We start from the raw sequence: 44,320 nt of genomic DNA on the forward strand, positions 1-44,320 counted from the left end.
TCCGCGAGGGTGCCCGTTCCGCTCGCGAGGGTGCTGGTTGCTTCCGCGAGGGTGCTCGTTTGCGGGGTGCGGGGAGGTGGCACCCTCGCGCGGGGAGGTGGCACCCTCGCGCGGGGAGGTGGCACCCTCGGGCGGGGAGGTGGCACCCTCGGGCGGGGGCGGGGCGCCCGCGGCGCGGCATCCGCGGGCCGAGCGTCTCGGGCGGTTAGGGTGGGGCGATGCTCGGAAGACTGTGCTCCAAGGTGGGCTGCGCCCGCGAGGCCGTGGCGACGCTCACCTACGACTACGGCGACCAGATGGCGGCCATCGGGCCCCTCGGCAGGCAGGACGATCCGCACGCGCACGACCTGTGCGCCATCCACACCGACCGGCTCTCGGTGCCCAAGGGCTGGATCATCGTGCGGCACGAGACGATGCGCGTCTGAGCCCACGAGACGTCCCGGGTCGGGGCCCGCATGACACAATGAGCGGATGCCGACCCCCGCAGCATCCGCCTTCGATTTCGTCGTCGCCGACCTGACTCTCGCCGAGGCGGGCCGTCACCAGATCCGGCTGGCCGAGCACGAGATGCCGGGGCTCATGGCCCTGCGCGAGGAGTTCGGCCCGACGCAGCCGCTGCGCGGGGCCCGCATCGCCGGGTCGCTGCATATGACGGTGCAGACGGCGGTGCTCATCGAGACGCTCGTCGCCCTCGGCGCGCAGGTGCGCTGGGCCAGCTGCAACATCTTCTCGACGCAGGACGATGCCGCCGCGGCGGTCGTGGTGGGGCCCACCGGCACCGTGGCGGCTCCCGCGGGCGTGCCGGTGTTCGCGTTCAAGGGCGAGACGCTCCAGGAGTACTGGCGGCTCGCCGACCGGATCTTCGACTGGTCGGCGGAGGGCGCAGACGGCCCGAACCTCATCCTCGACGACGGCGGGGATGCCACGCTGCTCGTGCACCGGGGCGTCGCGTTCGAGGCTGCGGGTGCGGTGCCGGATGCCGCGGCGGGCGATCCGGAGGAGTACCGCATCGTCCTGGACACGCTGCGGGCGAGCCTGGAGCGCGACCCGCAGCGCTTCACGCGGATCGCGGCGGGCCTCATCGGAGTGACCGAGGAGACGACGACCGGGGTGCACCGGCTCTACGAGCTGGCGGCATCCGGGTCGCTGTTGTTCCCCGCGATCAACGTCAACGACTCCGTGACCAAGTCGAAGTTCGACAACACCTACGGCATCCGCCATTCGCTCCCCGATGGGCTCAACCGCGCCACCGACGTGCTCCTGGGCGGGAAGACCGCGTTCGTGGCGGGCTACGGCGATGTCGGCAAGGGGGCCGCGGAGGCCCTCCGTGGCCAGGGCGCGCGAGTGATCGTCGGCGAGGTGGACCCGATCTGCGCGCTGCAGGCGGCCATGGACGGCTTCCGGGTCGCGCGACTGGAGTCCGTGGTCGGCGAGGTGGACCTCGTCATCACCGGCACCGGGAACACGCAGGTCGTGACCGTCGAGCACCTCCTCGGGCTCAAGCACCTCGCGATCGTCGGGAACGTCGGCCACTTCGACGACGAGATCGACGTCGCGGGCCTTGCGGCGCTCCCCGGCGCGGAGAAGGTCGAGATCAAGCCGCAGGTGCACGAGTGGCGGCTGCCGAACGGGCGCAGCGTGCTCGTGCTCAGCGAGGGGCGGCTGATGAACCTGGGGAACGCGACGGGGCATCCGTCGTTCGTCATGAGCGCGTCGTTCACGAACCAGGTGCTCGCCCAGCTCGAGCTGTTCACGCGGGCGGACGCGTACCCGGTGGGAGTGCACACGCTCCCGAAGATCCTCGACGAGAAGGTCGCGCGGCTCCACCTCGACGCGCTGGGGGTCGAGCTGACGTCGCTGTCGGCCCTGCAGGCCGCATACCTGGGCGTTCCCGTCGAGGGCCCCTACAAGCTCGACCACTACCGCTACTGAGCCGCGCCCCGGCTCCACCTTCGCCCTGTCGGTGACACCTTCCTGCTTCGGCCCCTACGAATATGTGGCGCCATCGCAGGGAAGTGGCGCCGACACCGGATGCCGGGGGTCTGCCGGCGCGGCGCGGGGAACCGGCGCGGCGCGGGGCCGGGAACCGCGCTCAGCGGCGCGGGAATCCGCGCGGCGCGCCGTCGCCGGGGCCGATCAGCGCCGCGACCCGGGCGGTCTCGCGCTCCAGGGCGGCGAGTTCCCGGCCGCGCCGGACGGCCACGACGGCGCGCACGAAGGTCTCCGGGTCGGCAACCGGCAGGGGTGAGACGAACGGCGCGACATCGGCGGCGATGGCGGCCGCCGCGCGGGCGCGGGCGGCGGGGACGAGCGCTTCGGCGGAGCGCACGAACCGGGCCGCGCGCCGGGCCACCCGATCGGGCAGGCGCGCTACGTCGGCCACCCCGGCCCAGCCGGCGAGGGCGGGCGGCACTCCGCCGGGCGGCGGGGGCAGCCGGGGTGCCCGCGTGCGCTCGGCGTAGGTGCCGGCGAGGAGGTCGCCGAGCCGTTGCGCCCGGGGCGAGAAGATCGCGACGATGCCGGCGAGGGCCCCGAGGGTGAACCAGATCTCCAGCACGCCGGTCAGCGCGCGGATGAGCGAATGCCGGAAGCCTGCGGCCCCGCCGTCGGTGCGGACGATGCGCGCGCCGACGGCGAGTCTGCCCAGGCTCCGGCCGTGCGTGACCGTCTCGACGACGGCGGGGAGGATGACCAGGACGAGCACGACCGTCGCGATCGTGAGGATCGGCGACAGCCCGGCGACCTCGACGCCGAACCCGGTCACCCAGCCGGCGACGATCCAGCACAGCAGGAGCAGCAGCACCGCCGCCAGCGCGTCGAGGGCGGTGCCCAGCGCGCGCAGGAAGAAGCCCACCGGCTGCACGTCGAGCGCGACGGCCTCGCCGGTGAGGATCTCGTCCTGCCGAAGCTGCACGGCGGGGCCCGGGGGGGACATGCGTACAGTTAACCAAATGGATCTCGACGCGCTCACCGAAGCCCGTCGCGCCGAGTGGGCGCGGCTGGACGAGCTGTCGCGGCTGCGCCGGCCCGCGGGCGCCGAGGTCGACGAGCTCGTCGCGCGCTACCGCTCGGCCTCTGCCGATCTCGCCGACATGAAGACCTCCGCGGGGCGGAGCCCGCAGGCCGACCACCTCTCCACGCTGCTCTCGCGGGCCCGGTTGCGCCTGACCGGTGTCCCGGAGAACGTGCTGCGGCAGCTGCCGCGGTTCTTCGAGCTGCAGCTGCCGGCGGCACTGTACCGGCTGCGCTGGACGACGCTGACGATCGCGCTCGCGTTCGCGGGTGCGGCGGCGCTCGTGGCCGGCTGGATCTCGACCGACCCCGCGGCCCTGGCGAGCCTGGGCTCCGCGGCGGAGCTGTCCCACTACGCCGAGAGCTCCTTCACGGAGTACTACAGCGAGAACCCCGCCGCGGTCTTCGCCGGCACCGTGTGGACGAACAACGCGTGGATCGCCGCGCAGTGCGTGATGTTCGGCGTCACCGGGTTCTGGCCCGTCATGGTGCTGATCCAGAACGCGGTCGGGGTCGGGGCCGCCGCCGCGGTGCTGTTCGCACACGGGCGCGGCGACGTGTTCCTGCTCTACATCGCCCCGCACGGCCAGCTCGAGCTCACGTGCGTGTTCGTGGCCGCGGCGGCCGGTCTGCACATCTTCTGGGCGGTCGTCGCGCCCGGCGCGTCGTCGCGGACGGCGGCGCTGGCGGCGGCGGGTCGCTCGCTCGCGACGGTCGCGGTGGGCCTCGTGCTGGCCCTGGCCCTCGCCGGAGCGGTCGAGGGGTTCGTCACGCCGCAGCCGTGGCCGTGGCCGGTCAAGATCGGGCTCGGCACGCTCGCCCTCGCGGTCTTCCTCGGTTACATGCTCGTGCTCGGCCGCCGTGCCTCCGCGCGCGGCGAGACCGGCGATCTCACCGAGTACGAGGCGGGCACCCCCGTCCTGGTGGCCGGCTGAGCGGCTACAGACGCCCGGCGGCCTTGAGGGCCAGGTACCGGTCGGCGACGGCGGGGGGCAGCTCGTCCGCGGGAGCGGCGATCGCCTCGGCGCCGGCCCGGCGCACCGCCGCGGCGACGCTGTCGGCGTCTCTGAGCGCGCGCTCCTGCGCCGCCTCGCGGTAGACGTCGTGCGCCGTGCGGTGCTCCGGCGGTGCGGATGCCGCGTCCGCGGCCGTCCCGACCAGTACCCGCGTGCGCCGCGTCAGGGCCGGCAGCGAACCCAGGAATCCGCGGGCGGCCTCGGGCGCGTCCTGGGCGGTCAGGAGAACCACCAGCGAGGGCCGCGAGGTCAGCGCGCGCACCTGGGCGAACGCGGCATCCCAGTCGGTGTCGATGAGCTGCGGCTCGACCGGGGCCATCGCGTCCACGAGCGCGGGCAGGAGCGCTGCCCCTTCCACGCCGGTCACGCGGGCGCGCAGCGCCCGGTCGAACATCACGAGGTGCACGTGGTCGCCGGCGCGAGCGGCGAGAGCGGCCAGCAGCAGTGCGGCCTCCATCGCGGCATCCAGTCGCACCCCGTCGCCCACGCGCGCGGCGGCGGTGCGGCCGGTGTCCACGACGATCACGACCTGACGGTCGCGCTCGGGTCGCCACGTGCGCAGCATCGTCGTGGTCGCCCGGGCGGTCGCCCGCCAGTCGATCGAGCGCACGTCGTCGCCGCGCACGTACTCGCGCAGGCTGTCGAACTCGGTGCCCTGTCCGCGCACCTGCAGGCTCGTGTTGCCGTCGAGCTCGCGCAGCCGGGCCAGGCGCGAGGGAAGGTGCCGCCGCGCCGTGAACGGCGGCAGCACCCGGAGTGCACCGGGGGCGTCGAGGCGGGCCTGACGCCCGGCGAGCCCGGCCGGCCCCAGCGTGCGCACGGCGACGAAGGCGCTGCGCAGCTCGCCGCGCCGGCGCGGCCGGAGCCCCATCGGCACGGCCCGTCGCTCTCCGGGAGGCAGGTCGATGACCTCCCGCGCGGCGCCGGCCCCGGCGGTGGGCTGCCAGCCGTCGCGCACGGTCCCGCGCACGCGCCGCGCGCCGCGGTTGTGCAGCAGCAGCACGGCCTCGACGCTCTGGTGCAGGAGCACCCGGCCGGGCAGCTCGCGCCGCACCTCGATCGCCCGCGGGTCTCCGGCCGCCGCCGCGTCGGCCGCCGCCGCGAGCAGGCACAGCACGAGCCAGCCGCCGGCGACCGCCCAGGGCGGCAGCACGGAGGCCAGCAGCACGATCGGGATCGTGCCGAGGGCGACGAGGAGGGCGAGGCGCCCGGTGACGACCATGCGGCGACCTAGATCGGCACGCGGGTCTGCTGCAGCACCGAGGCGAGGATGGCGTCGACGCTCACGCCCTCGATCTCGGCATCCGGCCGCAGTCGCAGGCGGTGCCGCCACGTCGGCACGAGCATCGTCTGCACGTGGTCGGGGGTGATCGCGGGGTATCCGCCCAGCCACGCCCACGCCTTCGCGGTGGCCAGCAGCGCCGTCGCCGCGCGCGGGCTCGCGCCCAGCTGCACCGACGGCGAGTCGCGCGTGGCGCGGGCGAGGTCGACGACATAGCCGAGCACGTCGTCGGCGACGGCGACGGCGGATGCCTCGTCCTGGGCCGCGCGGATGAGCTCGGCGTCGACCACCGTCTCCAGGCCCGCCGCACCCAGGTCGCGTGCGGTGAAGCCGTCGGCGTGCCGGCGCAGCACGGCGATCTCGTCGCCACGCTCGGGCACGTCGATCCTGAGCTTGAGGAGGAAGCGGTCGAGCTGGGCCTCGGGCAGCGCGTAGGTGCCCTCGTGCTCGACCGGGTTCTGCGTCGCGGCGACCAGGAACGGCTCGGGGAGTGTCCGCGAGATGCCGTCCGCGGACACCTGGCGCTCCTCCATCGCCTCCAGGAGGGCGGCCTGGGTCTTCGGCGGCGTGCGGTTGATCTCGTCTGCCAGCAGCACGTTGGTGAACACCGGGCCCGGGCGGAACTCGAGCTCGCCGGCGCGCGCGTCGTACACGAGCGAGCCGGTGACATCGCCCGGCATGAGGTCGGGTGTGAACTGGATGCGGGTGGTCTCCAGCCCGATGGCGCGGCTGAACGCGCGCACCAACAGCGTCTTCGCGACGCCCGGCACGCCCTCCAGCAGCACGTGGCCGCGGGCCAGCAGGGCGATCAGCAGGCCCGTGACCGCCCCGTCCTGGCCGACGACGGCCTTGGCGACCTCCTGGCGGACGCGGTGCATCGCATCGCGCGGCGACTCGCTCATGGTGTGTTCCTCTCGGGGATGGTGGGATGCAGGGTGCGGGCGGCGGCGGACTCCAGGTCGCGCAGCCGGTCGGCGAGGTCGACGAGCTCGCGGTCGGTGCGCGGGACCGCGCCGTAGAGCACGTCCCGCACGGCGGCGCGGTCGGCGCCGAGGAGGGCGGCGACGGCATCCGCGATCTCGTCGACGTCCGCGGCCGGTCCGAGGCCCACGAGGCGAGCGAGGCGGCGCAGCGCCCCGATGCGCAGTTGGTCGATCGCGTGCGCGGCGTCGCCGGACCGCGCGTACAGACGCGCCCGGCCCTCGGTGGTCTCGCTCGCGCGCACGGTCACCGGCAGGCTCTCGCGCACGAGGGGGCCGAGGCGGCGGCCGCGCCACACCGCCGCGACGACGGCCGCGCATGCCAGCAGGGCGATCGCGGGGGTCACCCAGGCGGGCGTGACCTCGCCGAGGGCGACCTCGCCGGGCGGGCGGTCGCCGTCGAAGAGGGACGGCAGGTACCACACGACGCGGGAGTGGCGGCCGAGCAGGTTCGCGCCCAGCGCGGCCGCGCCGTCGCGCGTCAGCGCGGCGTTGGTGAACAGCGCCGTGCCGTCCACGGCGACCGCGCGCCGGTTCCCGTCATCGCGCACCAGCAGCCCGTGGCCGCCGCCGGAGGGATAGCACGCGAGCAGGTCGGCGCCGGCGGCGAACACCGTGCCGGGGGAGATCGCCCCGGCACGGCGCGCCTCGGCGAGCGTGCAATCCGGCTCGGCGAGGCCGTCGCCGCTGCCGGCCGGGAGCGCGCCGTCGAACAGGAGCCGCAGGTCCCGTGCGCGCGGCTCGACCAGCACGAGGTCCTGCGCCCGTGCGGCAAGCTCCGAGACGGCGTCGTCGGAGAGCGGGCCGGTGTCGCCGATGACGAGCGTGTCGGCCCCCGCGTCCAGCGCGTCGTCGACCTCGCTGCGGTCGCGGGCGACGGTCACCTCCACGCCGTGGGCGCGGAGCACCTGCACGAGGGCGCGGCTGCCGTCCGGTCCCGCCGCCTCGGGATCGAGCAGGCCCCGTGCGGGGAGCTGGTCGATCCCGAGGATCACCGCCGCGGCGATCCCTCCCGCCGCCAGCGCCGCGCCGATGGCGAGCCATCCGAGCGCGCGGCGGCGCCGGGTCGCGGGGGCGAGGGCGGTCATGCCGGCACGACCTGGTCGAAGACGGGGACGGATGCCGCGATCCGCGCGTCGAGGTCGGCCACCGCGCGGTACGCCTCGGCCGTGCCGCGCCGACGCAGGTAGCGGACGTCGTCGAACGCATCGGCCGCGCGCTCGAGCGCGACCGCCTCGGCCGGGAAGGCGGCGGCCGCCGTGCGGGCGAAGCGGTGCACGGTCGCCCCCGGCTCGGGGGCGACGACCGTCCGTTCGGCCAGGGCTCGTGCCAGGGCGCGCATGCGGAGGACGATCGCCTCCTCCCACTGCGCGCGGTCGGCGCGGGCGTCGGCGGCGCGCCGCAGCTCGTCGGCCGAACGCGTCTCGACCTCGCCGAACAGCTCGGGCGCCGCGTGCGAGCGGGCGACGGCGCGCGGGCGGCCCCAGATCCAGAAGGCGAGCACGATGAGCACGAGCACGACGGCCGCGACGATCACCGCCGACCACGGGCCGAAGGCATCCGGGGGCGTCCCCTGGAACAGCGAGGCGAAGAAGTCGCCGACCGCGCGCGCTGCGCGATCGAACCCGGTGGGCTCCGCCTCGCGGTAGATCGGGTCGGCCAGCTCGCGCCGTGCCCACGCGCGCCCCTCGTCGCCGTCGGGGACGAGGGGCGGCGGCGCGAGCGGGACGATCACCGCGTCCCCGGAGCCGTCCACTCGGTGGCGGCGGGCGGATCCGGCGGGGTCTGCGTCGGCACGGGCTGCGCGGCCGGTTCTGCGGGAGCGGACGGCGTCGCGGGCACCCCGGCCGGGGCGGGGCGGGCCCAGCGCGGTGCGGTCTCGCGGCCGATGTGCAGGCGGTAGGGGTCGGGCAGCTCGGTCTGGCCGGCGTCGCGCCGGTCGACGTACGCGAGCAGGTCGAGATCGAGCCCCTCGCGACGCATGCGGCAGTCGGCATAGATCAGAGCGGATGCCGTGGACTGCACGATCAGCCCGATCGACTGGATCAGCATCATGACGATCTCGGTGAGCACCGCCCCGACGACGATGCCGATGAGCGCGGTGGCGTCGGGCTCGCCGGTGGGTGCGAAGATCGTCGACAGCCCGGTCGTCAGGAACATGAACGGGACGTTCGCGACCTGCGTCAGCACGCCGAACACGAGCGTGATGACCACGACGATCCCGAGGATCGGCCAGAACCGCCCGCGGGTGAGGGTCCAGGAGCGGGCGATGCCGGTGGTGATGCCGGCCCCCTCCAGCACGATGACCGACGGGACGAGGAGGAGCTTGACGCTCAGCCACAGCAGCAGCGGCACCGCCACGATCAGCACGACCACGACGATCAGCACGGCCCAGGCGCCCGCGGCGACGGCCACCGCCACGACGACGGCGGTCACCGCGCCCAGCGCCACGGTGCCGATGAGGGTCACCAGCAGCGTGTAGCCGACGAGGCGGCCGGCGACCGGGCGCACGCGCGCCCACAGCGCACGCAGGGTCTGCTTCTCGGCGACGATCGCGTGGGCCACCTCGCCGACCACGACGCCCTGGACGAGGATGCCGAGCGCGGAGGCGGCCAGCGACAGCACGATGCCGACGATCGAGGTCAGGGCGATGGCGCCGGCCATGACGGTCTCGAAGTCCTCGGTGCCGGGCTGGAGCGTCGCCAGGCGGGCGAAGGAGAACACGCCGGCGGCGACGATGCCCGCTGCCGCCACGATCGTCCCGACGGTCTGGACGACCAGCGCGAAGCCCAGCAGCACCCGGGGGTTCTGCCGCAGGGCGACGAAGGAGCGGCCGAGGATGGTGCCGAACGTCAGCGGATGCAGCGGGACGATCCCGGGGCGCGCGGCCGGGGTCCACGTGGGAAAGGCCGTCACGAGCACCCTCCAGGAACGGTCGACGGGGAGTGGTCCTATCGTGTCACACGCCGGCGGATCGGGCCGCCGACCAGGGCGTCCGTTACTGTGGGAGTGCGCGCATCCGGAGCGCGCCGGCCACGCGCCACCCACGAAGGACCCCTATCGGCACATGAGCTCCCGCATCCTGGTCGTCGACGACGACACCGCTCTGGCAGAGATGATCGGCATCGTGCTGCGCACGGAGGGATTCGACACGCTCTTCTGCGCCGACGGCGCCCAGGCCGTGGCGGTGTGGCGGGCCGAGCACCCCGATCTGATCCTGCTCGACCTCATGCTCCCGGGCATGGACGGGATCGAGATCTGCACGCGCGTGCGGGCGGAGTCCGGCGTTCCGATCATCATGCTGACCGCGCGCACCGACACCGCCGATGTCGTGCGCGGGCTGGAGTCGGGGGCCGACGACTACATCGTCAAGCCCTTCAACCCGAAGGAGCTGGTCGCCCGTATCCGCACCCGTCTGCGCCCCTCGGCGGCGCAGACGGCCGACGTGCTGCGGATCGGCGATCTGACCGTCGACGTCGCGGCGCACGAGATCCGTCGCGGCGACGCCAAGATCGCGCTCACTCCGCTGGAGTTCGAGCTGCTGGTGGCCCTCGCCTCCAAGCCGCAGCAGGTGTTCAGCCGCGAGATGCTGCTGGAGCAGGTGTGGGGCTATCACTACAAGGCCGACACGCGCCTCGTGAACGTGCACGTGCAGCGACTGCGCGCGAAGATCGAGCTCGACCCGGACATACCCGCGATCGTGACGACCGTGCGCGGCGTCGGCTACCGCGCGGGCGCGGCGGTGTGAGCGCGATGCCGTGACCACCGCGACCCGCGCCGTCGTCACCGGCACCCACGCTGTCGTGCCGGCCTGGCGGGACTGGCGGTCCTGGCTCGAACGGCTCGTGCACGCCTGGCGCCGCTCGATGCGCTTCCGCACGCTCGCGCTCACGCTGGGGCTGACGGCGCTGACGATCCTCGTCTCATTCGTCTGGATGGCCCTGGCCATCCAGAACGACCTCTTCGAGTCGCGTACCCAGCAGCTGCTCGTCGAGGCGCAGCGGGCCACGGCATCCGCGCAGAAGACTCTCGACGCCGCCGAGGTGGAAGGCGACGGGGTCGCCGTGCAGAACCTCATGGAGACGGTGCGGCTGTCGATCCAGCGGCAGTCGTCGACGGACATGATCGCGGCGTTCCGGATCTCCGCCGAGCCGGAGCCGCTCGCTCCGCAGGACTTCGAGCAGGGCGATCTCACCGCGAGCATGCTCACCGCGGGGCTGCGCGACGCGGTGCGCTCCGGGTCCGACCTGCAGTGGTGGCAGTCGGTCGGCATCCCCCAGGACGGCGCCGAGGTGCCCGGCATCGTGGTCGGTCAGCAGATCGTGGTGCCCGAGGTGGGTGCGTACGAGCTCTACCTCGGCTACGACCTCGGCTCCGAGGCGCAGACCCTGCAGTTCGTGCAGCTGACCCTGTGGGGTGCGGGGCTCGTGCTGGTCGCACTGATCGGAGCCATCCTGTGGTTCGTGCTGCGCTCGGTGACCGTGCCGATCGCGCAGGCTGCGGACACGAGCGCGCAGCTGGCCGCCGGCGACCTCGCGGTGCGGCTGCCGATCCGCGGCGAGGACGAGTTCGCGCGCCTGAGCCGCTCGTTCAACGCGATGGCCGACAGCATCTCGGCCCAGATCAAGGAGCTCGCCGCGCTCTCGCTCGTGCAGCAGCGTTTCGTCTCCGACGTCTCCCACGAGCTGCGCACGCCGCTGACGACGATCCGGCTCGCCGCCGACATGTTCAACGACCGGCGGGGCGAGTTCGACCCGGCCACCGCGCGTGCGGCCGAGCTGCTGCACGCGCAGGTGCAGCGCTTCGAGGTGCTGTTGGCGGACCTCCTGGAGATCAGCCGCTACGACGCGGGCTCGGTGCAGCTGGAGCTGGAGCCGACCAGTCTCGCCCAGCTCGCGGAGGACGTCATCGAGTCGATGCGACCGCTGGCCGAGCAGCACGGCACCGACCTGCGACTGGTCGCCCCCGGCGGGTACTCCCTCGTGGAGATGGACCCGCGGCGCGTGCGCCGCATCGTGCGCAATCTCCTCGGCAACGCGATCGAGCACGGGGAGGGGCGGCCGGTCGTCGTGACCGTGGACAGCGACCGCACGGCTGTGGCGCTGGGGGTGCGCGATTCGGGCCTGGGCATGAGCGCGAGCGACGCCGAGCGCGTCTTCGACCGGTTCTGGCGAGCCGATCCGTCGCGCACGCGCACGATCGGGGGCACGGGCCTCGGGCTGTCGATCGCGCTCGGCGACGCGAAGCTGCACGGCGGCGCGCTCACGGTGTGGTCGGAGCCGGGCCGCGGCACCCACGTCGTGCTCACCCTTCCGCGCCGGGCCGGGGCGCCGCTCGGGCCGACGCTGCCGCTGCGCGCCGGCCCCGACGTCGACGAGCTCTCCGCCCTCGGGAGCACTCAGCCCATCGACGTGCCGGAGGCGGGGCAGTGAGCGCGGTCGCGGCGGCTCGCCGGCTGCGCGCGCGGGCGGGCGCGCTCCTGGCGCTCGTGCTCGTGGCGGTGCTCACGGCGTGCGCGGGTCTGCCCGTGACAGGACCGGTCAACCCGGGTCGTGCGCTGGAGGAGGATGCCGCCCTCCCCGACTTCGCCTTCGTCCCCGACTCGCCGTCGCCCGGGGCCACGCCGCAGCAGATCGTGGAGGGGTTCATCGCGGCCGGCTCCGGTCCGCGCGGCAACTGGCAGACCGCCCAGGAGTATCTCGCGCCGGCCTTCCGGGCGCAGTGGAAGCCGAGGGCGGGCGTGGTCGTGGATCTTCCCGGCGACCGCGCCTACCGCGAGACGGCGACGGATGCCATCACCCTCACGGTGCGGCCGGAGGCGACCGTCGACGAGACCGGCGCCTATTCGGTCGCCGCCGGCGGCGACATCCAGCTGGCGTTCCGGCTCGCGAAGCAGTCCGACGGTCAGTGGCGCATCACCGAGGCGCCGGACGGCATCGTGCTCGACCGCAACCGGTTCCAGTCGGTGTTCCGCAGCTACTCGCTGATGTACTTCGATCCGACCTGGACGTATCTGGTGCCCGATCAGCGGTGGTTCCCGGTCACCAACCCGGCGACCTACGTCGCCGAGGCGCTCATCCACGGCGCGCCGAGCCCCTGGTTGGAGGCGTCGGTGGTCACGGCCTTCCCCGAGAACCTCGAGCTCTCCCAGCAGGCGGTGCCGGTGCGCTCCGGGATCGCGCAGGTCTCGGTCTCGCACGCGGCTCTGGCGGTGGAGCCGGAGATGCTCTCGCGAATGCAGGCCCAGCTGGAGCAGAGCCTCGCCTCGGTCGGCATTCTGGGGGCGCAGCTGCTCGTCGACGACCAGCCGCTGACGGCGACCGCGGCCGCGGTGCTCTCCACGCGCGTGGACGCGCGTCCACTCGTGGAGACCGCGGCGGGGTTCGGGTTCCTCTCCGGCACGGAGCTGCAGTCCGTCGGCGCGCTGTCATCGCAGATCGAGGGCGCGGATGCCGTCGCGGTGCAGGTGTCGGCCGATTTCACTCTCGCCGCGGTGCTGGACGTCTCCGGACGGGTGCTGCGGGTGGAGGGGAGCCGGCAGCCGGTCGTCGTGGACGAGCGGGCCGGGCTGATCGCGCCGACGCTGGACCCGCAGGGCTTCGTCTGGTCGGTGCCGGCCGGCCAACCCGCGTCGGTCGTCGCCTACGGCGCGGACGGGGGAGCGCATACGGTGGCACAGGCCTGGCCGGGCGCGGTGCGCATCACCGCGATGCAGGTCTCCCGCGACGGCACGCGCGTGGCCGCGCTCGTGCGCGACGGACAGCGGTCGGTCCTGTGGGTGGCCGGTGTCGTGCGCGACGACGACGGTGCGCCCACCGCGCTGGGCGAGCCCGTGCTGCTGGCCGAGCTCGGCGGCAGCGGGGTCTCGCTCGGGTGGCTCGACGACCGCACGGTCGCCGCCGTCGTGCGCGACGGCGACCAGTGGCAGCTGTGCGAGCAGCCGGTGGGCGGCATCGGCGCCACCACGAGCGCTCCCGCCGGTGCGGTCGAGCTCGCCGGCGGGAACCAGGCCGGGACCGTGCGGCTGCGCGATGCGACCGGCGGCCTCTACACGCAGCGCGGCGGAAGCTGGCAGCACCTCGCCTCCGACGTGCACCTGCTCGCGTCGCAGCAGGGCATGCCGCGCTGACCCGTCCGGGCGGTCACGGCGGAGCCCGCCGCGGCGTCGCCGCGACGGTGGCCGCCGCGACCACGGTCGCACCTGCCGCCCGCAGCGCCCGGACGGCCTCGCCGAGCGTGGCGCCGGTGGTGACCACGTCGTCGACCACGATCACGCGCAGCCCGCGCACCTGGCGCGCGCGCATCGTGCCCGCCAGGTTGCGCAGCCGCTCTGCGCGGTGGAGGCCGCGCTGGTCGGCGGCGGCGCGCGCGGGCAGCAGCAGCCGCTGCGGCTGCAGTCCGCCGCGGCGGGCGAGCAGCTCGGCGATCGGGTAGCCGCGGCGGCGCAGCGCGGCCCGGGACGAGGGAACCGGCACGACGACGGCATCCGTCCCGCCTCCCGCCCGCGGGGGCTCGGCGACGACCGCCGCGAGCGCCTGCCCGAGCGGGCGGGCCAGCGGCGTGCGGCCGTCCTCCTTGAACGCGCGCAGGATCCGCGCGGCGACGCCGTCGAACGCGACGGCGCTGCGCACCGGCACGTCGCCGACAGCGCGGGTCAGCGGCACCGGCCGCAGGTGCGTCAGACAGTCCTCGCACAGGGCGATGTCGGGTCGATCGCAGCCGGCGCACCAGGTGGGGAAGACGATCGACAGCGCCTGGGCGAGGGCGGTGCGGACGGCGGGCTGCGGCATCCTCCGAGTCTGTCCCGGTACGTCGGCGCGCGGGCTCGGATCCCGCCGAAAAGTGGACGACCGGCGGGATCGCCGCGCTGTGGAGAGAGCCGCGCGGCTATCAGAACGCCCAGTGTCGCGGCTCGTGCGTGACAGGCGGCGACGGCACGGCTAGCGTGGGGGAGACCAGGCAAGACGGGTCCGTCCCCGGACGGATCGGAACAGGAGGTCAAGGATGGAAACGAGCATCGTGGGCGTCGGGGTGGGCATCACTGATCGGTTCCGGACGGTGGCCGAGGAGAAGTCCGCGCGCATCGAGCACCTCGCCCCGCGGGCGCAGCGGCTCGACGTCAAGGTCACCCACCGCAGCTACCACAACGGCCGCATGGAGGACGAGACGGTCGAGCTCACGCTCACCGGGAAGGGCCCCGTGGTCCGCGCGGAGGCCACCGACGGCGACAAGTTCGCCGCCCTCGACATCGCCGTCGACAAGATGGCCGAGCAGCTGCGTCGCGCGAAGGACAAGCGCGTCGACGCGCGCAACCACCCGCGCGGGGCGAAGTTCGAGAAGGGCAGCGGGTCGCTGCGCGGCATCGACGTGCAGCCGGCGTCCGTCGAGGCGCTCCGTGCCGTCGCGACCGGCGAGGTCGCCGTGGTCGGTGCGGAGGAGGCCGAGGAGGACTACACGCCCGTCGTGATCCGCTCCAAGGAGTTCGACGCCGAGTGGATGACGGTCGAGGAGGCCGTGGACCGCATGGAGCTCGTCGGGCACGACTTCTTCCTGTTCATCGACGGGCGCACCGACCGTCCGAGCGTCGTGTACCGCCGCAAGGGCTGGGACTACGGCGTGATCGCGCTCACGGCATCCGCCCCTCCGGAGGAACTGGCCTCGTAGCCGCCGCGGCCCGCGCGGCCGCCCGCCTCGTAGCCGCCCGCCCCGTTGCCGCCCGCCCCCGCGAGTCACTGCCTCCCCACGCGAGTCACTGCCCCGCGCCCGAGTCACTGCTCTGCAGCGCAGTGACTCGCTGCCAAGGCAGTGACTCGCGGGAAGGGAACGACCGGGAAGGGAACGACCGGGACGGGGCCGGGACGGGGCGGATGCGGACGTCCGGGCCCGTCAGTCGAAGATGCCGTCCAGGATGCTGCCGATCACCAGGCCCCCGAGGATCCCCCCGACGAGGTCGCCGCCGCCCCCGCCGCGGCCTCGGCCGCCCTGGCCCCAGCCGCCCTGACCCCAGCCGCCCGGATCCTGCGGACGACCGGAGTCGATGTCGCGCTGGGCGAGCTGCAGCGCCTCCGCGGCGAGCATGCCGCACCGGCGGGCGTCGGCGAACACGCGCTCCCGATCGTCCTCCGCGATCGCGCCGGCGGGCAGCTCCAGCCGCAGCCGCTCGGCCTCGGCCAGGCGCGTGCGCGCGTCGGCGCCGATCCAGCCGCGGTGCCCGGCGATCACGCTGCGCGCGACGCCCAGCTGCCGGTCGGCGTCATCGATGGCGTGTCGCACGTGCGACTCCGGCGGCACCGGCCGCGCGGCGCGCTCGCGCGCGGTCGCCACCGCGGCATCCAGCGCGGCGTTGGCCTCCCGCAGGCGGGTGAGGTCGCCGAACGGGTCCGACGCGGTGCGGTCGGCGGGGAGGGCCGCCAGAGCCTTCTCCAGCGCGACCATGGCCGCCCCCACCGCCGGGACGTGGGCGAACTCCCGCGCGACGATCAGGTCGTCGCGGGAGTCGTCGATGACGGCATCCAGCGTCGACTCGGCGCGCAGCGCCTCGATCTCGAACGTGTCCACGGCCTCCAGCAGCACCCCCGCGCGCCGCACCGCCTCGATCGCGGTCTCCAGGGCGAGGTTGGCCTGTTCGCGCTGGCCCGCCTCGCGGCGCCGCATCGACACGTCGGCGCCATGGGCGGCGAACTCGAGCAACTGGCCGGCCTCGCGCGGGTTCTCCGCGATGCGTCGCAGCGTCTCGGTGCCGTAGCGGGCGCGCAGACGGTCGAGCGTGTCCTTCGCGTGCGGGAGCCGGCCGGTGAGGCGGTCGACGTCGGCGCGGATGCCGGCGACGATCTCGGGCGCGCGCCGGGCGCGGGCGATGGGCTCGGCCAGCGCCGCAGTGCGGTCGTCGAGCAGCGACTCGGCCCACTCGCACAGCTGGATGATGCGCGCGTTGCGCGTGCGCAGCTCGTCGCGGGTGTCGGGGATCTCGTCGTGGTTGAGCTGGTTGAGCTGGAACGCCTCGCCGAGGTGGTGGCGGACGGCATCCAGCGCCTCGCGCAGCTCCCGCGTGGCGTCGCGGCCCAGCTCCAGTTCGGCGTAGAGGAGCTCGTCGGCGGTGGTGCGGATGCGCTCGTCCGCGGCCACGAGCGCGGAGTCGGCGCGCCGTCCCAGCTCCGCGTCCTGCGCGTCGTCCTGCTCGCGTCTGCGTCCACCCCAGAATCCGGCCATGCGTCGATCTTAAGAGCCTGCGGGGTGCCCTCGCCCTGATCGCCCCGCGCCCCCTCCGTTCCGCTGTCGCGTTCTGTCCCCTCAGACAGCGCGATCGCGGGTGCTCGACCGGGCTCGTGCACCGCCCCGGGTCAGGCGGATGTCCGAGGTATGGTGTTACGTAGTCACATGAGAACGGGAACAACCGTGGCATCCATCACTTCTCGGCAGTTCAACCACGACGTCGGCGCCGCCAAACGCGCCGCGCAGGTCGAACCCGTCGTCATCACCGATCGGGGCGAACCCGCGTACGTGCTGGTGACATACGAGCAGTTCCGCCGGATGCGGGCCGAGCGAGGTCAATGGCGCTCCGTCGCCGATGCGATCCGACATCCTGCCGGCGTCGACGCCGGCATCGGCGACCTCGAACTCGACCTCGAACGTTCTCGCGCCCTGCCCGACGACACACGCCGCCCCGATTTCTCGGGCGCCGAGTACCGATGAGCTGGCTCATCGACACCAACGTCGTGAGCGAGCTGGGCAAGCGTTATCCGGACTCCGCCGTGCTCGACTGGGCGTCGAAGAGCGATCCGCTCGTCAGCTACCTGAGCGCCATGACGGTCTTCGAGCTGGAGCGGGGTGTGCAGCGCGTGGAGCGCGTCGATCCCGCGCAGGGTGCTCGGATGCGGTTGTGGCTGGACGCCCTCGTGCACACCGAGTACGTCGGACGCGTGCTGCCGATGGATGCCGAGGTCGCGGCACTCGCGGCCTCCCTGCATGTTCCCGACCCCCGGCCCGAGCCCGACGCGTGGATCGCGGCGACGGCGTTGCGCCACAACCTCACCGTCGTGACGCGCAACGTGCGTGACTTCGTGCCCCTCGGCGTGCGCGTGCTCAACCCCTGGGAGGGGTGAGGCTCAGGCGGCCCCGCGACCGCCGCGTCGCGCACTGCGCATCCCCCTCCCGCCCCTCGCGGGATCGAGAGGGAGGGGGGATGCCGCGGCCCCGGCATCCAGCCCGCTCCAAGGCCGCGCACCGATAACATGAGTGGATATGCCCGGGTGCGAACGCGCCCCGGCGCGGCGCGCGTCGCCCACGACAGATGGAGATCCTCCGTGGCAAATCCTCTCGAGAAACTGCTCCGGGCCGGTGAGGGCCGCATCCTCCGGCGCCTGAACCAGGTGGTGAAGGCCGTCGGGGCGCTCGAGGACGAGTACGCGCAGCTGACCGACGAGGAGCTGCGCGGCGAGACGGCCGAGCTGCGCGCGCGCTACGCCGCGGGGGAGACCCTCGACAAGCTCATGCCGGAGGCGTTCGCCGCCGTGCGCGAGGCGGCCAAGCGCACGCTCGGCCAGCGCCCGTACGACGTGCAGATCATGGGCGGGGCGGCCCTGCACCTCGGCAACATCGCCGAGATGAAGACCGGTGAAGGAAAGACGCTCGTGGCGACCCTGCCGGCCTACCTCAACGCGATCGCAGGGGAGGGCGTGCACGTGGTCACCGTCAACGACTACCTCGCCTCGTACCAGTCCGAGCTGATGGGCCGCGTCTATCGCGCGCTGGGCATGACCACCGGCACGATCGTGGCCGGCCAGAGCCCGGAGGTGCGCCGGCAGCAGTACGCCGCCGACATCACCTACGGCACGAACAACGAGTTCGGCTTCGACTACCTGCGCGACAACATGGCCTGGCGCAAGGAGGACCTCGTCCAGCGCGGCCACTTCTTCGCCATCGTCGACGAGGTCGACTCGATCCTGATCGACGAGGCCCGCACGCCGCTGATCATCTCGGGTCCCAGCTCGGGGGAGGCCAACCGCTGGTTCAGCGAGTTCGCCAAGCTCGCCCGCACCCTCGAGCCCGACGTGGACTACGAGGTCGACGAGAAGAAGCGCACGATCGGCGTGCTCGAGCCCGGCATCGAGAAGGTCGAGGACTACCTCGGCATCGACAACCTGTACGAGTCGGCGAACACGCCGCTGATCTCGTTCCTGAACAACTCGATCAAGGCGCTGGCGCTGTTCAAGCGCGACACCGACTACGTCGTCATGAACGACGAGGTCATGATCGTCGACGAGCACACCGGGCGCATCCTGGTCGGCCGTCGCTACAACGAGGGCATCCATCAGGCCATCGAGGCCAAGGAGGCGGTGCCGGTCAAGGCCGAGAACCAGACCCTCGCAACCGTCACGCTGCAGAACTACTTCCGGCTCTACCAGAAGCTCGCCGGCATGACCGGCACCGCCGAGACCGAGGCGGCCGAGTTCATGTCGACCTACAAGCTGGGCGTGGTCCCGATCCCCACCAATAGGCCGATGATCCGCAAGGACATGCCCGACCTCGTCTACAAGAACGAGCCGGCCAAGTTCGCCCAGGTCGTCGAGGACATCGCGCGGCGGCACGAGACCGGGCAGCCGGTGCTGGTGGGCACCGTGAGCGTCGAGAAGAGCGAGTACCTGTCCCGGCTGCTGTCGAAGAAGGGCATCCGCCACGAGGTCCTCAACGCGAAGAACCACGCGCGCGAGGCCGAGATCGTCGCCCGCGCCGGGCGCCTGGGAGCCGTGACCGTCGCGACGAACATGGCCGGCCGCGGCACCGACATCATGCTCGGCGGCAACGCCGAGTTCCTCGCCGTGCAGGAGGTCAAGGCCAAGGGCCTCGACCCGGTCGAGACGCCGGACGAGTACGAGGCGGAGTGGGATGCCGTCTACCCCGCCGTCACCCAGCGCGTCGCCGAGGAGGCCGCCAAGGTGGTCGAGGCGGGCGGGCTGTACGTGCTCGGCACCGAGCGGCACGAGTCGCGCCGCATCGACAACCAGCTGCGCGGACGCTCGGGCCGCCAGGGCGACCCCGGCGAGAGCCGCTTCTACCTGTCGCTGGCCGACGACCTCATGCGGCTGTTCCAGTCCGGCGCCGCCGAGGCGATCCTCGCCCGCACGAACTTCCCCGACGATGTGGCCATCGAGTCCACCATGGTCTCGCGCGCGATCAAGAGCGCGCAGTCGCAGGTCGAGGCCCGAAACGCCGAGATCCGCAAGAACGTGCTGAAGTACGACGACGTGCTCAACCGGCAGCGTGAGGCGATCTACGCCGACCGCCGGCACATGCTGCAGGGCGATGACCTGTCCGACCGGGTCGGGCATTTCATCGAGGATGCCGTCAGCGACATCATCGACGCGCACACCGGCTCCGGGCACACGGAGAGCTGGGACTTCGACGCGCTGTGGACCGAGCTGAAGACGCTCTACCCGGTGAGCGTGACGATCGACGAGGTCGTCGCCGAGGCAGGCAGCAAGGGACGGATCACCCCGGACGTGCTCAAGCGCGAGATCGTCTCCGACGCGAAGATCGCCTACCAGCGCCGTGAGGACTCGCTCGGGTCGGCCGCGACGCGCGAGCTGGAGCGCCGCGTGGTGCTGCAGGTGCTCGACCGCCGCTGGCGCGACCACCTCTACGAGATGGACTACCTCAAGGACGGCATCGGCCTTCGTGCGATGGCCCAGCGCGACCCGCTGATCGAGTACCAGCGCGAGGGCTACGAGATGTTCCAGACGATGATGGGTCAGATCAAGGAGGAGTCGGTCGGTTTCCTCTTCAACCTCGAGGTCGAGGTGCGCACCGCCGACGCCCACGTGGAGGCGAAGGGGCTGGCCGCCCCGGCGGCCGAGACCCAGCGGCTCCAGTACACCGCGCCCGGCGAGGCGGGCGAGGTCGAGGTGCGCGACGACCGCGGACAGGTGCAGCAGGCGGCCACGAACAAGGCCCGCAAGTCCGCCGCCCCCGCGGCTCCGGCCGCCCCCGCTCCGGAGGCGCCGCGCGGCGCGTTCGGGCAGCGTACCGAGGGCGCTCCCGCGCAGGCGCCGCTCAACCGCGAGCAGCGCCGCGCCGCCAAGCGCAAGAAGTAGTCCCGGCATCCGCTCTCGCACCGTGCCGGGCCACCGGCGGTCGATTGGCTCGCAGGCGGCCGAGATATCCTGATCGGATGAGCCTTCGTCCCCTCGACCAGTCGAGCAAGCTGAAGAACGTCCTCTACGAGATCCGTGGCAAGGCCCTCGTCGCGGCCGACCAGCTCGAGGCGGAGGGACACACGATCCTCAAGCTCAACACCGGCAACCCCGCCGTCTTCGGCTTCGAGGCACCCTTCCAGATCGTGCGCGACATGATCGACGCGATCCCGCACGCGCACGGGTACAGCGACAGCCGCGGCATCGCACCGGCGCGCCGGGCGATCGTGTCGCGCTACGAGGAGGTGCCCGGTTTCCCGACGGTCGACCCCGACGAGGTGTTCCTCGGCAACGGGGTGTCCGAGCTGATCACGATGACCCTGCAGGCCCTGCTCGACGAGGGCGACGAGGTGTTGATCCCCGCTCCCGACTATCCGCTGTGGACCGCGATGACGAGCCTCGGCGGGGGAAAGCCCGTGCACTACGTCGCCGACGAGCACGACGGCTGGCAGCCCGATCTCGACGACATCCGCGCGAAGGTCACCGACCGCACCAAGGCGATCGTCGTCATCAACCCGAACAACCCGACCGGCGTGGTCTACTCGCGCGAGGTGCTGGAGGGCATCGCCCAGATCGCGCGGGAGCACTCGCTGCTGATCCTCAGCGACGAGATCTACGACCGCATCCTCTTCGACGACGCGGTCCACATCCCGATGGCCACCGTCGCGCCCGACCTGCTCGTGCTGACTTTCAACGGGTTGTCCAAGACCTACCGGGTCGCCGGCTTCCGCTCCGGCTGGCTCGTGGTGACAGGTCCCCAGGGTCACGCCAAGGGCTTCCTGGAGGGCATCACGCTGCTGGCCTCCACGCGCCTGTGCCCGAACGTGCCGGCGCAGTTCGCCGTGCAGGCGGCGCTGTCGGGCGTGCAGTCGATCGACGCGCTCATCGCGCCGACGGGGCGGCTGCACGAGCAGCGGGATGCCGCGTGGGAGGCGCTGGAGGCCATCCCGGGCGTCTCGTGCGTCAAGCCCCAGGGCGCCCTGTACGCGTTCCCGCGCCTCGACCCGGAGGTGTACGAGATCCACGACGACGCGAAGCTCGTGTACGACTTCCTCGTCGCCGAGCACGTGCTGCTGGTGCAGGGCACCGGGTTCAACTGGCCGACGCCCGATCACCTGCGCATCGTGACGCTCCCCGAGGCGCGCGTGCTCACCGAGGCGATCGAGCGGCTGGGGAACTTCCTCTCCACGTACCGGCAGTAGCGCGCCCGCCCACATCCCGCCCCCTCGCGAGTCACTGCCTCCCGCGCCCACCTCCCGCGCCCACCTCCCGCCCCCTCGCGACCCGGCCGCCCCCTCGCGAGTCACTGCCTCCCGTGCCCACTCACTGCCCTCCCGGCGAGTCACTGTGCTCCAGGGCAGTGACTCGCCGGTAAGGCAGTGACTCGCCCAGACGGAGATGCGGGAAGGGCAGGCGCGGCAGGGGCAGGCGCGGGAGGGGAAGGCGGGAGGGGTCAGCGTGCCGGGCCTGTGGACAACTCCTGCGCGCGACCGGCGGACTCGCATAGCCTCTCGCCGTGCGCTGGGAACGCTTCTTCGACGACCTGGAGGGTCAGCTCGATGCCGAATGGGAGGCCGAGCGCGCCGCGCTCGACACCGAGGCCGAGCGGCTGCGCCTGTCCCGCCTGACGCTGCGCGAACGCCTCGCCGGCCTCGTGCGCGCGTGCGAGGCCGTCAGCGTCGAGCTGTCCGACGGCACCGTGCTCACCGGGGCGCCGGTCGGCGTCGGCGCGGACTGGATGGCGCTGGAGGCGGCCCTGCGCCGGGGCGGAGCGGTGCTCGTGCCGCTCGGCGGCGTCGTCGCGATCGGGATGCCGCACGCCGACCTCCTCCGCAGTGCCCGGCCGGCGGCATCCGGAGCCGGCCTGTCCGAACGCATGACCCTGGGATTCGTGCTGCGCGATCTCGTGCGCAAGCGCATCCCGGTCACGGTGGGGTGCACGGGCGGTCGCACGTTCGCCGGCACGATGGACCGCGCCGGCGCGGATCACCTCGACCTCGCCCTGCACGAGCTCGGCGCGCCGCGTCGCCGCGAGGCCGTGACCGGCCATCGGGTGGTGCCGTTCGCGGCGATCGGGTGGGTGCGTCTGGAGGCGCCGGTCGCTCTGCCGTGAGGCCGCGGACCGGGCGGATGCCGCCGGGATCAGTCCGGGTGGCGCACCTGCCCGCGGCCCCACAGCTCGGGGAAGCTCGCGGTGCTCGACTCGCGCCACAGCGCCATGATGCGCGCCTCCTCGACCTGGTCGTCGAGGTACTCCTCGATGCTGGCGGCCTCCACGCGCCATCGCGCGGGGGAGCCGACCTTCGCGCCGCGAAGGCGCCCCTCGAGGATCAGGGCGATGACCTCATCGACGTCGATCTGAAGCAGCTCGGCTGCTTGTGCGGGGGCGAGCATGCGCAACTCGGGTGCGGGGCGATCGGGCATGTGCCCATTATCCTTCCGTCGGGGGCACGCGCACAGACCCATCGCCGAGCCTGTGGATAACCTCCGTCGCGACGTGGCGCGCTGCGCCACGATGGGGCCATGGCCGCTCTCGACGTCATCGCCCGTCCCCGCCCGCGTCCGTTCTGGTCGGACCTGCGGTTCCTTCTCGGCATCGTGCTGATCGTGGCATCCGTCGCCGGTGTCTGGCTCGTCGTCTCGACGGCGCGGCAGACCGCCCCGGTGCTCGTCGCGACCCGCACCATCGTGCCGGGCCAGCAGGTCTCCGCCGGCGACCTCGAGGTCGCCGAGGTCGCCCTCGGCGGCGTGGGCGAGGCATACGCCGTGCCCGGCACCCTCGCCGACGACGCGGTCGCGACCCGCACCATCGCCGCCGGCGAGCTCGTGCCCGCCGACGCCGTGGGCGATGCGCGCGAGGCCGCCACGACGACCGTCGTGATGCGCAGCGCCACCGATGTCCCGGCCTCGGTGCGCCCCGGCACCGTCGTGGAGGTGTGGGCGGCCCCGCCCACCGAGCGCGGCGAGTACGACACCCCGCGGGTCCTGGTCGCCGACGCGACCGTCGTGCAGGTGTCGCGCGACGACTCCATGCTCGGCGGCGGCGAGGTCGCGCTCGAGCTCGTGATCGCCCGGGCCGACGTCGCCGCGGCGCTGGCCGCCTCCTCCGACGGCTCCGCCCTGTCGGTCGTGCCGGTCGCCGGCACCGCGTCGACCGGGGCGCACCGATGAGGGTCGTGGTGGCCGTCGCAGGCGCCCCCGCGCGGCGCCTGGTCGCGGCGCTGCGCGAAGAGGACGCCGACGTGCGCGCGGTGGTCGCCGCGGGCGCTCCGGCCGCCGCGGTGGCAGACGCGATGTCGGGACCGGAGGCCGCTGAGCTGCTGGCCGAGCTGTCCCGCGCCGACCTGCTCGTCCTCGACGCGGACCGTGCGACCCTCACGGCGGACCTCGTCGGCGCGTGCGACAGGTTCGGGGTGCGCATCGCGCCGCTGTGCGCGCGCGAGGCCGACCGGCGCCTGGCCGCCCTGTTCGGGCTGACGCCGGCCGAGCCGGATGCCGCGCGGCTCCTGCGGCCGGAGGTCATGCCGACGCCGGTGTCGGAGTCTCCCCGCGGCCGCGTGATCGTCGTGTGGGGCGCTGACGGGGCGCCGGGACGCACGACGGTCGCCGTCGAACTGGCGTGCGAGCTCGCACGAGACGGCCGACGCGTGGCCCTCGTCGACGCCGACAGCCGCGCCCCGTCGATCGCGATCGCGACCGGGCTCGCCGACGAGGGCCCCGGGTTCGCCGCCGCGTGCCGTCAGGCCGAGCGCGGGGGCCTCAGCCCCGCCGAGCTGACCCGCATCGCGGTGCCGCTGGGCGAGCTGGAGGTGCTCACCGGCATCAACCGCCCGGGGCGCTGGCCCGAGCTCGGCCACGCGCGCGTCGCGGCCGCGCTGGAGGCGTGCCGGCCGTGGGTCGACGACGTCGTGGTCGACGTCGCCGCGGCCCTGGAGCGCGACGAGGAGATCGTCAGCGACCTGGACGGACCGCGCCGCAACGCCGCCACCCTCGCGGCGCTCGCCGTGGCCGATCTCGTCGTGGCGGTCGTGGCCGCCGACCCGGTGGGGGTCTCCCGGTTCGTGCGCGCCTACCCGGAGCTGCGGGCGGCCGCCGGCGCGGCATCCGTCCACGTCGTCGTGAACAAGACCCGTCGTGGAGCGCTCGGCATCGACGCGCACGGGCAGGTGCGCCGCACGCTGGAACGGTTCGCGGGGATCGACGACGTGTCGTTCCTCCCCTGGGACGGCAAGGCGACCGACGCGGCGATGCTCACGGCCCGCCCCGTCGCGCACACCTCGCCCCGCTCGGCTCTGACGGCCGCCGTGCGCCGATTCGTGGGGGAGATCGTCGAGCCGCCGTCGCCGACCGGGCGCCGCGAGCGACGCCGCGCGGCGCATATCCCTCGCACGGCATGAGTCCCTGAGCGGCCCCTAAGCTGGAGGCGTGTCGACGCTCAGTGATCTCGTAGGTGCGCAAGGACGCTCGAGCGAATCGGACATCGAATGGCTGCACCGGCTGGCCGGCGACGGCCAGCTGCTGGCCGACCTGGCCTCCGCCGACATCGTGATCTGGGTGCCGACCGCGGACGAGTCGTTCATCGCCGTCGCCCACGCCCGGCCCAGCGGTGCGGCGACCCTGTTCTACCGCGACATCGTCGGCGACCTCATCCGTCCGCAGTGGCGCGCGCAGGTGCGGGATGCCTTCGTCAACGGCCGGATCGTCGACTCCTCCTCGCCGGACTGGTTCGAGGAGACCCCGACCCGCGTGCGGGCGGTGCCGATCCTGCGTGAGCGGGGCGGCAGCGGCCGGCCGCCCGAGATCGTCGGCGTGCTCACGCGGCACACGAACCTGGGCGAGGCGCGCACGCCCTCGCGCCAGCAGATCACCTTCAACGACTGCGCGGACGAGCTGTTCGGGATGGTGGCATCCGGCGACTTCCCCGACCCGTCCGCGCCGACGTCGCCGCGTCGCGGTGCACCCCGCGCCTCGGACGGGCTCATCCGCCTCGACTTCGAGGGGGTGGTGACCTTCGCGAGCCCCAACGCGCTGTCGGCGTTCAATCGCATGGGCTTCGAGGACGAGCTGGAGGGCGAGTCGCTCATCGAGGTGACCACGCGGATCCTGCCCGCCAAGCAGCAGTTCGACGAGACGCTGCCGCTCGTGGTCGCCGGTCGCGCGCCGTGGCGCACCGACATCGAGGCCCGCGGGGTGACCGTGTCGCTGCGCACGATCCCGCTGCGCGACCACGGCACGCGCGTGGGCGCGATCATGCTCTGCCGCGACGTGAGCGAACTGCGCCACCGGGAGCAGGAGCTCATCACGAAGGATGCCACGATCCGCGAGATCCACCATCGAGTGAAGAACAACCTGCAGACCGTCGCCTCCCTCCTGCGCATCCAGGCACGGCGCACCCACTCCGACGAGGCGCGCGACGCGCTCACGCACGCCATGCGTCGCGTCTCGGCGATCGCCGTCGTCCACGACACGCTGTCGGAGGGGCTCGCCCAGAACGTCGACTTCGACGAGGTGTTCGACCGGGTGCTGCGCCTGGTCGCCGAGGTCGCCGCCGCACCGAACACCCGTGCGCGCACGCACACCGTCGGCCGGTTCGGGACCCTCCCGAGCGAGTACGCGACGCCGCTGGCGCTGGCTCTGACCGAGCTCGTGACCAACGCCGTCGAGCACGGCCTGGCCGGCACCGAGGGCGACGTCGAGATCATCGCCGAACGCACCGAGGACCGCCTCGAGGTGCGCGTGCGCGACTCCGGTGTGGGGCTGCCGGAGGGTCAGGTGGGCCGGGGGCTCGGCACCCAGATCGTGCGCACGCTCATCCAGGGCGAACTCAGCGGCGCCATCGACTGGCACACGATCGTCGGCAGCGGCACCGAGGTCACGATCGAGATCCCGCTGCGCTACCTGGAGCGTGTGGGCTGAACCGGGCCGGGTTACGAGGCTCGGCGTGCTCTGGCAGCGCGGCGCTTCAGGGCCCGGCGCTCGTCCTCGGACAGTCCGCCCCACACGCCGGAGTCCTGCCCGGTCTCCAGCGCGTACTGCAGGCAGATCTCCGTGACGGTGCAGCGCGCGCACACCGACTTGGCCTTCTCGATCTGGTCGACTGCGGGCCCCGTGTTGCCGACCGGGAAGAACAGTTCCGGGTCGACGGTGAGGCATGCCGCTTTGTCGCGCCAATCCATGGGTCGTGCTCCTTGATGATGAGGTGATCGGGCCGCGACGGCGTCTGCGTGCCCTGTGGGTGTGCGAGCGAGTACTCGCCCCACTTCGCTGTGGGAGCACAATGCTTCGTCAATCGTCCCATAGCCTGGTTGAGCGAACAAGAGGTTCGAGGCGGCCCGATGCTGAGCATTCCCTTTGAGGAATGCGGCCGTAACGGCCCGGATTCGACGATCGAGAGGTTCTCACATGCAGATCTCGGGGGCGGAACGCCTCGCTGCCGCCGTCCTGGTGATCGAGGCGGCGGGCGTGATGGTGCTCGTCGCCTGGCAGTTCCTCGCGCTCGGCTCGGGCGACAGCGACTCGATCGCCAGCTCGATCGCGCTCATCGTGCTGACGCTCGTGGGCGCCGCGATGACCGCCGCGTTCGCGTGGGCCTGCGCGCGCGGCGTCTCGTGGGGGCGGTCGGGCGGCATCGTCACGCAGCTGCTCATCCTCGCCGTGGCGCTGGGCGCGGTGACGGGGCGGTTCGCCCATCCGCTCACGGCGCTGGCGGTGGCACTTCCCGCGCTCGTGGGCCTCGTGCTCCTGATCGCCGCGGTGCGCGCCGCCGCCCGGCGCGTCTCCGGGCGGTGAGGGCCGTCGCGGTCAGCCCAATCCGAGGAGCTGGCGCACGCGGGCGACGTGACCGGTGGCCTTGACGTTGTACAGGGCGTGTTCGATGAGACCCTCCGGCGAGATCACGAAGGTCGACCGCAGCACGCCCTCGATGGTCTTGCCGTAGTTCACCTTCTCGCCCCACGCGCCGTACGCGTCGTGCACGCGGTGGTCCGGGTCGCTCAGCAGGGTGAAGGTCAGGAAGTCCCGCTCGCGGAACTCGCGGAGCTTGTCCGGGGTGTCGCGCGAGACGCCCAGCACGGTGACGCCGGCGGCCTGCAGCGACGACAGGCTGTCGCGGAAGTCGCAGGCCTCGGTCGTGCACCCCGGCGTCATCGCGGCCGGGTAGAAGTAGAGCACGACGCGCTGTCCGCGCAGGCTCTCCAGGGATACGGATGCCCCGTCCTGGTCCGCCAGGGTGAATTCGGGTGCGGGTGAGCCGGGTGCGAGCTGTGTCATACGACCAGCCTAGGCCGCGAGGGTGGCGAGGAGGCGCTGCAGGGAGTCCAGGCGCGCGGCTCCGCGGGCGCCCAGGCGCCCCTCCGCCACGGCCTCGACGATCGCGCAGTCCGGCGCGTCGGGCAGGTGCGTGCAGCCGCGCGGGCAGTCCTGCGCGATCGCGGCCAGGTCGGTGAACGCGCCGAGGATGTTCGCCGGATCCACGTGCCCGAGCCCGAACGAGCGCACCCCCGGGGTGTCGACCACCCAGCCGCGCCCGGCCGGTCCCTCGTAGCGCAGCGCCACCGTGGAGCTCGAGGTGTGGCGCCCGCGCCCGGTGACCTCGTTGACGTGCCCGGTGGCCCGCGCGGCCGTGGGCACGAGCGCGTTCACGAGCGTGGACTTGCCCACGCCGGAGTGCCCCACGAAGACCGTGACGTGCCCGGCGAGGCGCTCGCCGATCGCCTCGACCGGCATCGCGTCTCGTGCGCTCGTGAGCACGCCGAGGTCCTCGAGCCCCTCGAAGTGCGCCAGGAACGGGGACGGGTCGGCGAGGTCGGTCTTGGTCACCACGAGCAGGGGACGGATGCCGGCATCCCACGCCGCCACGAGATACCGGTCGACCAGCCGGGGCCGTGGCTCGGGATCGGCCGCGGCGACCACGACGACGAGCTGGTCGGCGTTGGCGACCACGACCCGCTCGACCTGGTCGGTGTCGTCGGCGCTGCGGCGCAGGAGCGAGGTGCGCTCGGCGATGCCGACGATGCGGGCGAGGGTCCCCTCGGCCCCGGAGGTGTCGCCGACCACGCGCACGCGGTCGCCCGTGACGATCGGTCGGCGGCGGAGCTCCCGCGCGCGGGTCGCGAGCACGGTGCGCTCGCGCGGGCCGTCCTCGTCCACGAGCACGGGGTACCGGCCGCGATCGACGCCCAGCACGCGCGCGAGCTCGGCGTCGGCGTGGGCGGGGCGGCGCTTGGTGCGCGGACGGTTGGCCTTGGGGTTGGGGCGCACCCGCACGTCGGCCTCGTCGAAGTCGGGCTCGTCGTCGTCCGACTCGTCCAGCCAGCTCATCGAGCGCCCTCGTCGATCACGCCGCGGCGCCCCCGTGCAGCATCCCGCCCCATAGCTCGGGGAACTCCGGCATGGTCTTGGCGGTCGCGCCGATGTCGTCGATCACGACGCCGGGCACGCGCAGCCCGACCACGGCGCCGGCCGTGGCGATGCGGTGGTCGTGATGGGCCCGCCACACGCCGCCGGTGAGCGGGCGGGGGACGATGCGGATGCCGTCGGCCAGCTCGTGCGCCTCGCCGCCGAGCGCGCGGAGGTTCGCGATCAGGGCCGCGATGCGATCGGTCTCGTGGCCGCGGATGTGGCCGATGCCGTGCAGTGTCGTCGGGGCATCCGCGAACGCGGCGATCGCGAACAGCGTCGGAGTGAGCTCGCTCGCCGCGGTCAGGTCGAGGTCGACGCCGGCGATGGCGCCGGTGCCGACGGCGGTGAGCGCGCCGCCGCGGCGCGAGACCCGCGCCCCGAGCACCGCGAGCATGTCGGACAGGAGCGCACCCGGCTGCGTGGAGTGCGCCGGCCAGCCCGGGATCGTCACCGTGCCGCCGGTCACGAGCGCGGCGGCCAGGAAGGGCGCAGCGCCGGACAGGTCGGGCTCGATCGTGGTGTCCTTGCCGCGCAGGGACCCTGCCGGGACCAGCCACTCGTGCGGGTTCGGTCGCTCCACGTGCACGCCGCGGTGGGCGAGGGCGGCCACCGTCATGTCGATGTGCGGCATGCTCGGCAGGCGCTCGCCGGTGTGGATGAGGTGCAGCCCCACGTCGAAGCGGGGCGCGGCCAGCAGGAGCCCGGAGACGAACTGGCTCGACGCGCTCGCGTCGATCGCCACCTCGCCGCCGCGGATGTGTCCGTGCCCGCGCACCGTGAACGGCAGCGCCCAGTGGCCGGCGTCGTCGATGTCGACGCCGAGCCGGCGGAGCGCCTTGATCATGGCGCCCATCGGCCGGTGCAGCGCGTTCTCGGCGGCGGTGACGAACACCTCGCCGGTGGCCAGACCGGTCAGCGGCGCGACGAAGCGCATGACGGTGCCGGCCTGACCGCAGTCGATCGTCGTGTCGCCGGTCAGGTGCGCCGCCGGGGTCACGTGCAGGTCGGGGCCGGATTCGCGGTCGGACTCGACCGGCTCGATGCCCACGCCGAGGGCGCTGAGCGCCTCGATCATGCGGTTCGAGTCGTCGGAGTGCAGCGGCGCGACGAGTCGGCTCGGCGCGTCGGCCAGGGCGGCGAGCACCAGCTCCCGATTGGTGAGCGACTTGGAGCCGGGGACGCTGATCACCGCGTGCACGGGATGGTCCGCGAGCGGTGCCGCCCAGCCGTCCTCCGTGTCGTCGTGGTCAGGGGAATACGCGAGGTCGCTCATCGGGTTCTACCCTAACGAACTGGACCGACACACCTGGAGGAGCGGCATGATCGCGACCCTGGACGCTCCGCCGCGGGCCGTGTCGCCGGTCCCCGTAGACTGGCTCGCGATGGAAGATCAGGCGGCCACGACCGATCCCCGCACGCAGTTCGAGCAGCAGGCGCTTCCCTTCATGGATCCGCTGTATGCCGCGGCGATGCGGATGACCCGCAACCCGGCGGACGCCGCCGACCTCGTCCAGGAGACGTTCGTGAAGGCCTTCGCGTCGTGGTCGTCGTTCACGCAGGGCACGAACCTGAAGGCGTGGCTCTACCGCATCCTCACCAACACGTACATCAACACGTACCGCAAGAGGCAGCGCGAGCCCTACCAGGGCGCGATCGACGACCTGGAGGACTGGCAGCTGGGCGGGGCGGAGTCGGCGACGGCGACCAGTTCGCGCTCCGCAGAGGCGGAGGCGATCGACCGGATGCCGGCATCCGTCGTCAAGGACGCCCTCCAGCAGATCCCCGAGGACTTCCGCCTGGCCGTCTACCTCGCCGACGTCGAGGGGTTCGCCTACCAGGAGATCGCGGACATCATGAAGACCCCCATCGGCACGGTGATGAGCCGCCTGCATCGTGGCAGGCGCATGCTGCGCGAGCTCCTCGCCGACTACGCGAGAGAGCGCGGCATGGACGTCGCCCCGAGGAGCCAGAGATGAGCGATTGCGGCTGTGAGAAGGCGCGCCGGGAACTCGAGGAGTACCTGCGCGACGAGGTGTGCAAGACGGCGCAGGACGACATCCGCGAGCACCTGGACAGCTGCCCGGCGTGCCGCGATGAGGCGCTGGTCGCCCGCACCCTGACCGAGGTGCTGGCCCGCTCGTGCCGCGAGGCCGCGCCGGAGGAGCTGCGCGACCAGGTGCTCGCCCGCCTGCGCGCCGCGCACACCTTCGCCGCCGACTGACGTCGCCGGGTCGCGACAGAATCGAGGGGTGCCCACGACCGCCCGCTCCGACCCGACCCCGACGCACGCGACGGGGCTCGGCGTGCCGCAGGGCGTCGCGCTGTACATCGCGTCGGTCCTCGGCACGGGGCTGCTCGTGCTGCCGGGCCTCACGGCGGCGGTCGCGGGCCCGGCGTCGATCCTCGCGGTCGCGGTCGTCATCGTGCTGGCGGTGCCGCTCGCGGGGGCGTTCGCGGCGCTCGCGGCCCGGCATCCCGACCCCGGCGGCGTTGCGAGCTACGCCCGTCGCACGCTCGGGGCCACGGTCGCGCGGGCGACCGGCTACTGGTTCTACTTCGGGGTCGCAGCGGGGTTCCCGGTGCTCGCGATCCTCGGCGCCGAGTACCTCACCGCGATCGCGGGGCTCGACCGCATCGCGGTGCCGATCCTCGCGTACGCGATCCTGCTGCCGCCGTTCGCCGTCAACCTGCTCGGGGTGCGCGTCGCCGGCTGGGTGCAGTTCGTGCTGACCGGCCTGCTCATCGCGATCGTCGTCTTCGTCGTCGCTGCCGCCGTCCCGTCGGTCGAGGCATCCCGTTTCCAGCCCTTCCTGCCACACGGCTGGCAGGGGGTCGGCACGGCCGTGATCCTCTTCGTGTGGGCGATCGCCGGGTGGGAGGTCGGCACGCACATCTCGGGGGAGTTCCGCGATCCGCGGCGCGCGATCCCGATCGCGACGGCGATCGCGCTCGTCGTGACGGGTGCCGCCTACCTCCTGCTGCAGATCGTGACCGTCGGCGTGCTGGGGGAGGATGCCGGCGAGGGCGCCGTCCCCCTGTTGACGCTCGCGGATGCCGTCGCACCCGGTGTCGGGCCCGTCGCCGTGGCCGCGGTCGCCGGGATCGTCGTCGTGGGTGTGGCGAACGCGTACTTGGCGGCCTTCGGGAAGCTGGGCGCCTCGCTCGCGGTCGCCGGCGACCTGCCGCGCTGGATGGCGTCCGGCGCCGAGCGCGGCGGCATCCCGCGTGCCGCGCTCCTGGTCACCTTCGCGATCGGGGTCGGCTACACGACGGTGGCGCTCGCGACCGGCGGCGATCTGCAGGCGTTCATCCTGATCCACACGAGCAACATGGTGTCGATCTACGCGGTCGGCATGGTCGCGGCGCTCCTCCTGCTACCGCGCTTCGGTCCGGGCTGGTGGATGGCGGCGGTCGCCGCCGTGCTGTCGGCGGGGCTCCTGGTACTCGCGGGGCCGAGCATGCTGTTGGCGGGGTTGCTCGCCCTCGCCGCGGTCGTCGTGACGGTCGTGCGTCGGCGTGCAACCCGCGCTGACAGCCGACCGAGAAGTGGCTAGAATTCTGTCATGAATGTGGCCACAATCGGTGTGCGCGAGCTGCGCGACGGCCTCAGCCGGCATCTGGCCGACGTGCGTCGCGGACAGGAGATCACCGTCACCGACCACGGCAGGCCGATCGCCCGGATCGTGCCGATCGGTGAGGAGTCGGGATTGGAGCGGCTGCTGCGCGAAGGCGTGGCGCGGCTGCCCGCGTCGCCACGACGACCGTTGCCCGCACGCATCGTGGCCGACCTGCCCGTCAGCGACCTCATCGTCGAGCAGCGGCGGTGATCGTCTTCCTCGACACCTCGGCCATCGTTCCGCTCCTGGTCGAGGAATCGACCAGCGCGCGCTGCGAACGGCTGTGGCGGGATGCCGATGGCATCGCGGCGAGTGCTCTCGCATACGTCGAAGTGCACACCGCACTCGCGCAGGCCGCGCGGCAGGGCCGGCTGTCCGCAGCCGCGCTCGAGCAGGTGTGCGAGTCGTTCGAGGAGCTCTGGGATCAGATCGTGGCGATCACGCCGTCCGACGGGATCATCCGCAGTGCCGCGCGCCTGGGCGCGAGGCACGCGCTGCGCGGGTACGACGCCGTGCAGTGCGCGACCGCGCTGGCCGCGGCATCCGACGACTTCGTCGCGGTCAGCGGGGATCGCGACCTGCTGCGCGCGTGGACCGACCTGGGCCTCGTGACCGTCGACACCGCTGGCTGAACGCCGACCGCCGCTAGAACGTCAGTGCCTCGCGCTGCAGCGTGGCCTGCTCGATCGCGTGCACCTTGCCCGATCCGGTCGCCGTCGAGGCCGCTGCCGTGCGCGAGACGCGGCGGATCGTCCGCCCGTGCAGGTGCTTGACGACCTCCAGCGCGATGAAGGGCCAGGCCCCCTGGTTCTCCGGCTCGTCCTGCACCCACACCAGCTCGGCGCGGGGGTAGGTGTCCAGTACCGCGTTGAGCTCCTCGATCGGCGCCGGGTAGTACTGCTCCAGGCGCACCAGGGCGATGCGCGGGTCGGGGCTCTTCTCCAGCTCCGCCCGCAGATCCCAGTGGAGCTTGCCCGCGTGCAGCAGTACGCGCTCCACCCGGCTCTTGTCGAGCCCGCGGTCGTCGTCGATGACCGGCTCGAACCGACCGGACGTGAACGCCTCGACCGGGCTCGTCGCCCCACGCAGACGCAGCATCGCCTTCGGCGTGAACACCACGAGCGGCCGCCGCGGCCGCTGGTAGGCCTGACGGCGCAGCAGGTGGAAGTACGATGCGGGCGTCGACGGACGCGCGACGGTCATGTTGTCCTGCGCGCACAACTGCAGGTAGCGCTCGATGCGGGCCGACGAGTGGTCGGGGCCCTGGCCCTCGTAGCCGTGCGGGAGGAGCAGGACCAGACCGGACTGCTGGCCCCACTTCTGGTTGGCCGACGAGATGAACTCGTCGAGCACCGTCTGGGCTCCGTTGGCGAAGTCGCCGAACTGGGCCTCCCACAGCGTCAGCGTGTCGGCGCGCTCGACCGAGTAGCCGTACTCGAACGCCATCGCGGCGTACTCGCTCAGCAGCGAGTCGTAGGCGTAGAAGCGGCCCTGGGTCTGCGACAGGTTCGCCAGCGGCAGCCATTCCTGGCCGTTCTCGCGGTCGTGCATGATCGCGTGCCGCTGCACGAAGGTGCCGCGGCGGGAGTCCTGTCCGGCGAGCCGGACGTTCGTGCCCTCCATCAGCAGCGATCCGAACGCGAGCAGCTCGCCGAACGCCCAGTCGATGCCGCCGGAGCGGCTCATCTCGGCCCGCTTGTCGAGCAGCGCCTTGAGCTTCGGGTGCACGGTGAACCCCTCGGGGGCGTTGACGAAGGCATCGCCCACCTGCCGCACGACATCCGGCGAGACGCCCGTTGTCTCCGGCTCGCCCACGACCTGCTCGACCGAGGTCGTCGGCGACACCACCGCCGACGCGCCGGTCTCGGCGGCGTGCGTCTCGGCGAAGGCGACCTCGAGCCGGTCCTGGAAGTCGCGTTTGGCCTGCTCGTACTCTTCCTGCGTGATGTCGCCGCGGCCGACGAGCGCCTCGGTGTAGAGGCGCCGCACCGAGCGCTTGGCCTCGATGAGGTTCGTCATCAGCGGCTGCGTCATCGACGGGTCGTCGCCCTCGTTGTGTCCGCGACGGCGGTAGCAGACCAGGTCGATCACGACGTCGCGATGGAAGCGCTCGCGGTAGCGGAACGCCAGCTCGGCCACGTGCACGACCGCCTCGGGATCGTCGCCGTTGACGTGGAAGACCGGGGCCTGGATGGACTTGGCGACATCGGTCGCGTACACCGAGGTGCGACTGTCCTGGGGGAGGGTCGTGAAGCCGACCTGGTTGTTGACGACCACGTGGATCGTGCCGCCGGTGCGGTAGGCGCGCAGCTGCGACATCTGCAACGTCTCCACCACCACGCCCTGGCCGGCGAACGCGGCGTCGCCGTGCACGAGGATCGGCAGCCAGGAGAACGTGCCGATGGGCTTGCGGTCCTGTTTGGCCCGCACGATGCCCTCGAGCACGCCGTCGACGGTCTCCAGGTGCGAAGGGTTCGCTGCGAGCACCACCGGCAGCTCCTGGCCGCTGTGCGCGACGAAGGTGCCCTCGGTGCCGAGGTGGTACTTGACGTCGCCCGAGCCGCTCTTCGAGCCGACCGCGACCGACCCCTCGAACTCCCGGAAGACCTGTCCGTACGTCTTGCCGGTGACGTTGGTCAGCACGTTCAGCCGACCGCGATGGGCCATGCCGATCGCGGCGCCGTCCAGGCCCGCGTCGGCCGCGCCCTGCAGGATCTGGTCGAGGAGGGGGATGAGGGACTCGCCGCCCTCCAGGCTGAAGCGCTTCTGCCCCACGTACTTGGTCTGCAGGAACGTCTCGAACGCCTCGGCCTCGTTGAGCTTGCTGAGGATCCGCAGCTGCTCGTCGTGGCCGGGCTTCTGGTATTTGACCTCGACGTTCTCCTGGAACCACGCGCGCTGGTCGGGGTCCTGGATGAACATGTACTCGATGCCGATCGTGCGACAGTACGAGTCGCGCAGCACCCCGAGGATCTCGCGCAGCTTCAGCAGGCGCTTGCCGCCGAACCCGCCGGTGACGAACGCGCGGTCGAGGTCCCAGAAGGTCAGGCCGTGCGACTCGATCTCCAGGTCTGGGTGGGTGCGCTGCACGTACTCCAGCGGATCGATGTCGGCCATGAGGTGGCCGCGCACCCGGAAGGAGTTGATGAGCTCCTGCACGCGCGCGGTCTTGTCGATGAGCTCGGCGAGGTCGACGTTGATGTCGCGGCGCCAGTGGATCGGCGCGTACGGGATGCGCAGCGCCGCGAAGATGTCCTCGTAGAAGCGCCGCTCCCCGATCAGGAACTCGTGGACGACCTTGAGGAACTCGCCGGATCCCGCGCCCTGGATGACGCGGTGGTCGTACGTGCTCGTAAGGGTCACCGTCTTGCCGATGCCGAGCTCGATGAGCGTCTTGTCGCTGGAGCCCTGGAACTGCGCGGGGTACTCCAGCGCGCCCACGCCCACGATGCACCCCTGCCCCGGCATGAGGCGGGGCACCGAGTGGACCGTGCCGATGCCGCCCGGGTTGGTCAGCGAGACCGTGGTGCCCTGGAAGTCGGCGGCGGTGAGCTTGTTGGCCCGGGCACGGGAGACGAGGTCCTCGTAGGCGGCGAGGAACTCGTTGAACGTGAGCGCCTCGGCGCGCTTGATGCTCGGCACCAGGAGCGAGCGCGAGCCGTCCGGCTTGGGCAGGTCGATCGCGATGCCCAGGTTGATGTGCGCGGGTGCCACGACCGCGGGCTTGCCGTCCTGCTGGGTGTAGTGCACGTTCTGGCTCGGGAACGCCTTGAGCGCCTGGATGATGGCCCATCCGATGAGGTGCGTGAAGCTGACCTTGCCGCCGCGCGTGCGGGCCATGTGGTTGTTGATGACGATGCGGTTGTCGATCATCAGCTTGGCCGGGATCGTCCGGACGCTCGTGGCGGTCGGGACCGTCAGCGACTCGTCCATGTTGGCCGCGAGCGTCTTGGGCATGCCGCGCAGGGCCGTCACGACGTCCTCGCCGGCGGCCGCGACCGCGCGCGGTGCGACCGCCGGGGCCTGCGCGGGGATGGGCTGGGGGGCGGCGGGGCGCGCTGTGGTGCGCGCGACCGGCTGGGCGCCCACCACCGGGATGGGCGCGGTGACCGGCGCGGCATCCTTCGGCAGCGGCGGTGCGGCGGTCGCCGCCGCGGCGCCGGGGGGGCCGTCTCCGGATGCCGGAGCGGACTCGGTCCGGTATGCCTCCAGGATCGGCCACCAGGCCTGGTCGACCGCGTTCTTGTCCTTCGAGTACTGCTCGTACAGCTCGGCGACGAGCCATTCGTTGGCGCCGAATTCGCCGTCACTGGAGGTTCCGAGGCCGGCCACCTGACTGGACACGGTGTTCGCCTGCTTTCGTCGGTGAAGTTCCGTTCGTGCACAGCCGGGTCGACGGGCGCACACGGCCCCAGCCTAGCGCAGAAGAACGGCGTGAATCCGGGGATCGGGCGATGCCGAGGCGGGAATGCGGCGTCGGCGACCGCGGCGAATGGGTAGCGTGGAGGCATGCAGTTCTCCGGTGCGCACCCCACCGTCGACCTCACCTACTCGGACGTCTTCCTCGTCCCGCGACGGTCGTCGGTCACCAGCAGGCTCGACGTCGACCTCGCCCCCCGCGACGGCAGTGCCGCGACGATCCCGCTCGTCGCGGCGAACATGAACTCGGTCACCGGCCCGCGGCTGGCGGCCACCCTGGCCCGGCGCGGCGGACTCGGGGTGCTGCCGCAGGACCTGGCGCTGCAGGAGGTGGATGCCGCCATCCGCTGGGTGAAGGACCAGCCGGTGCCGTGGGACACCCCGCTCGTGCTGCCGCCGGAGGCCACCGTGGCGGATGCTGCGAGGCTGCTGCCGCCCACCGTCGGCTACGGCATCGTGGTGGCCCCGTCCGCGCCGCCCCCCTCCGGCATCCACGTCGACGACATCCTCGGCGTCGTGCCCGCCACGCGGCTGGGGACGGCCCTGCCCGATGCGCGCCTGGGCGATCTCGCCCGCGGACGCCCGGCGTCGATCGACGCCGACGACGTCACCGACGCGCGCCAGGCGTTCGAGCTCATCGTGGCCGCCGAGGCGGAGACGGTGTGCGTGCTGCGCCACGGTCGGCTCGTGGGGACCCTGTCCGAGCGCAGCGCCCTGCGCGCGACCCTGTACCGGCCCGCGGTCGACGCCGACGGACGGCTCATCGTCGCCGCAGCCGTCGGCATCAACGGCGACGTGGCCGCCAAGGCGAAGGCCCTCGCCGGCGCCGGGGTCGACGTGCTCGTGATCGACACCGCGCACGGTCACCAGGAGGGGATGCTGCGGGCGCTGCGGACGGTGTCGCAGCTGGAGCTCGGCATCCCCCTCGTGGCGGGCAACATCGTCACCGCCGAGGGCGTGCGCGACCTCGTCGGGGCCGGCGCGACGATCCTGAAGGTGGGGGTGGGTCCGGGCGCCATGTGCACGACGCGCATGATGACCGCCGTCGGGCGGCCGCAGTTCTCCGCCGTGCTGGAGACCGCCCAGGCGGCGGCTTCGCTGGGCGCTCACGTGTGGGCCGACGGCGGCGTGCGCTACCCCCGCGACGTCGCTCTGGCGCTCGCGGCGGGCGCGGCATCCGTCATGATCGGCTCGTGGTTCGCCGGCACGATCGAGGCGCCGGGGCTCCTGCAGGCCGACGAGTCCGGACGCGCCTTCAAGGAGTCGTGGGGGATGGCCTCGACCAAGGCCGTGCAGGGCCGGTTCGGCCGGCTCGACCGCTACGAGCGGGCGCGCAAGGAGCTGTTCGCCGAGGGCATCTCCTCATCGAGGATCTACCTCGACCCGCTGCGGCCGGGCGTCGAGGACCTCATCGACATGATCACCTCGGGGGTGCGCTCGTCGTTCACCTATGCGGGCGCGGCGACCGTGCCGGAGTTCCACGAGCGCGCCATGGTGGGTCTGCAGTCCGCCGCCGGCTACGAGGAGGGCAAGGCCCTGCCGGTCAGCTGGTAGCCCCAGCATCCGCCCTCCCCTCCCTTCGCACTGTTGGCGGCACCTTCCTGTAATGGCCTATACGAATATGTGGCGCCATCGGAGGGAGCTGTAGCCGAAGCCGTCGACGGGATGCCGCGAGCCGAAGCCGCCGACGGGATGCCGCGAGCCGAAGCCCTCGACGGGGCTCAGTACCCAGGCCGGGGCCGCGACGACGGAAGCCCGCCGCGCGTGAGGATGTCGTACAGCTGCGCGGTCCGCTCCAGCGGCCCGATGCGCCAGCGCGCGACGGCCCGCACCAGACGGCGCAACTCGGTGGGCGGGCGAATGCGCGATACGTGGACAATCGAGGGGGATTCGTCACTTGCAGGAAAGTGGCACCAACAGGGCGAGAGGGAGGGAGGGGGATGCCGGGGGAGGTGGCTGCCGTAGACTGGGGGCACCATGGACGACCCTCCCAGTAGACGTTCGCCCGCCCCTGCGTTCTCCCTCCGTACGGGAGGCTGCGCGTGATGGACCTCGTCATGCTGGGCGTGGGGCTGCTGCTGACGATCGGGACCGGTCTGTTCGTGGCGAGCGAGTTCGCTCTGGTGAACCTCGACCGCGCCGACCTGGAGGCGCGGCAGGCGGCCGGGGAGACGCGCCTGGCGCTGACGATCGAGGCGCTCAAGATCACCTCGACCCACCTGTCCAGCGCGCAGCTGGGCATCACGCTCACGACCCTGCTGACCGGCTACACGATGGAGCCGGCGCTCTCGAACCTGCTCGGCCCGGTGTTCAGTGCCTGGGGGATGGGCGAGGCCGTGTCGCGGCCGCTGGCGACGGTGCTCGGCATCGGCATCGCGACGGTGTTCTCGATGATCCTCGGCGAGCTCGTCCCGAAGAACTTCGCCCTGGCCGTCCCGCGGACCACGGCGCGACTCGTCATGGGCTTCCAGGTCGCCTTCACGACGGTCTTCCGCCCCGCCGTCGCGGTGCTCAACGGCAGCGCCAACGGCGTGCTGCGCGCGATGGGCATCGAGCCCAAGGAGGAGCTCTCCGGCGCGCGCACTGCCGAGGAGCTGTCGAGCCTCGTGCGCCGCTCCGCGCAGGCCGGCGTGCTCGAGCAGGACACCGCGTCGCTGCTGGACCGCACGCTCACCTTCGCCCGGCTGACCGCCGACGACGTCATGACGCCCCGCCCGAGCGTGCACGCGGTCGCGGCCGGCGACAGCGTGGAGCGGGTCGTCCAGCTCGCCCGGCGCACCGGGCACAGCCGCTTCCCGGTGTACGACGAGTCGATGGACGACATCATCGGCATCGCCCACGTGAAGCAGGCCGTCAGCGTGCCCCGGGAGCGCCGCGCCGACGTGCCCGCCGCCGCGATCGCCGAGGAGCCGCTGCGCGTGCCCGAGGCGGTGCACCTGGACGCGCTCATGTCCGAGCTGCGCGCCCGGGGCTACCAGATGGCGATCGTCGTCGACGAGTACGGCGGCACGGCGGGCGTGGTGACCCTGGAGGACCTCGTCGAGGAGATCGTCGGCGAGGTCCTCGACGAGCACGATCGCGGCGGGGCGGGCATCGTGCGCGCCGGCGGCGCCGTCATCCTCCCCGGCGACCTGCGTCCCGACGAGGTGCTCGACCGCACCGGCATCCGCGTGCCCGAGGGCGAGGTCTACGACACCGTGGGCGGGTTCCTCATGGCGCAGCTGGAGCGCATCCCCGTGGTCGGTGACGCCGTCGAGATCGAAGACGGCACCCTCGACGTGCAGCGGATGGACGGCCGGCGGGTCGCCCGGGTGCGCTTCGTGCCGCGCCCGGTCCCCGAGACCGCGCCGGACGGGGAGGCGTCGTGAACGACATCGCCGGGATCGCGTGGCTGGTCGTGCTGCTCGTGCTCAATGCCTTCTTCGTCGGTGCGGAGTTCGCCGTCATCTCCGCGCGCCGCTCGCAGATCGAGCCGCTCGCCGAGAAGGGCTCGCGCGCGGCGCGCACCGCGCTGCACGCGATGGAGCACGCCACGCTCATGCTGGCCACCAGCCAGCTGGGCATCACGATCTGCTCGCTGCTGATCCTGAACGTATCCGAGCCGGCGATCCATCACCTCCTCGGCGTCCCGCTGGAGCTGACCGGGTGGGATGCCGCGCTGGTGGACGTCGTGGCCTTCGTCGTGGCGCTCGTGCTCGTGTCGTACCTGCACGTGGTGTTCGGCGAGATGGTGCCGAAGAACCTCGCCTTCTCGGTCCCCGATCGCGCGGTGCTGCTGCTGGCCACGCCGCTGGTGTGGTTCTCGTGGCTGTTCCGCCCGCTCATCGTCGCGCTGAACTGGACGGCGAACCACGTCGTGCGACTGTCCGGCGTGCAGCCGAAGGCGGAGGCGGCATCCACCTTCACGCTCGACGAGGTCGCGACGATCGTGAACCAGTCCCGCATCGAGGGCGTGCTCGACGACGCGTCGGGCACCGTCGCGGCGGCGGTCGAGTTCACCGACAAGCAGGCCGCCGACATCGCCGTGCCGCTGTCGGCGCTGGTCACCGTGCCCGAGTCCGTGACCCCCGACCAGGTGGAGCGGGCCGTCGCCAAGCACGGGTTCTCGCGCTACGTGATCGTCGACGACGACGGCGAGCCGCAGGGATACGTGCACCTCAAGGACATCCTGCGCGGCGCGGAGGACCCCGCCGGCAGGACGGTGACCGACGCTGCGGCGCTGCCGGTGCCGCGCAAGCGCATCCGCCAGCTCGTGCCGGTGTCGGAGAGCACCGATCTGGAGGACGCCCTCACGCTCATGCGGCGCGCCGGCTGCCACCTCGCGCGCGTGCGCGACGCGGCGGGGGAGACCACCGGGGTGCTGTTCCTGGAGGACATCATCGAGGAGCTCGTCGGCGAGGTGCACGACGCGACCCGGCGCCGCCGGTTCTGACGGTCGGCCGGTGGTTGCCCGTGCTCTCGTGCTCGTAACTCAGGCAGAATCGCCATCGCGGCCCGGTTCGACCGCGTCCGGCGCGATTCTGCCTGAGTTATGAACGGTGGCGGGCCCGCACGTACTGCGGCGGCCAGGGCGCGGCATCCGTCTCGCCCAGCTCGTCGGCCGAGCGCAGGCCCAGATGCGGGTCGCGCAGCCACTCGCGGGCGGCGAGGATGGCGTCGGCGTGTCCGGCGGAGAGGATGCCCTCGGCCTGCAGCCCGTCGGTGATCTCGCCCACTGCGGCCACCGGCAGGCCGGTGGTGCGGCGGATCTCGCTCGCGAGGTGGGTGCGGCGGGGCCTCGGTCGGCCGCTTGGGTGGGCGCATATGGTCGCGGGTTGCCGGATGCGCGACGAGATGGGCCCAGTGAGGGTGGGTGCTGTGGGGTCCCGCGGGCTTCGGTGGGCGCATATGGCCGCGGGATGAGGGATCGGCGACCAGACGGGCCAACCGAAGCCGGGTGAGGAGGCAGGGCGACGGGAGGTCGCCGCAGGGCCGGCGGGAGCGCGCACCCGCCGCTGATGCGGTGGCTAGGCTGGCCGCATGACGGCGCCGGCGGCGGAGTGGACTGCGCGCGACGCGGCGGCGTGCCTCCGCCGCCCGCGGCCCGAGGACGACAAGTACCGCCGCGGGGTGCTCGGCATCCGCACCGGGTCCGAGGCCTACCCGGGTGCCGCGGTCCTCGGCGTCGAAGCCGCCCATCGCACGGGCATCGGCATGGTGCGCTACCTCGGGCCCGCGACGGCCACGGGGCTGGTGCTGCAGCGGCGTCCCGAGACGGTCACGGCCGACGGCCGCGTGCAGGCGTGGGTGATCGGCTCGGGAACGGATGCTGCGGCACGCACCCCCGCCGAGACGGCGGCCCTCCGCGGCATCCTGTCCGGCGATGTCCCCGTCGTCGTCGACGCCGGCGCACTGGACCTCGCCGTGGGAGCGACCGCCCCCATGGTGGTGACCCCGCACGCCGGCGAGCACGCGCGGCTGCGGGCCCGCCTCGGCCTGCCCGACGTCACCGAGCCGTCGGAGGCTGCGCGCACCGAGGCCGCGTGGGAGACGGCCCGGGCGCTCGGTGCGACCGTGCTGCTCAAGGGTGCCGTCACGATCGTCGCGACCCCGAGCGGCTGGACCCGCCTCGTCGTCGCCGGTACGCCGTGGCTCGCGACGGCGGGCACCGGCGACGTGCTGGCCGGCGCGATCGGCGCCCTGGTCGCCGCCGCTTGCGGCCCGATGGGCGCCCCCGGCACCCGGCACGCGCCGACCGGAGCCGCCGGTCCGCTCGCGGGCGACCGGGTCGGCAGCGTCGATGCCGAGGAGCTCGGCCGACTCGCCGCCACCGGAGCCCTGCTGCACGGCCGTGCCGGTCGCCTCGCCGCCGACACGCTCGGGCCCGTGGGCGGTCCGATCACGGCGCTCGACGTTGCAGCGGCGCTGCCGCGCGCGGTGGGCGAGCTGCTCGGCGGTCTCGCAGGCTGAGGCCCGGCGGCATCCGCCCGCATTGGCGCGCCCCGCGGGCACGTACACTCGACAGGGTGTCGAGACGCGTGCCGCTGTGGGTCGCGTTCGTCCTCGTCCACGCCGCCGTCGCCTGGCTCGGGTTCGCCCTCGCCGGGGAACCGATGGGCGACGTCTACCGGGTCTACGAGCCGTGGTCGGCGCAGGCGCTGCAGGGCGGGCCGATCGTGGGCGTCACGGTCGACTGGGTGTACCCGCCGCTCGCGCTGGTGCCGATGGTGCTCACGCAGGGCCTCGGCTGGCTGGTGGGCAGCTACACCGCAGGCTGGGCGGTGCTGGTGGCGATGGCGGATGCCGCGGCCTTCGCACTCCTCGTCGGCGACGGCCGCTCGCGCGGACGCGTCACGGCCTCGTGGTTCTGGCTCGCCTCGATCCTCGCGCTCGGCCCGGCCGGGCTCTACCGCCTCGACGGGCTGACCGTGCCGCTCGTGATCGCAGGATCCCTGTGGCTCGTGCGCCGGCCGTGGCTCGCCTCGATCGTGTTGGCCGCCGCGACGTGGATCAAGGTGTGGCCGGCCGCGGTGCTCGCGGCCGCACTGGTGGCCGTGCGCCGTCGTGGCGCGCTCGTGGGCGGGGCTCTCGCGGTGTCGGCGGCGGTGCTCGCCGTCGTGGCGGTGCTGGGCGGCTCCTCGCACGCCTTCGGCTTCGTGTCCGGACAGGCCACGCGCGGGCTGCAGCTGGAGGCCCCGGTGAGCATGCTCTACCTGTGGGGCACGGTGGCCGGCGTCCCGGGGTCGTGGGTGTACTACTCCCGCGAGCTGCTGACCTTCCAGGTGACCGGGGCGAACGTCGACGTGGTCATCGCGGCGATGACGCCGGTGCTCGTGGTCGTGGTCGCGGCGATCTGGGCGCTCGGGGCGGTGCAGGTCGCCCGCGGGGTCCGCTTCGCGGCGCTCTTCCCGACCCTGTCTCTGGCGCTGGTGGCGGCCTTCATCGTGCTCAACAAGGTGGGCTCGCCGCAGTACATGTGCTGGCTGGTGCCCTCCGTGGTCGTCGGGCTCGTCGTGCAGCGGCGACGCTGGGGCAGCCCGGCGCTTCTCGCGGTCGCGATCGCCGCGCTCACGCAGCTGGTGTATCCCATCCGCTACGCGGGCGTCGTGGCGGCCGAGGCCGGCGACGTCGCCCTGCTCACCCTGCGCAACGCGCTGCTGGTCGTGCTGCTGGGGTGGATGGTCGTCCGCCTCGTGCGGCTGCCCGCCCGCCAGCCCGTGCGCCCTTCCCGCGTCCCGCTCCTCTGAGCCTGCCGGAGCTGCCCCGCGGCGGCCGGTCTCGTTGCTCGTGCGTCCCGCTTACAGGGTCAAACCGCTCATCGGCGTGCGCAGGGCTCGCCAGAGGCGCTTTGGCCCTGTAAGCGGGACAGATTCGGCGCGCGCCCGGCGCGCGCCGGGCGCGCGGGGCGGGCCCCCCCCCCCGCCGG

General features: G+C 73.0%; 41 protein-coding genes. 26 read left to right on the forward strand and 15 right to left on the reverse strand.

The annotated features are described in order from the left end of the window. The first annotated feature begins 218 nt into the window (after window positions 1-218). Entirely contained in the window at window positions 219-425 is a 207-nt protein-coding gene (locus QM641_RS05855; RefSeq protein ID WP_415114401.1) for a DUF3499 family protein, read from the forward strand. Between the two features lie 46 nt (window positions 426-471). Further along, the gene (gene ahcY, locus QM641_RS05860) at window positions 472-1,932 is read left to right on the forward strand and encodes an adenosylhomocysteinase (RefSeq protein ID WP_415114403.1); all 1,461 of its coding nucleotides are present in this window, start codon (window positions 472-474) and stop codon (window positions 1,930-1,932) included. Window positions 1,933-2,092: 160 nt separating this feature from the next. Here the strand turns inward: ahcY and QM641_RS05865 are convergent, their stop codons facing one another. Continuing rightward, the gene (locus QM641_RS05865) at window positions 2,093-2,935 is read right to left on the reverse strand and encodes an RDD family protein (RefSeq protein WP_415114405.1); all 843 of its coding nucleotides are present in this window, start codon (window positions 2,933-2,935) and stop codon (window positions 2,093-2,095) included. A 16-nt stretch (window positions 2,936-2,951) separates the two neighbouring features. Here QM641_RS05865 and QM641_RS05870 point away from each other — a divergent pair, with 16 nt between their 5' ends. Continuing rightward, window positions 2,952-3,947 carry a stage II sporulation protein M gene (locus tag QM641_RS05870; RefSeq protein ID WP_415114407.1) on the forward strand — a complete coding sequence of 332 codons (996 nt, stop codon included), beginning with the start codon at window positions 2,952-2,954 and terminating at the stop codon, window positions 3,945-3,947. A 4-nt stretch (window positions 3,948-3,951) separates the two neighbouring features. Here the strand turns inward: QM641_RS05870 and QM641_RS05875 are convergent, their stop codons facing one another. Genes QM641_RS05875 through QM641_RS05895 form a run of 5 tightly spaced genes read right to left on the reverse strand, consistent with a single transcriptional unit; the run spans window position 3,952 to window position 9,206 of the window. Further along, the gene (locus QM641_RS05875) at window positions 3,952-5,250 is read right to left on the reverse strand and encodes a DUF58 domain-containing protein (protein WP_415114409.1); all 1,299 of its coding nucleotides are present in this window, start codon (window positions 5,248-5,250) and stop codon (window positions 3,952-3,954) included. 8 nt (window positions 5,251-5,258) lie between these two features. Then, the gene (locus QM641_RS05880; protein WP_415114411.1) at window positions 5,259-6,212 is read right to left on the reverse strand and encodes an AAA family ATPase; all 954 of its coding nucleotides are present in this window, start codon (window positions 6,210-6,212) and stop codon (window positions 5,259-5,261) included. Further along, the gene (locus QM641_RS05885; RefSeq protein WP_415114416.1) at window positions 6,209-7,378 is read right to left on the reverse strand and encodes a DUF4350 domain-containing protein; all 1,170 of its coding nucleotides are present in this window, start codon (window positions 7,376-7,378) and stop codon (window positions 6,209-6,211) included. The genes QM641_RS05880 and QM641_RS05885 overlap by 4 nt, the downstream gene beginning before the upstream one ends. Then, a complete protein-coding gene (locus QM641_RS05890) occupies window positions 7,375-8,025 on the reverse strand; it encodes a DUF4129 domain-containing protein (RefSeq protein ID WP_415114418.1) in 651 nt (216 codons plus the stop codon). Before QM641_RS05890 ends, QM641_RS05885 begins: the two co-directional genes overlap by 4 nt. Beyond that, window positions 8,022-9,206 (reverse strand): glycerophosphoryl diester phosphodiesterase membrane domain-containing protein, encoded by a 1,185-nt coding sequence (locus tag QM641_RS05895; RefSeq protein ID WP_415114420.1) that lies wholly within the window; start codon window positions 9,204-9,206, stop codon window positions 8,022-8,024. The genes QM641_RS05890 and QM641_RS05895 overlap by 4 nt, the downstream gene beginning before the upstream one ends. A gap of 151 nt (window positions 9,207-9,357) precedes the next feature. Here QM641_RS05895 and mtrA point away from each other — a divergent pair, with 151 nt between their 5' ends. The 3 genes from mtrA to QM641_RS05910 are packed head-to-tail and all read left to right on the forward strand — an operon-like array spanning window position 9,358 to window position 13,419. After that, a complete protein-coding gene (gene mtrA / locus QM641_RS05900) occupies window positions 9,358-10,038 on the forward strand; it encodes an MtrAB system response regulator MtrA (RefSeq protein WP_415114422.1) in 681 nt (226 codons plus the stop codon). Window positions 10,039-10,048: 10 nt separating this feature from the next. Then, the gene (mtrB, locus tag QM641_RS05905; protein ID WP_415114424.1) at window positions 10,049-11,722 is read left to right on the forward strand and encodes an MtrAB system histidine kinase MtrB; all 1,674 of its coding nucleotides are present in this window, start codon (window positions 10,049-10,051) and stop codon (window positions 11,720-11,722) included. Then, window positions 11,719-13,419, forward strand: coding sequence for an LpqB family beta-propeller domain-containing protein (locus tag QM641_RS05910; RefSeq protein WP_415114426.1), 1,701 nt, complete (start codon window positions 11,719-11,721; stop codon window positions 13,417-13,419). Before mtrB ends, QM641_RS05910 begins: the two co-directional genes overlap by 4 nt. Window positions 13,420-13,432: 13 nt before the next feature. On the opposite strand, the gene QM641_RS05915 is transcribed toward QM641_RS05910, so the two are convergent. Beyond that, the gene (locus QM641_RS05915) at window positions 13,433-14,080 is read right to left on the reverse strand and encodes a ComF family protein (protein ID WP_415114428.1); all 648 of its coding nucleotides are present in this window, start codon (window positions 14,078-14,080) and stop codon (window positions 13,433-13,435) included. 214 nt (window positions 14,081-14,294) lie between these two features. On the opposite strand from QM641_RS05915, the gene hpf reads away from it, so the two are divergent. Further along, a complete protein-coding gene (gene hpf, locus QM641_RS05920) occupies window positions 14,295-14,954 on the forward strand; it encodes a ribosome hibernation-promoting factor, HPF/YfiA family (RefSeq protein WP_415114430.1) in 660 nt (219 codons plus the stop codon). Between the two features lie 222 nt (window positions 14,955-15,176). Here hpf and QM641_RS05925 read toward each other — a convergent pair whose 3' ends face one another. Further along, on the reverse strand, window positions 15,177-16,499 hold the full coding sequence (locus tag QM641_RS05925; RefSeq protein WP_415114432.1) for a hypothetical protein: 1,323 nt from the start codon (window positions 16,497-16,499) through the stop codon (window positions 15,177-15,179). Between the two features lie 168 nt (window positions 16,500-16,667). Between QM641_RS05925 and QM641_RS05930 the strand changes: the two genes are divergently transcribed. The 5 genes from QM641_RS05930 to QM641_RS05950 all read left to right on the forward strand — a co-directional run bounded on the left by QM641_RS05930 (window position 16,668) and on the right by QM641_RS05950 (window position 22,592). After that, a complete protein-coding gene (locus QM641_RS05930) occupies window positions 16,668-16,982 on the forward strand; it encodes a type II toxin-antitoxin system prevent-host-death family antitoxin (protein ID WP_415114434.1) in 315 nt (104 codons plus the stop codon). Further along, window positions 16,979-17,392 (forward strand): type II toxin-antitoxin system VapC family toxin, encoded by a 414-nt coding sequence (locus tag QM641_RS05935; RefSeq protein ID WP_415114436.1) that lies wholly within the window; start codon window positions 16,979-16,981, stop codon window positions 17,390-17,392. Before QM641_RS05930 ends, QM641_RS05935 begins: the two co-directional genes overlap by 4 nt. Window positions 17,393-17,593: 201 nt before the next feature. Then, on the forward strand, window positions 17,594-20,380 hold the full coding sequence (gene secA / locus QM641_RS05940; protein ID WP_415114438.1) for a preprotein translocase subunit SecA: 2,787 nt from the start codon (window positions 17,594-17,596) through the stop codon (window positions 20,378-20,380). A gap of 77 nt (window positions 20,381-20,457) precedes the next feature. After that, on the forward strand, window positions 20,458-21,681 hold the full coding sequence (locus QM641_RS05945) for a pyridoxal phosphate-dependent aminotransferase (protein WP_415114440.1): 1,224 nt from the start codon (window positions 20,458-20,460) through the stop codon (window positions 21,679-21,681). A 314-nt stretch (window positions 21,682-21,995) separates the two neighbouring features. Further along, entirely contained in the window at window positions 21,996-22,592 is a 597-nt protein-coding gene (locus tag QM641_RS05950; RefSeq protein ID WP_415114442.1) for a hypothetical protein, read from the forward strand. Between the two features lie 29 nt (window positions 22,593-22,621). On the opposite strand, the gene QM641_RS05955 is transcribed toward QM641_RS05950, so the two are convergent. Next, complete coding sequence (locus QM641_RS05955) at window positions 22,622-22,903, reverse strand: helix-turn-helix domain-containing protein (RefSeq protein ID WP_415114444.1); 282 nt, start codon at window positions 22,901-22,903, stop codon at window positions 22,622-22,624. A gap of 99 nt (window positions 22,904-23,002) precedes the next feature. Here QM641_RS05955 and QM641_RS05960 point away from each other — a divergent pair, with 99 nt between their 5' ends. From QM641_RS05960 to QM641_RS05970, 3 genes are read left to right on the forward strand one after another with little or no spacing between them, the layout of a single operon-like run. Next, the gene (locus tag QM641_RS05960; RefSeq protein ID WP_415114446.1) at window positions 23,003-23,650 is read left to right on the forward strand and encodes an SAF domain-containing protein; all 648 of its coding nucleotides are present in this window, start codon (window positions 23,003-23,005) and stop codon (window positions 23,648-23,650) included. An 8-nt stretch (window positions 23,651-23,658) separates the two neighbouring features. After that, entirely contained in the window at window positions 23,659-24,876 is a 1,218-nt protein-coding gene (locus tag QM641_RS05965) for an AAA family ATPase (RefSeq protein ID WP_415114448.1), read from the forward strand. Window positions 24,877-24,904: 28 nt separating this feature from the next. Continuing rightward, entirely contained in the window at window positions 24,905-26,395 is a 1,491-nt protein-coding gene (locus QM641_RS05970) for a sensor histidine kinase (protein ID WP_415114450.1), read from the forward strand. Between the two features lie 11 nt (window positions 26,396-26,406). Here the strand turns inward: QM641_RS05970 and QM641_RS05975 are convergent, their stop codons facing one another. Then, window positions 26,407-26,655: a WhiB family transcriptional regulator gene (locus tag QM641_RS05975; protein ID WP_018171995.1), complete on the reverse strand. Its 249-nt coding sequence runs from the start codon at window positions 26,653-26,655 to the stop codon at window positions 26,407-26,409. 226 nt (window positions 26,656-26,881) lie between these two features. Between QM641_RS05975 and QM641_RS05980 the strand changes: the two genes are divergently transcribed. Continuing rightward, window positions 26,882-27,268: a histidine kinase gene (locus QM641_RS05980; protein WP_415114453.1), complete on the forward strand. Its 387-nt coding sequence runs from the start codon at window positions 26,882-26,884 to the stop codon at window positions 27,266-27,268. A 12-nt stretch (window positions 27,269-27,280) separates the two neighbouring features. On the opposite strand, the gene bcp is transcribed toward QM641_RS05980, so the two are convergent. From bcp to aroA, 3 genes are read right to left on the reverse strand one after another with little or no spacing between them, the layout of a single operon-like run. Next, window positions 27,281-27,748, reverse strand: coding sequence for a thioredoxin-dependent thiol peroxidase (gene bcp, locus QM641_RS05985; RefSeq protein ID WP_415114455.1), 468 nt, complete (start codon window positions 27,746-27,748; stop codon window positions 27,281-27,283). 9 nt (window positions 27,749-27,757) lie between these two features. After that, window positions 27,758-28,798, reverse strand: a complete 1,041-nt coding sequence (rsgA, locus tag QM641_RS05990) for a ribosome small subunit-dependent GTPase A (RefSeq protein WP_415114457.1) — start codon at window positions 28,796-28,798, stop codon at window positions 27,758-27,760. Between the two features lie 16 nt (window positions 28,799-28,814). Further along, the gene (gene aroA, locus QM641_RS05995) at window positions 28,815-30,152 is read right to left on the reverse strand and encodes a 3-phosphoshikimate 1-carboxyvinyltransferase (RefSeq protein ID WP_415114459.1); all 1,338 of its coding nucleotides are present in this window, start codon (window positions 30,150-30,152) and stop codon (window positions 28,815-28,817) included. A 46-nt stretch (window positions 30,153-30,198) separates the two neighbouring features. On the opposite strand from aroA, the gene QM641_RS06000 reads away from it, so the two are divergent. From QM641_RS06000 to QM641_RS06020, 5 genes are read left to right on the forward strand one after another with little or no spacing between them, the layout of a single operon-like run. Continuing rightward, window positions 30,199-30,855 carry a sigma-70 family RNA polymerase sigma factor gene (locus QM641_RS06000; RefSeq protein ID WP_415114461.1) on the forward strand — a complete coding sequence of 219 codons (657 nt, stop codon included), beginning with the start codon at window positions 30,199-30,201 and terminating at the stop codon, window positions 30,853-30,855. Beyond that, a complete protein-coding gene (locus QM641_RS06005; RefSeq protein WP_415114463.1) occupies window positions 30,852-31,100 on the forward strand; it encodes a zf-HC2 domain-containing protein in 249 nt (82 codons plus the stop codon). Before QM641_RS06000 ends, QM641_RS06005 begins: the two co-directional genes overlap by 4 nt. A 28-nt stretch (window positions 31,101-31,128) precedes the next feature. Continuing rightward, window positions 31,129-32,433 carry an APC family permease gene (locus tag QM641_RS06010; RefSeq protein ID WP_415114465.1) on the forward strand — a complete coding sequence of 435 codons (1,305 nt, stop codon included), beginning with the start codon at window positions 31,129-31,131 and terminating at the stop codon, window positions 32,431-32,433. 9 nt (window positions 32,434-32,442) lie between these two features. Further along, a complete protein-coding gene (locus tag QM641_RS06015; RefSeq protein ID WP_415114467.1) occupies window positions 32,443-32,706 on the forward strand; it encodes a type II toxin-antitoxin system Phd/YefM family antitoxin in 264 nt (87 codons plus the stop codon). Then, complete coding sequence (locus QM641_RS06020; protein ID WP_415114469.1) at window positions 32,703-33,128, forward strand: type II toxin-antitoxin system VapC family toxin; 426 nt, start codon at window positions 32,703-32,705, stop codon at window positions 33,126-33,128. The genes QM641_RS06015 and QM641_RS06020 overlap by 4 nt, the downstream gene beginning before the upstream one ends. A gap of 13 nt (window positions 33,129-33,141) precedes the next feature. Here QM641_RS06020 and QM641_RS06025 read toward each other — a convergent pair whose 3' ends face one another. Continuing rightward, on the reverse strand, window positions 33,142-36,840 hold the full coding sequence (locus QM641_RS06025; RefSeq protein ID WP_415114471.1) for a multifunctional oxoglutarate decarboxylase/oxoglutarate dehydrogenase thiamine pyrophosphate-binding subunit/dihydrolipoyllysine-residue succinyltransferase subunit: 3,699 nt from the start codon (window positions 36,838-36,840) through the stop codon (window positions 33,142-33,144). A gap of 165 nt (window positions 36,841-37,005) precedes the next feature. Between QM641_RS06025 and QM641_RS06030 the strand changes: the two genes are divergently transcribed. The 3 genes from QM641_RS06030 to QM641_RS06040 all read left to right on the forward strand — a co-directional run bounded on the left by QM641_RS06030 (window position 37,006) and on the right by QM641_RS06040 (window position 41,347). After that, window positions 37,006-38,469 (forward strand): GuaB1 family IMP dehydrogenase-related protein, encoded by a 1,464-nt coding sequence (locus QM641_RS06030; protein WP_415114473.1) that lies wholly within the window; start codon window positions 37,006-37,008, stop codon window positions 38,467-38,469. Window positions 38,470-38,960: 491 nt separating this feature from the next. Further along, window positions 38,961-40,283 (forward strand): hemolysin family protein, encoded by a 1,323-nt coding sequence (locus QM641_RS06035; RefSeq protein WP_415114475.1) that lies wholly within the window; start codon window positions 38,961-38,963, stop codon window positions 40,281-40,283. Next, a complete protein-coding gene (locus QM641_RS06040) occupies window positions 40,280-41,347 on the forward strand; it encodes a hemolysin family protein (protein WP_415114477.1) in 1,068 nt (355 codons plus the stop codon). The genes QM641_RS06035 and QM641_RS06040 overlap by 4 nt, the downstream gene beginning before the upstream one ends. A 97-nt stretch (window positions 41,348-41,444) precedes the next feature. On the opposite strand, the gene QM641_RS06045 is transcribed toward QM641_RS06040, so the two are convergent. Beyond that, on the reverse strand, window positions 41,445-41,639 hold the full coding sequence (locus tag QM641_RS06045) for a hypothetical protein (protein WP_415114480.1): 195 nt from the start codon (window positions 41,637-41,639) through the stop codon (window positions 41,445-41,447). A 295-nt stretch (window positions 41,640-41,934) separates the two neighbouring features. Here QM641_RS06045 and QM641_RS06050 point away from each other — a divergent pair, with 295 nt between their 5' ends. Both QM641_RS06050 and QM641_RS06055 read left to right on the forward strand, forming a co-directional pair. Next, entirely contained in the window at window positions 41,935-42,864 is a 930-nt protein-coding gene (locus tag QM641_RS06050; RefSeq protein WP_415114482.1) for an ADP-dependent NAD(P)H-hydrate dehydratase, read from the forward strand. A 56-nt stretch (window positions 42,865-42,920) separates the two neighbouring features. After that, window positions 42,921-44,141 carry a glycosyltransferase 87 family protein gene (locus QM641_RS06055; protein WP_415114484.1) on the forward strand — a complete coding sequence of 407 codons (1,221 nt, stop codon included), beginning with the start codon at window positions 42,921-42,923 and terminating at the stop codon, window positions 44,139-44,141. The last annotated feature ends 179 nt before the right edge of the window (window positions 44,142-44,320 follow it).

The sequence above is a fragment of the Microbacterium sp. genome (assembly GCF_047605725.1).
In the GTDB taxonomy this organism is placed as follows: domain Bacteria; phylum Actinomycetota; class Actinomycetes; order Actinomycetales; family Microbacteriaceae; genus Microbacterium.

What these genes read in the sequence shown, in the direction of transcription:
- QM641_RS05915 (WP_415114428.1), bottom strand. Translation starts at nt 14,080, where the DNA reads ATGCCGCAGCCCGCCGTCCGCACCGCCCTCGCCCAGGCGCTGTCGATC.
- QM641_RS06005 (WP_415114463.1), top strand. Translation starts at nt 30,852, where the DNA reads ATGAGCGATTGCGGCTGTGAGAAGGCGCGCCGGGAACTCGAGGAGTAC.
- QM641_RS05925 (WP_415114432.1), bottom strand. Translation starts at nt 16,499, where the DNA reads ATGGCCGGATTCTGGGGTGGACGCAGACGCGAGCAGGACGACGCGCAG.
- QM641_RS05870 (WP_415114407.1), top strand. Translation starts at nt 2,952, where the DNA reads ATGGATCTCGACGCGCTCACCGAAGCCCGTCGCGCCGAGTGGGCGCGG.
- QM641_RS06030 (WP_415114473.1), top strand. Translation starts at nt 37,006, where the DNA reads ATGCAGTTCTCCGGTGCGCACCCCACCGTCGACCTCACCTACTCGGAC.
- QM641_RS05935 (WP_415114436.1), top strand. Translation starts at nt 16,979, where the DNA reads ATGAGCTGGCTCATCGACACCAACGTCGTGAGCGAGCTGGGCAAGCGT.
- QM641_RS05930 (WP_415114434.1), top strand. Translation starts at nt 16,668, where the DNA reads ATGAGAACGGGAACAACCGTGGCATCCATCACTTCTCGGCAGTTCAAC.
- bcp (WP_415114455.1), bottom strand. Translation starts at nt 27,748, where the DNA reads ATGACACAGCTCGCACCCGGCTCACCCGCACCCGAATTCACCCTGGCG.
- QM641_RS05855 (WP_415114401.1), top strand. Translation starts at nt 219, where the DNA reads ATGCTCGGAAGACTGTGCTCCAAGGTGGGCTGCGCCCGCGAGGCCGTG.
- QM641_RS06015 (WP_415114467.1), top strand. Translation starts at nt 32,443, where the DNA reads ATGAATGTGGCCACAATCGGTGTGCGCGAGCTGCGCGACGGCCTCAGC.
- QM641_RS05975 (WP_018171995.1), bottom strand. Translation starts at nt 26,655, where the DNA reads ATGGATTGGCGCGACAAAGCGGCATGCCTCACCGTCGACCCGGAACTG.
- QM641_RS05875 (WP_415114409.1), bottom strand. Translation starts at nt 5,250, where the DNA reads ATGGTCGTCACCGGGCGCCTCGCCCTCCTCGTCGCCCTCGGCACGATC.
- QM641_RS06000 (WP_415114461.1), top strand. Translation starts at nt 30,199, where the DNA reads ATGATCGCGACCCTGGACGCTCCGCCGCGGGCCGTGTCGCCGGTCCCC.
- QM641_RS05885 (WP_415114416.1), bottom strand. Translation starts at nt 7,378, where the DNA reads ATGACCGCCCTCGCCCCCGCGACCCGGCGCCGCCGCGCGCTCGGATGG.
- ahcY (WP_415114403.1), top strand. Translation starts at nt 472, where the DNA reads ATGCCGACCCCCGCAGCATCCGCCTTCGATTTCGTCGTCGCCGACCTG.
- QM641_RS05945 (WP_415114440.1), top strand. Translation starts at nt 20,458, where the DNA reads ATGAGCCTTCGTCCCCTCGACCAGTCGAGCAAGCTGAAGAACGTCCTC.
- QM641_RS05880 (WP_415114411.1), bottom strand. Translation starts at nt 6,212, where the DNA reads ATGAGCGAGTCGCCGCGCGATGCGATGCACCGCGTCCGCCAGGAGGTC.
- aroA (WP_415114459.1), bottom strand. Translation starts at nt 30,152, where the DNA reads ATGAGCGACCTCGCGTATTCCCCTGACCACGACGACACGGAGGACGGC.
- QM641_RS05960 (WP_415114446.1), top strand. Translation starts at nt 23,003, where the DNA reads ATGGCCGCTCTCGACGTCATCGCCCGTCCCCGCCCGCGTCCGTTCTGG.
- QM641_RS05865 (WP_415114405.1), bottom strand. Translation starts at nt 2,935, where the DNA reads ATGTCCCCCCCGGGCCCCGCCGTGCAGCTTCGGCAGGACGAGATCCTC.
- rsgA (WP_415114457.1), bottom strand. Translation starts at nt 28,798, where the DNA reads ATGAGCTGGCTGGACGAGTCGGACGACGACGAGCCCGACTTCGACGAG.
- QM641_RS06050 (WP_415114482.1), top strand. Translation starts at nt 41,935, where the DNA reads ATGACGGCGCCGGCGGCGGAGTGGACTGCGCGCGACGCGGCGGCGTGC.
- QM641_RS06035 (WP_415114475.1), top strand. Translation starts at nt 38,961, where the DNA reads ATGGACCTCGTCATGCTGGGCGTGGGGCTGCTGCTGACGATCGGGACC.
- hpf (WP_415114430.1), top strand. Translation starts at nt 14,295, where the DNA reads ATGGAAACGAGCATCGTGGGCGTCGGGGTGGGCATCACTGATCGGTTC.
- mtrA (WP_415114422.1), top strand. Translation starts at nt 9,358, where the DNA reads ATGAGCTCCCGCATCCTGGTCGTCGACGACGACACCGCTCTGGCAGAG.
- QM641_RS05980 (WP_415114453.1), top strand. Translation starts at nt 26,882, where the DNA reads ATGCAGATCTCGGGGGCGGAACGCCTCGCTGCCGCCGTCCTGGTGATC.
- QM641_RS05955 (WP_415114444.1), bottom strand. Translation starts at nt 22,903, where the DNA reads ATGCCCGATCGCCCCGCACCCGAGTTGCGCATGCTCGCCCCCGCACAA.